General features: G+C 62.4%; 59 protein-coding genes, 3 tRNA genes and 1 pseudogene (2 of these 63 cut by a window edge). 35 read left to right on the top strand and 28 right to left on the bottom strand.

Translation table 11 applies throughout. The features are described from left to right. Together ACYG9Z_RS22800 and ACYG9Z_RS22805 are read left to right on the top strand one after the other, a co-directional pair. A protein-coding gene (locus tag ACYG9Z_RS22800) for a hypothetical protein (RefSeq protein ID WP_023742331.1) crosses the window boundary here: on the top strand, positions 1-88 show its 3' portion. 302 nt of this gene lie to the left of the window's left edge; only the last 88 of its 390 coding nucleotides appear in the window; its start codon lies off the left edge, out of view; the stop codon is at positions 86-88. Positions 89-429: 341 nt separating this feature from the next. After that, positions 430-1,026 (top strand): glutathione S-transferase family protein, encoded by a 597-nt coding sequence (locus ACYG9Z_RS22805; RefSeq protein WP_023689091.1) that lies wholly within the window; start codon positions 430-432, stop codon positions 1,024-1,026. Positions 1,027-1,089: 63 nt separating this feature from the next. On the opposite strand, the gene ACYG9Z_RS22810 is transcribed toward ACYG9Z_RS22805, so the two are convergent. After that, positions 1,090-1,740 carry an outer membrane protein gene (locus tag ACYG9Z_RS22810; protein ID WP_023673452.1) on the bottom strand — a complete coding sequence of 217 codons (651 nt, stop codon included), beginning with the start codon at positions 1,738-1,740 and terminating at the stop codon, positions 1,090-1,092. Between the two features lie 411 nt (positions 1,741-2,151). Here ACYG9Z_RS22810 and ACYG9Z_RS22815 point away from each other — a divergent pair, with 411 nt between their 5' ends. The 6 genes from ACYG9Z_RS22815 to ACYG9Z_RS22840 all read left to right on the top strand — a co-directional run bounded on the left by ACYG9Z_RS22815 (position 2,152) and on the right by ACYG9Z_RS22840 (position 7,329). Further along, a complete protein-coding gene (locus ACYG9Z_RS22815; protein WP_023738625.1) occupies positions 2,152-2,916 on the top strand; it encodes an SDR family oxidoreductase in 765 nt (254 codons plus the stop codon). After that, on the top strand, positions 2,913-4,988 hold the full coding sequence (uvrC, locus tag ACYG9Z_RS22820) for an excinuclease ABC subunit UvrC (protein WP_023752534.1): 2,076 nt from the start codon (positions 2,913-2,915) through the stop codon (positions 4,986-4,988). Before ACYG9Z_RS22815 ends, uvrC begins: the two co-directional genes overlap by 4 nt. A gap of 170 nt (positions 4,989-5,158) precedes the next feature. Then, positions 5,159-5,755 (top strand): CDP-diacylglycerol--glycerol-3-phosphate 3-phosphatidyltransferase, encoded by a 597-nt coding sequence (gene pgsA, locus ACYG9Z_RS22825; RefSeq protein WP_023673449.1) that lies wholly within the window; start codon positions 5,159-5,161, stop codon positions 5,753-5,755. Position 5,756: 1 nt separating this feature from the next. Further along, positions 5,757-6,014 carry a molybdopterin converting factor subunit 1 gene (gene moaD, locus ACYG9Z_RS22830; RefSeq protein ID WP_023673448.1) on the top strand — a complete coding sequence of 86 codons (258 nt, stop codon included), beginning with the start codon at positions 5,757-5,759 and terminating at the stop codon, positions 6,012-6,014. Positions 6,015-6,018: 4 nt separating this feature from the next. Continuing rightward, positions 6,019-6,492 (top strand): molybdenum cofactor biosynthesis protein MoaE, encoded by a 474-nt coding sequence (locus tag ACYG9Z_RS22835; protein ID WP_023742333.1) that lies wholly within the window; start codon positions 6,019-6,021, stop codon positions 6,490-6,492. A gap of 69 nt (positions 6,493-6,561) precedes the next feature. Continuing rightward, positions 6,562-7,329, top strand: coding sequence for a YbaY family lipoprotein (locus ACYG9Z_RS22840; protein WP_023742334.1), 768 nt, complete (start codon positions 6,562-6,564; stop codon positions 7,327-7,329). 65 nt (positions 7,330-7,394) lie between these two features. Here ACYG9Z_RS22840 and ndk read toward each other — a convergent pair whose 3' ends face one another. Further along, a complete protein-coding gene (gene ndk, locus ACYG9Z_RS22845) occupies positions 7,395-7,817 on the bottom strand; it encodes a nucleoside-diphosphate kinase (protein ID WP_023701900.1) in 423 nt (140 codons plus the stop codon). A 238-nt stretch (positions 7,818-8,055) separates the two neighbouring features. Between ndk and ACYG9Z_RS22850 the strand changes: the two genes are divergently transcribed. Beyond that, positions 8,056-8,280 (top strand): hypothetical protein, encoded by a 225-nt coding sequence (locus ACYG9Z_RS22850; protein WP_156931585.1) that lies wholly within the window; start codon positions 8,056-8,058, stop codon positions 8,278-8,280. An 11-nt stretch (positions 8,281-8,291) separates the two neighbouring features. Here ACYG9Z_RS22850 and bluB read toward each other — a convergent pair whose 3' ends face one another. Further along, positions 8,292-8,927, bottom strand: coding sequence for a 5,6-dimethylbenzimidazole synthase (gene bluB, locus ACYG9Z_RS22855; protein WP_023752536.1), 636 nt, complete (start codon positions 8,925-8,927; stop codon positions 8,292-8,294). 263 nt (positions 8,928-9,190) lie between these two features. Between bluB and ACYG9Z_RS22860 the strand changes: the two genes are divergently transcribed. The 3 genes from ACYG9Z_RS22860 to ACYG9Z_RS22870 all read left to right on the top strand — a co-directional run bounded on the left by ACYG9Z_RS22860 (position 9,191) and on the right by ACYG9Z_RS22870 (position 12,012). Beyond that, a complete protein-coding gene (locus tag ACYG9Z_RS22860) occupies positions 9,191-9,703 on the top strand; it encodes a DinB family protein (RefSeq protein WP_023752537.1) in 513 nt (170 codons plus the stop codon). A 480-nt stretch (positions 9,704-10,183) separates the two neighbouring features. Next, on the top strand, positions 10,184-10,834 hold the full coding sequence (locus ACYG9Z_RS22865; RefSeq protein ID WP_023752538.1) for a hypothetical protein: 651 nt from the start codon (positions 10,184-10,186) through the stop codon (positions 10,832-10,834). Positions 10,835-11,226: 392 nt separating this feature from the next. Further along, complete coding sequence (locus ACYG9Z_RS22870) at positions 11,227-12,012, top strand: GGDEF domain-containing protein (protein WP_023711912.1); 786 nt, start codon at positions 11,227-11,229, stop codon at positions 12,010-12,012. A 27-nt stretch (positions 12,013-12,039) separates the two neighbouring features. Here the strand turns inward: ACYG9Z_RS22870 and ACYG9Z_RS22875 are convergent, their stop codons facing one another. From ACYG9Z_RS22875 to ACYG9Z_RS22910, 8 genes are all read right to left on the bottom strand, one after another. Then, positions 12,040-13,053 (bottom strand): class I SAM-dependent methyltransferase, encoded by a 1,014-nt coding sequence (locus ACYG9Z_RS22875; protein ID WP_023752539.1) that lies wholly within the window; start codon positions 13,051-13,053, stop codon positions 12,040-12,042. A gap of 21 nt (positions 13,054-13,074) precedes the next feature. Beyond that, positions 13,075-14,010 (bottom strand): class I SAM-dependent methyltransferase, encoded by a 936-nt coding sequence (locus tag ACYG9Z_RS22880; protein ID WP_050586865.1) that lies wholly within the window; start codon positions 14,008-14,010, stop codon positions 13,075-13,077. A 7-nt stretch (positions 14,011-14,017) separates the two neighbouring features. Further along, complete coding sequence (locus tag ACYG9Z_RS22885) at positions 14,018-15,070, bottom strand: acyltransferase family protein (RefSeq protein ID WP_023715088.1); 1,053 nt, start codon at positions 15,068-15,070, stop codon at positions 14,018-14,020. Between the two features lie 97 nt (positions 15,071-15,167). Then, the gene (locus tag ACYG9Z_RS22890) at positions 15,168-16,238 is read right to left on the bottom strand and encodes a glycosyltransferase family 2 protein (protein WP_023684740.1); all 1,071 of its coding nucleotides are present in this window, start codon (positions 16,236-16,238) and stop codon (positions 15,168-15,170) included. Beyond that, the gene (locus ACYG9Z_RS22895; RefSeq protein WP_156931586.1) at positions 16,235-18,484 is read right to left on the bottom strand and encodes a class I SAM-dependent methyltransferase; all 2,250 of its coding nucleotides are present in this window, start codon (positions 18,482-18,484) and stop codon (positions 16,235-16,237) included. The genes ACYG9Z_RS22890 and ACYG9Z_RS22895 overlap by 4 nt, the downstream gene beginning before the upstream one ends. Before the next feature lie 962 nt (positions 18,485-19,446). Then, positions 19,447-19,749: a DUF982 domain-containing protein gene (locus tag ACYG9Z_RS22900; RefSeq protein WP_023684743.1), complete on the bottom strand. Its 303-nt coding sequence runs from the start codon at positions 19,747-19,749 to the stop codon at positions 19,447-19,449. Between the two features lie 165 nt (positions 19,750-19,914). Next, entirely contained in the window at positions 19,915-21,996 is a 2,082-nt protein-coding gene (locus ACYG9Z_RS22905) for an ATP-dependent helicase (RefSeq protein ID WP_023752540.1), read from the bottom strand. Positions 21,997-22,046: 50 nt separating this feature from the next. Further along, entirely contained in the window at positions 22,047-22,214 is a 168-nt protein-coding gene (locus ACYG9Z_RS22910) for a hypothetical protein (protein ID WP_023684745.1), read from the bottom strand. 136 nt (positions 22,215-22,350) lie between these two features. Here ACYG9Z_RS22910 and ACYG9Z_RS22915 point away from each other — a divergent pair, with 136 nt between their 5' ends. Next, positions 22,351-22,503 carry a hypothetical protein gene (locus tag ACYG9Z_RS22915; RefSeq protein WP_023693936.1) on the top strand — a complete coding sequence of 51 codons (153 nt, stop codon included), beginning with the start codon at positions 22,351-22,353 and terminating at the stop codon, positions 22,501-22,503. Between the two features lie 237 nt (positions 22,504-22,740). On the opposite strand, the gene ACYG9Z_RS22920 is transcribed toward ACYG9Z_RS22915, so the two are convergent. Then, positions 22,741-23,709, bottom strand: a complete 969-nt coding sequence (locus tag ACYG9Z_RS22920) for a LysR substrate-binding domain-containing protein (RefSeq protein WP_023733891.1) — start codon at positions 23,707-23,709, stop codon at positions 22,741-22,743. A gap of 111 nt (positions 23,710-23,820) precedes the next feature. Between ACYG9Z_RS22920 and ACYG9Z_RS22925 the strand changes: the two genes are divergently transcribed. The 5 genes from ACYG9Z_RS22925 to ACYG9Z_RS22945 all read left to right on the top strand — a co-directional run bounded on the left by ACYG9Z_RS22925 (position 23,821) and on the right by ACYG9Z_RS22945 (position 28,488). After that, a complete protein-coding gene (locus ACYG9Z_RS22925; protein WP_023684748.1) occupies positions 23,821-24,654 on the top strand; it encodes a hypothetical protein in 834 nt (277 codons plus the stop codon). A 43-nt stretch (positions 24,655-24,697) separates the two neighbouring features. After that, entirely contained in the window at positions 24,698-25,636 is a 939-nt protein-coding gene (locus ACYG9Z_RS22930; protein ID WP_023733892.1) for a DMT family transporter, read from the top strand. Next, positions 25,629-25,862 (top strand): hypothetical protein, encoded by a 234-nt coding sequence (locus ACYG9Z_RS22935; protein WP_023733893.1) that lies wholly within the window; start codon positions 25,629-25,631, stop codon positions 25,860-25,862. Before ACYG9Z_RS22930 ends, ACYG9Z_RS22935 begins: the two co-directional genes overlap by 8 nt. 166 nt (positions 25,863-26,028) lie before the next feature. Then, positions 26,029-26,475, top strand: a complete 447-nt coding sequence (locus ACYG9Z_RS22940) for a Ros/MucR family transcriptional regulator (protein ID WP_023670270.1) — start codon at positions 26,029-26,031, stop codon at positions 26,473-26,475. Between the two features lie 135 nt (positions 26,476-26,610). After that, entirely contained in the window at positions 26,611-28,488 is a 1,878-nt protein-coding gene (locus ACYG9Z_RS22945) for an ABC-F family ATP-binding cassette domain-containing protein (protein WP_023705325.1), read from the top strand. Between the two features lie 18 nt (positions 28,489-28,506). Here ACYG9Z_RS22945 and ACYG9Z_RS22950 read toward each other — a convergent pair whose 3' ends face one another. Further along, a complete protein-coding gene (locus ACYG9Z_RS22950; RefSeq protein WP_023733894.1) occupies positions 28,507-29,208 on the bottom strand; it encodes a hypothetical protein in 702 nt (233 codons plus the stop codon). Between the two features lie 402 nt (positions 29,209-29,610). Between ACYG9Z_RS22950 and ACYG9Z_RS22955 the strand changes: the two genes are divergently transcribed. After that, on the top strand, positions 29,611-31,719 hold the full coding sequence (locus ACYG9Z_RS22955; protein ID WP_023752541.1) for a molybdopterin-containing oxidoreductase family protein: 2,109 nt from the start codon (positions 29,611-29,613) through the stop codon (positions 31,717-31,719). A gap of 57 nt (positions 31,720-31,776) precedes the next feature. On the opposite strand, the gene ACYG9Z_RS22960 is transcribed toward ACYG9Z_RS22955, so the two are convergent. Beyond that, entirely contained in the window at positions 31,777-32,253 is a 477-nt protein-coding gene (locus ACYG9Z_RS22960) for an Lrp/AsnC family transcriptional regulator (protein ID WP_023689068.1), read from the bottom strand. 103 nt (positions 32,254-32,356) lie between these two features. Between ACYG9Z_RS22960 and ACYG9Z_RS22965 the strand changes: the two genes are divergently transcribed. From ACYG9Z_RS22965 to ACYG9Z_RS22995, 7 genes are all read left to right on the top strand, one after another. After that, complete coding sequence (locus ACYG9Z_RS22965) at positions 32,357-33,559, top strand: diaminopropionate ammonia-lyase (protein ID WP_023752542.1); 1,203 nt, start codon at positions 32,357-32,359, stop codon at positions 33,557-33,559. Between the two features lie 2 nt (positions 33,560-33,561). After that, complete coding sequence (locus ACYG9Z_RS22970; protein ID WP_031196559.1) at positions 33,562-34,809, top strand: Zn-dependent hydrolase; 1,248 nt, start codon at positions 33,562-33,564, stop codon at positions 34,807-34,809. Further along, on the top strand, positions 34,802-35,974 hold the full coding sequence (locus ACYG9Z_RS22975) for an amidohydrolase (protein WP_023752543.1): 1,173 nt from the start codon (positions 34,802-34,804) through the stop codon (positions 35,972-35,974). Before ACYG9Z_RS22970 ends, ACYG9Z_RS22975 begins: the two co-directional genes overlap by 8 nt. A gap of 96 nt (positions 35,975-36,070) precedes the next feature. Continuing rightward, a complete protein-coding gene (locus ACYG9Z_RS22980; protein ID WP_280938671.1) occupies positions 36,071-36,727 on the top strand; it encodes an arginase family protein in 657 nt (218 codons plus the stop codon). Then, complete coding sequence (locus ACYG9Z_RS22985) at positions 36,664-36,873, top strand: arginase family protein (RefSeq protein ID WP_280938672.1); 210 nt, start codon at positions 36,664-36,666, stop codon at positions 36,871-36,873. Before ACYG9Z_RS22980 ends, ACYG9Z_RS22985 begins: the two co-directional genes overlap by 64 nt. Positions 36,874-36,935: 62 nt before the next feature. Then, on the top strand, positions 36,936-37,709 hold the full coding sequence (dapB, locus tag ACYG9Z_RS22990) for a 4-hydroxy-tetrahydrodipicolinate reductase (RefSeq protein WP_023684757.1): 774 nt from the start codon (positions 36,936-36,938) through the stop codon (positions 37,707-37,709). A 236-nt stretch (positions 37,710-37,945) separates the two neighbouring features. After that, positions 37,946-38,179, top strand: a complete 234-nt coding sequence (locus tag ACYG9Z_RS22995) for a DUF680 domain-containing protein (RefSeq protein WP_023684758.1) — start codon at positions 37,946-37,948, stop codon at positions 38,177-38,179. Between the two features lie 189 nt (positions 38,180-38,368). Here the strand turns inward: ACYG9Z_RS22995 and ACYG9Z_RS23000 are convergent, their stop codons facing one another. The 3 genes from ACYG9Z_RS23000 to purM are packed head-to-tail and all read right to left on the bottom strand — an operon-like array spanning position 38,369 to position 40,683. Continuing rightward, complete coding sequence (locus ACYG9Z_RS23000; protein WP_023715099.1) at positions 38,369-38,893, bottom strand: SixA phosphatase family protein; 525 nt, start codon at positions 38,891-38,893, stop codon at positions 38,369-38,371. A 6-nt stretch (positions 38,894-38,899) separates the two neighbouring features. Continuing rightward, entirely contained in the window at positions 38,900-39,607 is a 708-nt protein-coding gene (gene purN / locus ACYG9Z_RS23005) for a phosphoribosylglycinamide formyltransferase (RefSeq protein WP_023752544.1), read from the bottom strand. Then, entirely contained in the window at positions 39,604-40,683 is a 1,080-nt protein-coding gene (gene purM, locus ACYG9Z_RS23010; protein WP_023684760.1) for a phosphoribosylformylglycinamidine cyclo-ligase, read from the bottom strand. Before purM ends, purN begins: the two co-directional genes overlap by 4 nt. Positions 40,684-40,870: 187 nt before the next feature. On the opposite strand from purM, the pseudogene ACYG9Z_RS23015 reads away from it, so the two are divergent. From ACYG9Z_RS23015 to ACYG9Z_RS23035, 5 genes and pseudogenes are all read left to right on the top strand, one after another. Beyond that, positions 40,871-41,426, top strand: a pseudogene (locus tag ACYG9Z_RS23015) (CDP-alcohol phosphatidyltransferase family protein). Further along, positions 41,398-42,591 (top strand): AI-2E family transporter, encoded by a 1,194-nt coding sequence (locus ACYG9Z_RS23020; protein WP_023684761.1) that lies wholly within the window; start codon positions 41,398-41,400, stop codon positions 42,589-42,591. The pseudogene ACYG9Z_RS23015 and the gene ACYG9Z_RS23020 overlap by 29 nt, the downstream one beginning before the upstream one ends. 2 nt (positions 42,592-42,593) lie before the next feature. After that, a complete protein-coding gene (hdaA, locus tag ACYG9Z_RS23025; RefSeq protein WP_023684762.1) occupies positions 42,594-43,298 on the top strand; it encodes a DnaA regulatory inactivator HdaA in 705 nt (234 codons plus the stop codon). Positions 43,299-43,421: 123 nt separating this feature from the next. After that, on the top strand, positions 43,422-43,676 hold the full coding sequence (locus ACYG9Z_RS23030; RefSeq protein WP_023670289.1) for a FitA-like ribbon-helix-helix domain-containing protein: 255 nt from the start codon (positions 43,422-43,424) through the stop codon (positions 43,674-43,676). Next, the gene (locus ACYG9Z_RS23035) at positions 43,673-44,089 is read left to right on the top strand and encodes a type II toxin-antitoxin system VapC family toxin (RefSeq protein ID WP_023684763.1); all 417 of its coding nucleotides are present in this window, start codon (positions 43,673-43,675) and stop codon (positions 44,087-44,089) included. Before ACYG9Z_RS23030 ends, ACYG9Z_RS23035 begins: the two co-directional genes overlap by 4 nt. Before the next feature lie 306 nt (positions 44,090-44,395). Here ACYG9Z_RS23035 and ACYG9Z_RS23040 read toward each other — a convergent pair whose 3' ends face one another. The 4 genes from ACYG9Z_RS23040 to ACYG9Z_RS23055 form a co-directional block, all read right to left on the bottom strand. Further along, positions 44,396-44,656 (bottom strand): hypothetical protein, encoded by a 261-nt coding sequence (locus tag ACYG9Z_RS23040; RefSeq protein WP_023752545.1) that lies wholly within the window; start codon positions 44,654-44,656, stop codon positions 44,396-44,398. Positions 44,657-45,047: 391 nt separating this feature from the next. Continuing rightward, positions 45,048-45,359, bottom strand: coding sequence for a hypothetical protein (locus ACYG9Z_RS23045; RefSeq protein ID WP_023689055.1), 312 nt, complete (start codon positions 45,357-45,359; stop codon positions 45,048-45,050). Positions 45,360-45,538: 179 nt separating this feature from the next. Further along, positions 45,539-45,615 (bottom strand) — tRNA-Pro (locus ACYG9Z_RS23050). 51 nt (positions 45,616-45,666) lie between these two features. Continuing rightward, positions 45,667-46,851, bottom strand: a complete 1,185-nt coding sequence (locus ACYG9Z_RS23055) for a flavin-containing monooxygenase (RefSeq protein ID WP_023695547.1) — start codon at positions 46,849-46,851, stop codon at positions 45,667-45,669. A 173-nt stretch (positions 46,852-47,024) separates the two neighbouring features. Here ACYG9Z_RS23055 and ACYG9Z_RS23060 point away from each other — a divergent pair, with 173 nt between their 5' ends. Both ACYG9Z_RS23060 and ACYG9Z_RS23065 read left to right on the top strand, forming a co-directional pair. Next, entirely contained in the window at positions 47,025-47,330 is a 306-nt protein-coding gene (locus ACYG9Z_RS23060) for an ETC complex I subunit (protein WP_023670294.1), read from the top strand. Positions 47,331-47,390: 60 nt separating this feature from the next. After that, positions 47,391-47,467 (top strand) — tRNA-Arg (locus tag ACYG9Z_RS23065). Between the two features lie 37 nt (positions 47,468-47,504). Here ACYG9Z_RS23065 and ACYG9Z_RS23070 read toward each other — a convergent pair. Both ACYG9Z_RS23070 and ACYG9Z_RS23075 read right to left on the bottom strand, forming a co-directional pair. Beyond that, a complete protein-coding gene (locus tag ACYG9Z_RS23070; RefSeq protein WP_023727784.1) occupies positions 47,505-48,692 on the bottom strand; it encodes a helix-turn-helix domain-containing protein in 1,188 nt (395 codons plus the stop codon). Between the two features lie 91 nt (positions 48,693-48,783). Further along, a tRNA-Cys gene (locus tag ACYG9Z_RS23075) sits at positions 48,784-48,857 on the bottom strand. A gap of 130 nt (positions 48,858-48,987) precedes the next feature. On the opposite strand from ACYG9Z_RS23075, the gene ACYG9Z_RS23080 reads away from it, so the two are divergent. Both ACYG9Z_RS23080 and ACYG9Z_RS23085 read left to right on the top strand, forming a co-directional pair. Next, entirely contained in the window at positions 48,988-49,323 is a 336-nt protein-coding gene (locus ACYG9Z_RS23080; RefSeq protein ID WP_031198108.1) for an antibiotic biosynthesis monooxygenase family protein, read from the top strand. Continuing rightward, the gene (locus ACYG9Z_RS23085) at positions 49,323-50,213 is read left to right on the top strand and encodes an alpha/beta fold hydrolase (RefSeq protein WP_023752546.1); all 891 of its coding nucleotides are present in this window, start codon (positions 49,323-49,325) and stop codon (positions 50,211-50,213) included. The genes ACYG9Z_RS23080 and ACYG9Z_RS23085 overlap by 1 nt, the downstream gene beginning before the upstream one ends. 46 nt (positions 50,214-50,259) lie before the next feature. Here ACYG9Z_RS23085 and ACYG9Z_RS23090 read toward each other — a convergent pair whose 3' ends face one another. From ACYG9Z_RS23090 to ACYG9Z_RS23110, 5 genes are all read right to left on the bottom strand, one after another. After that, positions 50,260-50,874, bottom strand: coding sequence for a LysE family translocator (locus ACYG9Z_RS23090; RefSeq protein WP_245259945.1), 615 nt, complete (start codon positions 50,872-50,874; stop codon positions 50,260-50,262). Positions 50,875-50,981: 107 nt separating this feature from the next. Further along, entirely contained in the window at positions 50,982-51,788 is an 807-nt protein-coding gene (locus tag ACYG9Z_RS23095) for an ABC transporter permease (protein ID WP_023695543.1), read from the bottom strand. Then, the gene (locus ACYG9Z_RS23100) at positions 51,788-52,621 is read right to left on the bottom strand and encodes an ABC transporter permease (RefSeq protein WP_023670301.1); all 834 of its coding nucleotides are present in this window, start codon (positions 52,619-52,621) and stop codon (positions 51,788-51,790) included. Before ACYG9Z_RS23100 ends, ACYG9Z_RS23095 begins: the two co-directional genes overlap by 1 nt. A gap of 21 nt (positions 52,622-52,642) precedes the next feature. Further along, positions 52,643-53,758 (bottom strand): ABC transporter substrate-binding protein, encoded by a 1,116-nt coding sequence (locus ACYG9Z_RS23105; RefSeq protein WP_023727815.1) that lies wholly within the window; start codon positions 53,756-53,758, stop codon positions 52,643-52,645. 83 nt (positions 53,759-53,841) lie between these two features. Beyond that, positions 53,842-53,992, bottom strand: partial view of an ABC transporter ATP-binding protein gene (locus ACYG9Z_RS23110; RefSeq protein WP_023727814.1) — the final stretch only. Its footprint extends 941 nt past the window's final position; the window shows 151 of its 1,092 coding nt (coding positions 942-1,092); its start codon lies beyond the right edge, outside the window; its stop codon occupies positions 53,842-53,844.

The following is a 53,992-nucleotide window of genomic DNA, read 5'->3' on the forward strand; positions in this document are numbered from 1 at the left end:
GGCTCCGATGAAGGCCGCCGCCGCCAAGTCGACGGCAGCTGTGAAGAAGGCTGCACCGGCCAAAAAGCCAGCCGCCAAGAAGAAGTAACAGCGGACCATCTCAAAGCTCCCGGGAACTTTGCCGACTGGCAGATTCCCGGGAGCTTTTTTGTTGTGATTTAGGTCTTGTTTTGATGCATGTCGTTCTCTCGAAATTGACGCCACTTCTGTGAGACATGCATTGGCGATTTCATTGTCGGCGGATTGGCCGCCTGGTTTTGCCCTTCTGGCAGTTGCTCCCTCAGGGAAGATCGGCCAACACTAAGGCGGTCGCATCCGATGGGGTTCAGGCGACGCGCTCTAGACCTTTGTTTTACGCGCGTCGTTCTCAAGACCGGAGCCGCATTGTTGAGCGACATGCACTGGCCGTCCGAAAACAGGGAACCGATCATGCCGAAGCTGCTCTACGCGTCCTCATCCCCCTACAGTTCCAAGGTGCGCATGGCAGCACTCCATGCCGGCATTGCCGTCGAACTGGTGCCGGTCAAGACCGAGGACAAGCCTGCTGAACTGATGTCAGCCAATCCTCTCGGCAAGATTCCGGTGCTGGTGCTCGACGACGGCCGCTCGATCCACGACAGCCGCGCCATCACCCAGCATCTCAACCGCGCTTCGAAGAGCCTGTTGTTGCCGCGCAATGCCGACAAGCGCCTCGAGGCCGAAGTGCTGGAGGCGCTGGCCGACGGCATATGCGACTGCGCGCTGTCGATGGTCTATGAGCGGCGCACGCGTCCGGAGGAGATGGTCTATCAACCCTGGCTCGATCGCCAGTGGACCAAGATCACCGCCGCACTCGATTTCCTCAACGCCAATCCGCCGAAGCTGCCGAAGAAGATCACGCTTGGCCAGCTGGCGTTGCGTGCCTGCCTCGGCTACCTCTCTCTGCGCTTCGCCGGCAAATGGGAAAAGGGCCGCGGCCGCCTGACCCGCTGGGCAGCGCGTTTCGATGAGAAGTTTCCGGGGCTGAAGGTGGCTGTGCCGGCCTGACGGGCGAAACAAAAAAAGCCGGGCGCGAGGCCCGGCTTTCTTGTGTCGTGGCTTGAACGACAGTTAGAACTTCATACCGACGCCGAAGGTGACGCGGTTGTCGCTCTCTTTGACCTTGGTGCCGACACTGTCGAAGCTCTTGGAACCGAAGTCGGTGTAGCGGTACTCGACACGGCCGAACACATTGTCGGTGATCTTGATGTCGGTGCCGACGCCGGCCGTCCAACCGAGCATGGTGTTGCTGTCGCTGTCGCCGGGGACCGAGACCTTCTGGTTCTTCAGGGCGCCGCCGCCGGTGCCGTAGAGCAGGATTTCCGGGGTCACGGCGTAACCCAGACGGGCGCGCAGCGAGCCTTCGAAGCCGCCCTTGGAATTGACGCCGCCGCTGTCACCCTTGACGCCGTTGTAGCCGAGATCGGCTTCAGCACCGTACACGAAGTTTTCCTGCTGCCACTGGTAGCCGCCGAAAACGCCGCCGACAAAGCCCTTGGTCTTGATGTCGGGGCCGCCGTCCTGGACTTTGGCATGACCGCTGAAGCCGTAGCCGGCGCTGAGACCGGCATACGGGCCGGCCCAGGAAGCGACGGGGAGCTCGGCGATCGGGGCTGGCGCCGGGGGCTCTTCCGAGACGACATCGGCAGCAAAAGCGGTACCGCTGAGGGCGAAGAGCCCGAGCGCAACCGCGAGCGGCGCGAATTTGAGATTGGTTTGCATTGTTGTTTACTCCTTAAGCCACAAGACACGTAGGCTTGTTTGTCCTGAGCGCCATCAACCCGTCCGGGGGGTGAAACGGATCTGGCACTCAACGGTTCCGAATGTCGTGTCAAAATGCGGCGGCAGCGAACCTGAAAATGGGTCATTCCCCGGCACGAATGAGGCCGAAGCTTGACGTTGCATCTTCGCAACAGCGAAATGTCAGTACGCAGGCGATGCTGCACTGCACTCGGCTTGGTGCAACGGGTTCAGCGTCCTATATTGCGGTCCTGCCGACCCGAATCCGGGGCGGTGCCGGCGGCGAAAAAGCCGTTTCGCCACATTCCTGCCCCAGGTGGAAACGGCATTTAACCCCTGGACGCGTCACAATGTGCCGCTAGCCGAATTGAGGCGCAGATTGAGGATTGACAGATGATCGAAGCCGCCGGAACGGCGCTGGTGACGGGCGGGGGGAAGCGGATCGGCAAGGCGATCGTCGAGGATCTGGCCGCGCACGGTTTTGCCGTCGCCATCCACGCCAACCGCTCGACCGCCGAGGCCGACGCGCTGGCTGCGAGCATCAGGGACGGAGGCGCCCGCGCCGGCGTGGTAGCCGCCGATCTGACCGACATGGATGCGGTTGGCGATCTCGTCGGCCGCGCCGCGGCAGCGCTCGGCCCGGTCACGCTACTTGTCAACAATGCGTCGCTGTTCGTCGACGATAGCGTCGAGGACTTCGACTGGGCGGCATGGGACCTTCACTTCGCCATCCATGTGAAGACGCCGGCGCTGTTGGCGCAAAACTTCGCCCGCGCCTTGCCGCCAGGGCAGGAGGGGCTGATCGTCAACATCATCGACCAGCGCGTCTGGCGGCCGACGCCGCGCTATTTCTCTTATGCGCTGTCGAAGTCGGCCTTGTGGACGCAGACCGAAATGCTGGCACAGGCGCTCGGTCCGCGCATCCGCGTCAACGCCATCGGTCCCGGTCCAACGCTGAAGAATGCGCGCCAGGAAGATGATGATTTCCAGAAGCAGGTCGATGGCCTGATTCTGAAGCGCGGCCCGCAATTGGCCGAATTCGGCGCCACCATTCGCTATCTCTGGGATGCGCGCTCGGTGACCGGCCAGATGATCGCGCTTGACGGCGGCCAGCATCTTGCATGGCAGACGCCGGATGTGACAGGCATGGTGGAATGAGTCCCGCAGACCAGAAACACAAGACGCGCGCCGGCGCCGCCGACGATATGCCGCCCGACATCGACCTTGAGGATGAAGCGGTCGAGGAGATCGTCGAGCCCGAGGCCACCGGGCCCGATGTCGCCTTCACAGCGATAGACTGGGCGCCGCATGCCGGCGACGCCGACGGCATGGTCGGCGCCGAGGTCATCCAGACATTGGTCAAGCGGCTGCCCAATGCGCCCGGCGTCTACCGCATGATGAACGCTGCCGGCGACGTGCTTTATGTCGGCAAGGCGCGCAGCCTGAAGAAGCGGGTGACCAACTACGCGCAAGGCCGGTTCCACACCGCCCGCATCGGCCGCATGGTGCGCGAGACATCGACGATGGAGTTCGTCGTCACCCGCACCGAAATCGAAGCGCTGCTGCTCGAGGCCAATCTCATCAAGCGCTTGCGGCCGCGTTTCAATGTGCTGATGCGGGACGACAAGTCGTTCCCTTACATCCTGTTGACCGGCGATCACGTCTCGCCCGGCATCTACAAGCATCGCGGTGCGCGCTCGCGCAAGGGGGACTATTTCGGACCTTTTGCGTCGGCCGGCGCGGTCGGGCGCACCATCAATTCGCTGCAGCGCGCCTTCCTGCTCAGGAGCTGCACCAACTCCTTCTACGAAAACCGCACCCGGCCGTGCCTGCTCTACCAGATCAAGCGCTGTGCCGGTCCCTGCACCGGCGAAATCTCGCATGGCGACTATGCCGAGCTGGTCAGCGAGGCGAAGGATTTTCTGTCCGGCCGCAGCCAGAAGGTGAAGACCGAAATCTCTGCCGCCATGCAGCAGGCCTCGCAGGAGCTCGATTTCGAGCGCGCCGCCATTTATCGCGACCGGTTGGCTGCACTGTCCCATGTGCAGAGCCATCAGGGCATCAACCCGGCCACGGTCGACGAGGCCGATGTCTTTGCCATCCATCAGGAGGGCGGCCAGGTCTGTATCCAGGTGTTTTTCTTCCGCACCGGCCAGAACTGGGGCAACCGCGCCTATTTCCCCAAGGCCGATCCGGCACTGGAGGGGGCGGAAGTGCTGGGCTCGTTCCTGGCGCAGTTCTATGACGACAAGCCGACGCCACGGAACATTCTGCTGTCGCGAGGCGTCCAGGATCAGGAACTGCTGGCCGAAGCGCTGTCCACCCGGGCCGGCCGTAAAGTGTCGATCTCGGTGCCGCAGCGCGGCGAGAAGAAGGATTTGACGGACAACGCGCTGCAGAATGCGCGCGAGGCGCTCGGCCGCCGGCTGGCCGAAACCTCCACGCAAGGCCGGCTGCTCGCCGGCTTTGCCGAGACCTTCGGCCTGCCGAAGCCACCGGTGCGCATCGAGGTCTACGACAATTCGCACATTATGGGCACCAACGCCGTTGGCGCCATGGTCGTCGCCGGGCCGGAAGGGTTTGTGAAGAACCAGTACCGCAAATTCAACATCCGCTCGACCGAGATCACGCCCGGTGACGATTTCGGCATGATGCGCGAGGTGATGGAACGGCGCTTTTCGCGGCTGCTGAAGGAACATGGCGATGTCGTTCCCGACGACGCGGCAGCCGGTGGAGCAGGCGACGACATCGAGGAAGACATCTCCGGCAGCTTCCCGGCCTGGCCGGACGTCATCCTGATCGATGGCGGCCAGGGCCAGATGAGCGCGGTGCGCAAGATCCTCGCCGACCTCGGCATCGAGGATCGCGTGGCGGCCATCGGCATCGCCAAGGGCCAAGACCGCGATGCCGGCCGCGAGCGTTTTTTCGTCAGAGGCAGGGACTCGTTTTCACTCCCCGTGCGGGATCCCGTGCTCTATTTCGTCCAGCGGCTGCGCGACGAGGTCCATCGCTTCGCCATCGGTTCGCACCGCGCGCGGCGCAAGAAGGAATTGGTCAAGAGCCCGCTCGACGAGATCGCCGGCATCGGTCCCGGTCGCAAGCGCGCGCTGCTGCTGGCCTTCGGCACTGCCAAGGCGGTCAGCCGCGCGGCAGTCGAGGATCTGGTCAAGGTCGACGGTATTTCAGAGCAGGTCGCCAAGCTCGTCTACAATCATTTCCATGAGAGCTGAGCGCCGGTGACGCCGCTGTCCCGATCAAATGGCAGCAGCCGTTCTTTTCTCGCAGGCCACGCGAATCCCGGCAATCGCGCGCTATTTTCGTCTGGCCAATCGAATCTCGCCTGTTGACCCCCTACATCCGGTTCTGATTTGAGTACGCAGGCAGAAAGAGTCCCTGAGATATGGCCAAGCGCGCGTTCAACCTTCCCAACATGCTTACCTACGCCCGCATCGTCGCGGTGCCGCTGGTGGTGCTGTGCTTTTTTCTCGAGGGGCATCTGAAATCGAGCGACTTCGCCCGCTGGTCGGCGTTGATCATCTTCCTGCTGGCTTCGATCACCGACTATCTCGACGGCTATCTGGCGCGCGCCTGGCAGCAGACGTCCAACATCGGCAAGATGCTGGACCCGATCGCCGACAAACTGCTGGTCGCCACCTGCCTGCTGCTGCTCGCCGCCGACACCGACCGCCATGCCGGCATCGCAGGCTGGTCGCTGTGGGCGGCAATCATCATCCTGTGCCGCGAAATCCTGGTTTCGGGGCTGCGCGAATATTTGGCGGCATTGAAAGTCTCGGTGCCGGTGACGCAGCTGGCCAAATGGAAGACCGCCATCCAGATGGTCGCCATCGCCTTCCTGCTGGCTGGGCCTGCCGGCGACAAGATCTTCCCGCTGACCACGCAGACCGGACTGGTGCTGCTGTGGATCGCAGCCCTCGTCACGCTCTACACCGGCTACGACTATTTCCGCGCCGGCCTCAAGCACATCATGGACGAGTGAGATGATCACCCGGCTCATTTATTTCGCCTGGGTGCGCGAACGGATCGGCAAGCCGGAAGAGGATGTCGAACTGCCCGCCGGTATCGAGACGGTGGCCGACCTCCTGCGCTGGCTGAAATCGCGTGGCGAGGAATATGAGCACGCGCTGCAATATCCTGATGTGATCCGCGTCGCCATCAACCAGGAACATGTCGAGCATCGCGAGAAGATAGCCGGCGCGCGCGAGATCGCGCTGTTTCCGCCGATGACCGGGGGCTGACACCATGTCCGGCGCGCCGACGGTGCGCATCCAGCGCGACGATTTCGACGTTGCCGCCGAGATCGCGAAACTGACCGGGGGTCGCGCCGACATCGGCGCCGTAGTGTCCTTCTCAGGACTTTGCCGCGACGAGCAGGGCCAGCTGTCGGCGCTGGAACTCGAGCACTATCCAGGCATGGCCGAGGCCGAAATCAGCCGGATCGCCGGCGAGGCGCTTCAGCGCTGGCCGTTGCAAGGCCTGACCGTCATCCACCGCCACGGCAAGATCGCACCGGGCGAAAACATCGTGCTGGTGGTGGCGGCGTCGTCACACCGGCAGGCGGCGTTCGAGGCGGCGAATTTCCTGATGGATTTCCTGAAATCGCGTGCGCCTTTCTGGAAGAAGGAGCACCGCGTGGACGGCAGCGATGGCGGCTGGGTCGAGGCCAAGGACGCCGACGACCAGGCTGCGGCGCGCTGGAAGGCGCGGCCCGAATAAATCTCGGCGCAGCCATGTATTGACCGCATTCCCTTGGCCAAATCGCATCGGCAAAAAGGGAGCAAGGGCATGCTGGACAGGATCGCCGAATTCTTCGTCTTCGGTTTTGTGCCGCTGGTTATCGGCGTTCTGGCCGTTCCCGAGCCTTCCGTCGCCGCCGAGAAAACCCTGAAGGGCGAGGTGATGTATCGCGAGCGCATCGCGCTGCCGCCCAACGCCGTGCTGTCGATTCAACTTGCCGATGTATCGCTGGCCGATGCGCCGGCCGCCATTGTCGGCGAGCGCAAGGTAGCGCCGGCCGGCCAGGTGCCGATCAAGTTCGAAATCAGCTTCGATCCAACGGTGATCCGGCCCAACATGACCTATGCGCTGCAGGCGCGCATCACCGCCGACGACAAGCTGCTGTTCGTTACGGACTCGCGCTATCAGGTCGATCCGCTCAGCGACGCGCCGCAGCCCATTGTGCTGAAAATGGTGGCGCCGAGCGACAAGCCGACCTCGGCCTCGCTGTTCGGCCAGAGCTGGCTGGTCGAGTATATCGACGGTATCGGCGTGATTTCGGAGCCGCAGGCGACGTTCCGGGTCAGCGAAGCCGGCAAGGCCGGCGGCAGCGGCCCGTGCAACGCCTATTTCGCCACCGCCAAGGTCGATGGCGAGACCATCGTCATCAGCGACATCGGCTCGACCTACAAGGCCTGCGCGCCGGAGATCATGGCCGAGGAAAAGGCGCTGTTCGAGGCGCTCGCCAAGGCGGCGTCATACCGTGTCGATGGCGGCAAGCTGATCATCGCCGACAAGGACGGCCGTGACATTTTGCGATTTAACGCAGCGAGTTGATCACGGGCAGCAACGAAAAAGGCCGGCAATGAGCCGGCCTTGCCGATTCAAAGCTGATGGTCGGCTCAGCCGACGATCTCGGTGTCGGAGAACCAGTACTTGATCTCCTGCGCGGCGGTTTCCGGCGCGTCGGAGCCGTGCACGGAATTCTCGCCGATTGACAGCGCGTGCACCTTGCGGATGGTGCCTTCGGCGGCGTTGGCGGGGTTGGTCGCGCCCATCACTTCGCGGTTGCGGGCAATGGCGTTTTCGCCTTCCAGCACCTGCACGATGGTCGGCGCCGACGACATGAATTCCACCAGTTCGCCGAAGAACGGACGATCCTTGTGGACGGCGTAAAAGCCTTCGGCCTCGCGGCGGCTCATCCACACGCGACGCGAGGCAATGACGCGCAGGCCGGCCTCTTCCAGCATCCTGGTGATGGCGCCGGTAAGATTGCGCCGGGTCGCGTCCGGCTTGATCATGGAAAAGGTGCGTTCGAGCGCCATGGGGTCGTCCTTGTCTTGAGATGGAAAGTCTTGAGATCGGAATGTGGAGTGGCGGGCTCTATACAAGCCGCCCGGCCCATTGCCAAGGGGAGGCGCCCCGGCAGCGTTATTCGACCGCGACCGCCCGCATGGCTGTTCGCAACGCTCTGGTCAAAGGCAAGGCTTTGCGGGAAAATGGCGATTGCGCAGGCACGCACGGTTTCGAAGGGAAATCAGCGGAACGGAAAGACATCGGACCATGTTTGACGGGACGCGCTGGCCCTACCACCACCTCAGGCCGGGCGACATAAAAGGGAGCCTATTGACTATCGGCATTTTTGCTGCCGTGGGCCTTGTTCTGCTGCTCTTTTTGGGTCGCCGCACAAATACGAACTTCGGCTTCGGCCCCGAATGGCAATGCACCCCGATGCCGAAGGGCGACCCGATCTGCGTCAAGCTGGTCGGCAAAGACGGCGCGAAGTGACGTCAGTCTCACTACCGCCTGATAACAACGGGCGGCCGCCGGCGCTCCCAGCCCTCGCGCTCCAGCGTCGGCATCTCATGCTCCTCGCTGGGATAGCCGAGGCAAAAATAGCCGATCAGCGTCCATTCGGGCGGCGTGTCGAGAATCTCGGCCATCTCGGCCGCATCGAGGATCGACACCCAACCCATGCCGATGCCTTCCGCCCGCGCCGCCAACCACAGCGTGTGCACCGCCATGACGGCCGAATAGTCGATGGTTGCCGGCATCGTCATGCGGCCGAGCCCATGGCCTTGTTGCGTTGTCCTATCGGCGAAAACCGCGAACTGGCAGGGCGCTTCATTGAGACCGGCGAGCTTCAGCCGGGCATAGAGCGCGGCGCGCTCGCCTGAAAAGCATTCAAGGGCTTCGGCATTGCAGCGCTCGAAAGAGCCTCTCACGGCAGTGCGCCGCTCGGCGCTGTCGACCACCACGAAGCGCCACGGCTGGCTGAGACCGACGGAGGGCGCGATGCAGGCAAGCTCCAGCAGCCGCTCCAGCGTACCCTCTGGCAAAGCAGTCCGCTCGAAGCGCCGCACATCCCGGCGCCAGCGCAGCAGCGCGACCAGCCCGGAGCGAAAATCGTCGGTGAAATGGGGGGGTGGTGGCATGGCGATCAGGAGACTTGTGTGGGGAATAGGCAGTCGGCAGTAGGCAGTAGGCAGTAGGCAGTAGGCAGTACAGCGCTCAGACCCTAATGCCTACTGCCTATTCCCTAAGCTGCTGCCGCCGCCTCCTTCCAGCAATGCCGGTTGAACGGACGGGTCGCGTCGTGTCCGACGAGTTCATAGAACAGAATGGTCATTGGCGGCTGCGTCCTCGCGGTCTAATTAGGCGTCTGCGGCTGAAGCGGAACTCGTCGGCGGGAAAAAAGATGAAACAGCATTTCATGATGTTCGCGGCCTACAATCAATGGGCCAATGGCCGCATCTACGATGCCGTGACCGAGCTCGACGAGGAAGAGTTCAACCGCAATGTCGGTGCCTTCTTCGGCTCCATGATGGGCACGCTCAATCATCTGCTCGCCACCGACCGCATCTGGATGAAACGCTTCACCGGCGAGGGTGACGCGCCGACGAAGCTCGACGCCATCCTGCACCGCGCGTTGCCTGGCTTGAAGCTGGCGCGTGAGGCCGAGGACAGGCGGATCGTCGACTGGGTCGGCGGTTTGACCGAAAAGGCTTTGTCCGGCCGCTTCTCCTACATGACCGTTTCCGACATGCGCACCGTCTCGCAGCGGCTGGCGCCGGCGCTGGGCCACGTCTTCAATCACCAGACCCATCACCGCGGCCAGGCGCACGCCATCCTGACCATTCTCGGCCGGCCTTCGGTGCAGCTCGACCTGGCGTTTTTCCAACGCACCGACGAAGGCCGCGCCTACGCCTGATTTCTTGACCGCGGTTTGCGTTTGAAGACGCCGGAGGCGACATCCCTCGGTGCTTTGTGCCATCTGCGACCTGGCCGCCGATACCAGTGAACCGCCTCTGGACGCGACGGACAGCGCCAAAGCCTCAACCTCCAGCCTGAATCCCAAGCCGGGTTTTTGAAGCCCGTGGTTTGCACGACGCTGCCCGGTGGCTTGTGCCGCCCTTTGGCGCCGCCCCTTGCTCGGCGGGCCGCTACAACTGCTCCATTTTTCAGTAGCGTTTCTATTTAATAAATTCAACAAAGTTTAAATATTGAAGCAAAAACATATTTTTTTTTAGAAACCGAGTACACTGATTGAGAACTACAACGGCCTATGTCGAAAAAAATAAAGAAACTATAAGGAAGACTCGTGCGTAGCTGTGAGTGCATAAGCATATGTCTGCTTTGGTTTGCTGGCATGTTGCAATGCACAAAGCAGAACGGCAACAAGGAGAGTGTCATGGTTAATATCACTCGGAAAATCGCTAGAACACTGGCGGCGGGTGCAATTATCGTTATTTTTGCCGCTCCCGCGAATGCAGGCGGCGGAATTGGCGTCGGTGTCGGCGCATCTATCGGTGGTTCTGGCGGTATCAATGCTGGTGTTGGCGCTTCGATCGGCGGCAGCGGCGGGGTCAAGGCCGGTGCCGGCGCCTCGGTTGGCGGCAGCGGCGGTATCAAGGCGGGTGCTGGCGCAACGGTCGGCGGCAATAGCGGCGTTACTGCGGGCCTCGGCGCCTCAGTCGGCGGTAGCAGCGGCATCAAGGCCGGCGCTGGCGCGACGGTCGGCGGAGCCGGTGGCATCAAGGCCGGTGTTGGGGCCACGGTCGGCGGCAGCGGAGGTATCAATGCCGGTGTCGGCGTCAACGTCGGCAGCGGCATCAACGTCGGTGTCGGCGTCGGCATTGGCGGAACGCCGGGCACGCCCGGTACCCCCGGCACTCCAGGAACTCCTGGAACACCAGGCACCCCTGGGACACCCGGTGTCGTCGCCAGCATGTCGAACAGCCAGCTGACACGTATGAAGAAGCGCTGCGTCGATGTGCTCGCCAGCGAGGGCACCTACGACAGCGATCTGCGGCAGCTATGCCTTATGATCTCGCGTCGCTGAGACAGGTTTCGCCGGGAGTGTCGAGCCAGCCGTGAGGCTTTACGGCACTCTCCTACCGCATGGCCCAGACTTCCCGAGGGACATGCGCTGACGAGAAGCCTCCGGCAGTCGGAAAGCCCGCCGCGCAAGTGGCGGGCTTTTTGTCGCCACTCACAAGGCAACCGATCGCGCCTTTCGATTGCCGGAGCGTTTTATCGTTTAACGGAAACGGTGAAACGCGCTATCCCTTTGTCTTGGTAATTCTCAGGGAAAGCGCCCACGCGCTTCTCCCGGGAAAGCTGCTCACACTTTCCTGGAATTGTTCTGGTTAACCACATTCGAATTGCAGGTAAGATTTTAGGGTTTCATTTGTGTTCCCGCTGCAAAATGGCGAACACAGTGGGAGAAATGGCATGCGGGTCGATCTTTCGCCCACGAGCTTGGGCAGGGTCATAGCAGTCACGGTTGTCGGCACGGCGATCTGTATCGCGGCGGCCTTCCTTGTCGATTCCTACAATTTTCCGTCGCTGTCGCCCGAAGCGTTGCGCTGGGCGCAGCTCACCGACCTGTTGCTGCCGCTCGTGCTGGGTGGATCGTTCTTCTCTTTCCTGATGTACAAGATGCGCCAGCTGGCGATCGCCCAGAAGAATCTGAGCATCGTCGCGGCGACCGACAGCCTGACCGCGGTGTTCAACCGCGGCGCGTTTTCAATGCTGGTCGAGGCCTATCTCGAACAGGCGCGCAGCCAGGCCGTCGTCGATGCCGGCGCCCTGCTGATCGTCGACGCCGATCATTTCAAGACCATCAACGATCGATTGGGCCACGATTGCGGCGATCAGGCGCTCAAGCTGATCGCGCAGACGATCAAGGCCCAGCTGCGCGGCGCCGACATCGTCGGACGCATCGGCGGCGAGGAGTTCGCCATCTTCCTGCCCGGCGCCGACCCGTCGCAGTCTTGGCTGGTTGCCGAGGGGATCCGGCGGCGCATCCGCGAGGTCGAGTTTGCCCCGGATGGGCGGCCCTGTCCGCTCTCGGTAAGCATAGGCGGCGTCGCCTTCAGCGGACCCACCACCTATGCCGACATGTTCCTGACGGCCGACCGGCACCTCTACAAGGCCAAGTCCAACGGCCGCGACCAGGTCAGTTTCGAAACGACCGGGCCGCGCGGCCTGCTCGCCGGTGATCCGACGTTGCATTGAGGGTGAGCCTGCATGGCGTGCGTGGTGTTACAGGAACACCGATCTGACATAGCGTAGCGGTGCCGTCAGCTTCCACGATGTTGAGTGCAGCAACGCTTCGTTCCTCGCCGCAAGTAGCTGGATCTGCCAGTTTGCCGCTTCGATCTGTTGGTTCACGGCGTCGATTTGATGCCTCAGCGCAGCGGCCTTACTGTTCAAATGCAACCCGCCCCGGTCCACAGCAATTTCGCGCAGTTCCGCTTCCGCCTGCTTGAACAGATCGACATCGGAGACTTCCAGAACCGGAGCGGTCTTCGTCAGGCTGATATAGAACTCGTGCAGGTGCAACTGGCTCGGCTCGTTTTTGTGGAACGCAATCTCGCCAGATTTGATGTATCCGAGGGAGCGAAGTTTCTTGACCAGAAATCGGAACGACGCCGGCGTGAACTGCCACGCGTGAGCATCATAATAGGCCCTGTCGACCTGCACGGCTTCGGCCATGTTTTTTGCCTCTTCGCCGCTTTGCAGCAAGGCGACGTCATCAAAGGTCGGCTCGAGCCAGACGACCTGTTGGGCCTTGGTGCAGAAATACGAAACCTGGTCGAACAGGATTCCCGGCGTGTGGCGCTTGCGCTGTTCGGCATAGGCCTGCAACGCCTGCCCCACAGTGGACAGCGGCCGCAACGCGTCAAAGCAAAAGCGCTTGTCGGGCACGGCCAGCACCAGCCGGCCCGCTGGCTTCAGAAGGACCTCGCAGTCCTGGATGAAACGAACAATATCGGTGACATGTTCGATCACATGTGAAGCAAAGATGAAGTCGTAGCGTTGCTCCTGGCCGATGGTCTCGAGCAGGCTGCGACCGTCCGAAACGTAGTCGACCTCTTCGATCTGTGATGCGTTGTCGCGATATTTCTCGCGCAAAGCCGTGGCATTGGCATGATCGACGATCTCGACGTTGAAACCACGGCATTTCGGCAACAGCGGATTGTAGCTCGGTCCGACTTCCAGGCCGAAGCCTTTGGGATCAAACATTGAAAACAAAAGTTCAGTCCTGTTCAGCATGACCCACTCCGACCGCCGGCTTCAATGTGAGTAGTTGAGATTGTAGATCGTGGCCGGGTCGGCGGCCCAGTCGGCGGTTGGAGGTCCGACCTTCCTGGCAAGGCAAGCCGACAAAAGGAATGTGGGGTGTTCGTCAAAGGTCTGTAGCGGCCCGCTCTCCATGTTTGCCGGCACGATCGCCGCCTCCAGGGCATAGCCGGCGTCGAGCACTTCGAAGCCTGTAAATTTGTTGAAGATCGACGACCATGATTCCTTGGAGAACCGGAAGAAATCCCAGGGCACCTCATGCAGGGGCCAGGCTGGATGCGACTGGATGAAGGCCAGGCCGCCGACGTTCAGCACCCGGTTGAGCGCGTGCGCTGCGACCCATGGCATCATCAGATGCTCGAAGACCGATATGGAAAAGGCAAAGTCGAACGTCTCGGTCACGCCTTCCATGGTGTGGGCGTCGGTGACGAAATCGACATTCGGCCCGGCCGAGACGTCGATGCCGAAATATCTGCAGTCGGGAAAGAAGTGCCGGTAGGTGTTGCCGGAACGGGCCCGTGAGCCGATCTCTATCAGCGGCGCGCCTGGCCTGTCGGCCACCGCCTTGCAGAATCTGGCGTGAATTGACGTCGACGTCTCCGCGTGTTTGGGCGAGCGCCTCAGCCGGTTGCCATTGTCGAACCCAACGGAGACATTCTGGTTGGCAATGTTTCTGTCGACCAGGGGAGCGGCGACCCGAAAGCCATCATGGGCCGTTGTTGCCAGGCCTGGGCGGGCAAAGCGCACGCAGACCTGGTTGGGAACCGGCTTGCCATCGTAGAGGATTACCGGGTCGGCGCCCGTGGTCCATCCGGTGGCAATCAGTATACCGTCGAGGAGGGAAAGCCGGTCGACGCAGTCTTCGGTGACTGGCCTCAGGGGTGTCGCCGGGCTGTGGACTGTAGGACGCGGTTTCAGGAACTGGAACATTCGTATCTCACTGCGCGGGGACGGAACTGGCGGCGATTTCAGCAGGTTCGCGATCTGCAGACTGGAAGAAGCGATGAAGCCTGGTCCGGGTCCACAAGGAAAGGTCTGTTTCCAGCAGCCGGTATGTTACGGCTGATATGGCGGCGATCGTCAGAAGGAACGCGCACGCCAACATGAGTATCTGCAGAGTACCCTCTACCGGTGGCGCGTAAACGGCGAAGGGGACAACAACCAGCCATTGCGAGATATACAGCGAGAAAGATGCGTTCCCAACGCTAACCAATGAGTTGGGGACCCATACCGGAGCGCGCTTCTCCATCAGCGCAACGGACATGACGATGCCGCCAAACGCTGCTGCCCAGACGAGACCATGATTGAATTCGCGGATGCTGAAAAATAGTAAATACCCAGTCAGCACGGCAAACGCCGCCAGAAGGCATGCCGCCAGCGGACGTGGCGGGCCGCGCCACTTGGAGCGATAGACAAGACCGGCGAGAACTCCGGCGATGAAGCAACCGCACACCGGGTTCGTCGCCAGCGCGACATAACCCCATAGACCGTCCGTTCGGGCCGATTGGCCGCCAAGCAGCAGAAAGGTCCCCATCGTCCCGAGTAGCAGCGGATAACGCCAGCGACCGAACAGCAGGCTGAAGGCGAAAAGCGCGTAGAAGAAGACCTCGAAAGTAAGCGACCAACCCGGGGCATTGATAGGCGGATTGTTCCATGCCGGCTGAAATGTCAGATCGTTCATCAGCCGTGCTGCCACATCTTGAGGTGCAACTGTCCCTATTATGCAGAAAGCAATCGCCATAGCGACGCTGGTGGCTGCATAGACCGGCCATATCCGCGCGAAGCGGTTGATCAAAAACAGCTTGAAAGCCCGTGGGCCGGTATGATTGCCGGTGCTGACCACCATGATGAAACCGCTTACGACGAAAAATAAATCCACTCCCGAATAGCCGAGCCTGAAGAACCACAGGTTGTGCGGCGCGTGGCAGAACAATACCAGCATTGCCGCCAAGGCCCGAAGACCCTGAATAGACCTTACCCGCTCCCGCATTCCCCACGCCCCCGTGCGTGCTCTATGTTGCTGTTTGAATGACTGCCATGTTGGTGATGATGGTGCCGCGCTGAAACAGGTGAATCGGGATCATCGGCTAGCGCAGCGACCGGGTGAAGAACACGCGCAAGCCGTGGCCGGCCTGGGCCAGCCTGATCGCCGTAAGGATGACGATTTTGGAATTGGTGTTCACAACCAGACGCTCGAGCCAGACCTTTGCTTTGAAACGCCAAGGTATCGATTTGTTGCTGAACACCGCTCGCCCATAGCCGTTGAAGATGGAGACCAACTCTTTCCTGTGTTCGGGAAGATGGTTGTCCTCCTGGACAGCCCACCGGATCGCGTCCTGGACGAATTGCGAATGGAAGCGGGGGATAAGCAAATCTCGAAAATAATAACGTACCATTTTTCGGTCGTCGGGAAACATTTCCTGGAGTTTCTTGAAGTAACGAAACCGGCTGCGCGACATCATCACGGTGTAGGACGTGCTGTTGGGGCGAATGCACCAGACGGTCACTGGCTCATCGACGAAGTAATTGCTGTATCCGCTGCGGAAAATGCGCAGGAAAAGATCGTCGTCCTCATAGCCTATGAACTGAGGGTCGAAACCGCCGACGGCTTCATAGGCGGTTCGCGAGATCAGCGACGCGGAGGGCAGGACGTGCATGTCGAAGCCCACCATCTGCTCAATGTCGCGCTTCGGGTGAGCGCTGTGGCGCTTGACGGTTGCCGTGCGCAGGACATTGCCGGCTCCGTCCGCCTCCATGAGGTCGCCATAGACCCAGCCCAGATGCGGATCGTCAGACGGAATGGCGCGCACCAGCGCCTCGACGTGGGTGTCGCGATAGAAATCATCCTGATCGAGAAAACTGATGTAGTTCGACGTCGACGCGCGAACGCCGGTGTTTCTGGCCGATCCCTGCCCGCCATTGGGCTGGTCGATCACTTTGAAATGCAGCCGTCTGGCAAGCTTGTGCAGAAATGCCGCTTCGGTGGCCGTCGAACCGTCATTGACGACGATGAATTCATCAGGCCGAAGCGTCTGGTTGAGGACGCTTCTGACGGACCTCTCGATGAACGCCGACCCGTTGTAATAGGGGATGACGACCACCACCGTGGGGGCTTTTTTCGAGGCGAGCTTCGAAAATTTGGGGGATACGTGCATCATAGGAACACCGACCTAATATAGCGTAGCGGGGCTGTTACCTTCCACGATGTCGAATGCAGCAAGGCATCGTTCCTGACCGTCAGCAGCTGGATCTGCCGGTTCGCATTTTCGATCTGCTGGCGCGCTGCCTGGGCGTCGCGCTCGAGCGCCTCGACCTGGCTTCTCGTCACCATCTCTTGAGGGCTTACGAAGAGACCGCGAAGTTCCTGCTCCGCCTGCTTGATGAGGTCAACGTCTGAGGTCGTCAGGACAGGCGCACTCTTGGAAAGGGTGATGTAAAACTCGTGCAGGTTCGGTTTCCCTGCAGGGTTGGTGTGAAATTCCATCTCGCCCGACTTAATGTAGCCGAGAGAGCGAAGTTTCTTGACCAGATAGCGAAACGAAGTCGGCGTGAACTGCCAGCCGTGAGCGTCCTGGTAGTTCGGATTTTTCTGTGACTTGTCGAAGTGGTCCTTTGCTGTCTCTTCACTCAGCATCAGGGCGACATCGTCGAGAGTCGGTTCGATCCAGACAGTCTGCTGCGCCTTACAGCAGGCATAGAAGGCTTGGTCGAAGAGAACCGCCGGTGAGTGGCGCTTGCGCTCCTCGAAATAGGACTGCAGCGCCTGCCCGACCGTAGACAACGGCCGCAAGGCGTCGAAGCAGAACCGCTTGTCGGGGACGGCCAGCACCAGCCGTCCATCCGGCTTCAGCAAGGTTTCACAATCCTGGATGAAGCGGACAATATCGGTCACATGTTCGATGACGTGCGAAGCATAGATGAAGTCGTAGCGCTTCTTCTTGCCAATGGTCTCGAGGATGCTGCGTCCGTCCGAAACGTAGTCAACCTCTTCTATCTGCGATGCGTTATCTTTGTACTTCTCGCGCAAGGTGGCGGCGTCGGCATGGTCGATCGTTTCGACGTTGAAGCCACGAGACTTCGGCAACAGCGGATTGTAGCTCGGGCCGACTTCGAGGCCGAAGCCGCTGGCATCGAACATCGACAACAGCAGCTTGGTCCTTTCCGGCATAACCCATTCCGGTCGGGGCGCGGGCTTGGATGGTTCCGACACCACGCCATTCGAAGCTGCCGCGTCGCTTTTCGGGTTCGCCGCAGCTTCGCTGCCATGCGCGGGGTAGGCTTGGCTGTGTTTGATGGACTGGCTTTTCTGCAGTGGCCAGGCGACGGCGCCTCCCGGAAGATCGAACGTCTTGCGGGCCAGCACGAAGGATGAGGCCATACCGTCGAATAGGGGAAACTGATGCATGGCGCCTTCGCGGAAATCCGGATGCACATACATCCTGAGCGGCGTGCACATGCCGACCTTGAGGATCTCGAAACCCATCTCCGGCGAAAACAGGACCTTCAGCGCTTCATCCGAAGCGCGCCAGAAATCGTTTGGCGTTTCATGTATGGGGAAGGCCTGCGGCAAGGAATGCAGCGTCAGCCCGCCGACCTTGAGGACCTTGTTGATCTCGGCCGCCAGCAGCCACGGGCATGCCAGATGCTCCATGACCGCAAACGACATAATTCCATCGATGGAACCGGGCTCAAAATGGTCGCCGAGGAAATGCGCGTCCGCCACCACGTCGACACCTGGCGCTGCGTGGATGTCCACGCCGATAAACTTGCATTCCGGCTTGAACAGTGGCGCCTGCAGCGACGATGCGGGTCCGACGACGCGGGCGCCGATTTCCACGACGGTTCCATTGACCCTCTTCATCTCGTTGATGAAGTCGGCCATGCCGTTGTCGACGGTGGGCAGCGGCGCGTTAAGGGGGTGTTCTGCGGGCAGCGCCGTGATGTCGACCTCGGTCCAGCCCGCAGGCGTCTCGGCTACCAGCCTGACCGGACGAAACGGACTGCACGCCAGATAGACGGCAAACCCGCATTTGGTGGAAGGAAGATGCGGATAGAAGTTCAGCACGTCCGGCCGGTCCTCAAACTCCGTGACCTGCGCCTGAAAATCGCCGCTGCAAAGCGACATCGCCGTGATCGGCTGCTCATGTGCATGCGCCCAACCCTTCAGGAACACGCCATGCCTGTCGCACCACATGTAGTCGATCAGGTGGACGAATTTTCCTCGGGCGAGCGTGCCGCGATGCGGTGCTTCGGCAAACAAAGCACTGGCGTTGGTTGCCGAGGAATCACCTCTAGGCGGAAAAAGCCGACCCAGTCGTTCGGCCGTTGTGAACAGAGAGCCAAAATTGGCCTTATTCCAAAGCTGACCTGACCTAAACGTCAATACACCTCGTGTATTCTGCAAGATTCCACCATTCCCTGCGAGGATATACTTGGGATTTCCGTTATTAGTGTTTTCAGCGCACAGATCGCTTGATCGTCCTCCCGATCCCAAGGCACGTTAGCCCTCAAAGCTTGACCGCACAATATGCTCCATGGAGTTATGTACATCATGGATTGACCTACGTGGGGGGAGAGTTTCGTAAAGCAAAAATTGGAAATTGTGCCCAGTTTTTGGTGCAGCGGCGGCCAACATATTTGTTTCCATGTTGCCGGTAAAAACTATCGCTTCTGAGATCGACTTCTCGATAACCGCGATAATGTACAAAAACTTTGGAAAACATCGTTATACAGATGAAATATCGATTTTCGGGGCATCAGCCGCCGTCAGCAATCCGTTCATCTCTTAGCATTAATCTCTGGCGAGCTGATCTTCGGCCCCAACGAGGGCAGGGTGCCTCAAGGCGGTGCCGGTCATAGGAGATGGATTGGCTGGCAGCGCACCGCGTCCATCCTGTCGACCAGATCCTGACCAAATCGGCGTCGTTCCTGCGGTCTTCGCGCTAGATTTTCGAGCCCCGCCATACTGGTCTTCACAGTGATCTATCAATGGCAGGCGCTGTTCATCCATTCGACACGCGTATCAGGGTCGGACCGTTGAAATGGCTGCTGGCGTCACCGCAATTTCATCACTGGCATCATGCCAATGAGCGCGAAGCCTGGGACAAGAATTTCGCCGGGCAGCTGCCTTTGCTCGACATGCTGGGAGGCACATTGTTCATGCCCGGCAGGATGCCGAGAATACGACACCGATGACCCGGTTCCCTCGCTCTATCATCAGCAGCTTGCCTATCCCTTTGTCGGCGATCAACTCTTTGTCGGCAACACCGAACAGACCGCCCCGCCGGCAAGGCTGCCAGAGGCTCGCCGACGTCTGCCGGCAAGTCCGAGTGATCTTTTTGCTGGGCAGGCCCGGTCCCGGCCGTCTCAGACGGCGTAGCCGCCATAACCGTGTGCGACCGGCTTGACCGAGACGGCCGGCTGGACCGCGGGCCAGAGGATGCCTGCCGTGACCGCAAAGGTGATCAGGGCATCGCGTGCGGCCTCGGTCGAGATTTCGCCGGCGCGTGCCGCCTCGCAGGCCCTGACCGCCGCGCCATAGCTCAGGCGCCGGCGTGACGGCGGAAATTCGGTCAGGAAATCATGCATGTCGAACAGCGAGGCGAGCATGCGTTTGTGGCCGGCGCCAACGCTAACGGCAACCGGGGTGAAGAACATCGCGTCGTGCATTCTGGCCTCTCTGGATGGGCGGAAGGCGGCGGTCGCCGCTCTCCGATCGCGGGGTGGACGCCAGAAAACGCGGCCGGCGGCCCGAGGTTCCCTGAGAGATGCCATGACAGGACGATTTGCTTCTTGAGGTCGCTCCCCGGCCGGCATCCGCGGTTGCGGCGGCTTCTATTTCCACATGCCGCGCATGCGGGCGCCGAGGTCGACGCGGACTTCAGGTCTGTGGCGCGGATCGTCCTTTGCGTGGACGCTCGCCCACGACGTCTGCTCGAAGGCGCCGAGGATCGAGGCCGGGATGAAACGGGTTCGCGAGGCATAGACGTGGCGGTCGCCGCGCGCTGCCTGGCCGTGAGTGAAGAAGCGCTGCGGCGTCACCAGATGCAGGCCGTCCTTGGCCCGCGTCATCGCGACGTAAAGCAGCCGGCGCTCCTCCTCGATGTCTTCCTTGGTGCCGACGCCGAGATCGGCCGGGATGCAGCCATCGACGGTGTTGAGCACGAAGACGTTCTTCCATTCCTGGCCCTTGGCCGAATGAATGGTCGACAGGATCAGATAGTCCTCGTCGCGGTGCGGCGGCCCGGCCTGGTCGCTGGTCGCATCCGGTGGATCCAGCGTCAGCTCGGTCAGGAAGCGCTCGCGCGAAGCATAGCCGGAACCGATCTGCTCGAGCTGCATGAGGTCGGCCCGCCGCGTCGTCGCATCCTCGTGGATGCGCTCAAGATGCGGCTCGTACCACAGCCTGACCTGTTCGAGATCGGCCGGCCATTTCCCCGACCGGGCGCGCAGGCCGGAATAAAGCGCAACGAAGGCCGGCCAGTCCTCAGCCGCGCGTTGCGGCGGCCGGTAGCGGGCCAGCCCCATTTCCTCGTCGAGCGATGTCGCCATGGTCTCGACGATGGTGCTCGCCGCCGAAGGGCCGATGCCGGGCAGGAGCTGCAGCACGCGGAAGCCGGCGACGCGGTCGCGCGGGTTCTCGGCAAAACGCAGCACCGAAAGCACATCCTTGACATGGGCGGCGTCGAGGAATTTCAGCCCGCCGAACTTGACGAAGGGGATGTTGCGGCGCGTCAATTCGATCTCCAGCGGGCCGCTGTGGTGCGAGGCGCGAAACAGCACCGCCTGCGATTTCAGCACCGTGCCGGCCTCGCGCTCGGCAAGGATGGCCTGGCAGACATAGTTCGCCTGCTCCGCCTCGTCGCGCACGCTGACCAGTTTCGGCCTTTGCGAGGATTTGCGCTCCGACCAGAGCTTCTTGGTGAAGCGCTCCGATGCCTCCGAGATGACCGCATTGGCTGCCGCCAAAATGGTCTCGGTCGAGCGGTAGTTGCGCTCCAGCATGATGACATCGGCGGCTCGCGCGAATTGTTGCGGGAAATCGAGGATGTTGCGCACGTCCGCGGCGCGAAACGAATAGATCGACTGCGCGTCGTCGCCCACCACCGTCAGTCCGGCGCCGTCCGGCTTCAGCGCCGAAAGGATCGAGGCCTGCAGCCGGTTGGTGTCCTGGTATTCGTCGACCAGCAGATAGTCGAAACGCGAGCCGAGATGCGCCGCGATCTCCGGCTCGGCGGCCATCTGCGCCCAGTAGAGCAGGAGGTCGTCGTAATCGAGCACGTTCTGCGCCTGCTTGGCTTCGACATATCGGGCGAACAGCGCCTTCAGTTGTTCGGTCCAGCCGGCACACCAGGGAAAGGCCGAACCCAGCACCTCGCCGAGCGGCGCTTGCGCGTTTACTGCGCGCGAATAAATCGCCAGGCAGGTGCCCTTGGTCGGAAACCGGCTTTCGGTCTTCGAGAATCCAAGCTCATGCCGGGCAAGATTCATCAGGTCGGCGGAATCCTCGCGGTCATGGATGGTAAAGGCGGGGTCGAGGCCGATCGTCAGCGCATAGTCACGCAGCAGCCTGGCGCCGATGCCGTGAAACGTGCCGGCCCAGGCCAGCGCATCGGCGATGACGGACGCGTCTCGGCCCAGCACCTCGCCGGCGATGCGTTCGACCCGCCTAGCCATTTCGGTGGCGGCGCGGCGCGAGAATGTCATAAGCAGAATGCGTCTGGGATCAGCCCCCTTGACGATCAGATGCGCAACCCTGTGGGCGAGCGTGTTGGTCTTGCCGGAGCCGGCGCCGGCGATCACCAGCAGCGGCCCGGCGATCTGGCCGTCGCCATGTTCGACGGCGAGCCGCTGCTCGGCGTTGAGCTTCGCCAGATAGGCGGGCTGCAAGGACGAATCATTGATGGCGATGGTCATCGCCTATCAAGCATCGTTTCCGCTTTGTTCGCAACGGGCGGAAGTCGCCCTTACCGCCGTGGCGCGACACCCGTTGCCGCCGACTGGCGCCGCAAGGCGGCGCGTTCGTCGCCAGGCACCGGCAACGGATCGAAATTGTCGGGCACGTCCTTGATGATCTCCTTGGCGATGCGATAGGTCGCGTAAGCGAAAAGGCCGGTAATGAGCAGACGGATCATGGCGCGATCTCCTTTGGGCAACCAACCTCAGAGCCGCCGTTTGGTTCCAGCCGACGCGGCGTCGTTTGCGAGCGTGCAACCAAAGCCGAACCACCTCGTTGCCTTACGAAGGAGAGGGCAGACCTAGGAGGTCGCCATGAAGAGGCTTCTGATTCTGCTAGCCGCCAGCTTGGCGCTCGCCGCCTGCGACGGCGACATCCAGCCAACCAAAGCCCCGGTGCTCGATCAAACTCCGCAGACGGATTCGGCGCCAAAGCCGGCGGCCAGCGGCGATCAGCCGGCGCAATGATCGTTTTCCGGCGGGAGACGAGAAATGGCTTTCAGGAGAAGAAGGCCGGCGCCGCTTGGGAGGTGAGCTGATAGCGCCGGCCAGGCGGATATCAGGTCCGCCGCAACAACCGAAGATAGCTGAGTCTCTCGCCTGCGTCATGAGGTGGCAGTTTTCGTGCCGGTTCTGCTCGTGCCGTCTGCGCAAAACCAGCTGAAACGGCCGCAAATCCCGCAAGGCCGCGGAAAGAATCCGACCTCAGGCCATCGCCTGCCGCAGCACCGGGCCGCCGGCAATCCCGGCGTCCAACTGGCACTGCGTCAGCGCCGCCTCGGCCATTATCCACTGCTTGAACAGTTCCACCTTGCGCGTGTAGGGCGCGGTGACCGGGCAGACGAAATACCAGCCGGCGGTGTTGGGGTGATGCACGGCAAACGGCGCCACCAGCCTATCTGCGCGGATCTCGCTCGCCATATAGGCGCGGTTGGCGACTGCAAAGCCCATGCCGGCATTGGCCGCCTCATAGGACATCATGCAGGAATCGAAATAGATGCTCTTGGTCTCGCCGAGCACGGAACTCGCGCCGGCAAAACCCAGCCACGACTGCCAGTTCTGCGTGCAGGTGTCGGAATGCAGCAGCGTGAAATGCCTGAGGTCGTCGGGCGTCACCTTTGACGGCGGCCTGTCGCCGAGAACCTCGTGGAACAGCTTCCTGCTGCACACCGGCGTCAAATCCTCCTTGAACAGCAGGTCTGCCTTGAGGTCGGGAAAGCTGCCGTCGCCATAGCGGATCTCGAGGTCGAACTCGGAGGTGGCGAACTCATTGGTGGCGTAGGAGGTCGAGACCCGCATTTCGATTTCGGGATATTGCCGCTGGAACAGCGGCAGGCGGGCAAACAGCCAGCGCGCCGCGAACGTCGGCAGCACCGAAATCTTCAGCACATGTGCCTGCGACTGTCCGGTCGCCTCCATGCTGGCCGCCACGATGCGCTCCAGCGCCTCGCGAACGCGCGACACATAGGTCTCGCCCTCGGGCGTCAGCGACACCGCATTGCCGCCGCGCTGGAAGATCTTGAAGCGCAGCTGTTCCTCGAGGCTTTTGACGCGCTGGCTGACGGCGGAAGCAGTAATAAACTGCTCTTCGCCGGCGCGCGTGAAGTTACGGTGCCGGGCGGCACTTTCGACAATCTTCAGCGAATTGAGGTTGACCTGACTGAGCAGACGCACGCGTTTCGACCTTAAGCTGGGCTTACACTAGCACCAGCATTCCTAATTTTACAGGGGTGGGGAAATTAATTGACAGTTTACCAAGTGATGCCCCCATCCTGGAGAAGTAGAATGAACGCCCATACCATACCTGAACTGCGCTACGCGATGAGCCGAGAAGCCATTATCGGTCATGAGACGGCCTGGAAAGTGTCGGGTTTCGGCGTTGCGCAGTATCTGCATGGCTACGACCCGGCGCTGCTGGCGGCGATCGAAGAGGCGGCGTTGAAGCTCAAGGCCAGCCACGCCGTGCACAAGCACCTCGATCTGACCTTCATCACCGGCGCCGACCGTTTCATCCCGGAGATCAAGGAACTGCTGCATGACAAGCTGCGCCTGGAACGTCTGTCCGACATGATGGGCACCAAGCTCGAGCCCTATCCGCTGTCGATCGTCGGCTCGACCGTCACTTTCATGAATCCCAAGGACGGCGCCGTCGATTGGCATTGCGACGGTGTCCCGGTCACCGAACTCATTCCGCTGTCGATCAGCAATCCGCTGGTCGGCGGCCATCTCGAAATCTACTGCGACGATTCCGAGACCGGCCGCGCCATCCTTGAATCCGGCCGCGAGATTCCGCGCAACCAGGTCATGCGCATCGACCACAAGATGAACTACGCCACACTCGGTCAGTTTCTCGGTGTGCTGCACCGCACCGCGCCGATCCAGCTCGGCTCACGCGTCACGCTGGTCCTCAACCAGCGCTCTGTGGCCAAGCCCTACGTCGACGACAATCGCATGTTCTATCTCGCAGCCGACAATGATCACGATCGCGAATGGGTCAACGAACTGGCCGAAGACGTCTGGACGAACCAGCTGCCGGCCTATCGCCGCTTCGAGGAAGAGCGTCCGGTTGCGGCGGCGACCGATGCGCCGGTCCCGGGCGGATCAAGGGAATCATGGTAGCCAGAGCATAGAAGTGGACGCCTGTTTGGCCGTCGGTAACATCATGGTCGGCGATAAGGACAAGGCACCGTCTCGGCGATTCCGGGGTGGATCGGGCTCGCCGTCGGCCCTGGTCTTCGCCGCCGGCGCGGTCGCCCTGTGGTCGACCAACGCGCTGGTCGGCAAATCCCTGCTGGCCAGCCATCCGGTGTCGCTCGTGCAGTTGCTGCAGTTTTGTGGAGCGGCTCTGGTGTTCGCCGTCATCCATCTGGCGAGCCGGAAGGGGGACACGCAAGACGCAGCCTTTGCCAAGGGTGCTGACGGCACCCTGGCGCCGGTCGCGGTCGGCTTTATTGGCCTGGTCGGCACCATGGTGCTGCAATACATCGCCTTTGCCTCCATGCCGGTGATCGAGGCCAATCTCGTCGCCTACACCTGGCCGCTGATGGTCGCGGCGGCGGTCATCGTGCTGGGCAAGCGGCAACGCCCCGTGCTGCTGGGTTTGACTGCCGTGTTCGGCTTTGTCGGCGTGGCGCTGGTGATCTCGGGTGGTCGCGGCCAGCCTTTTCTCCAGGGCAGCATCGTCGGCTATCTCGCTGCCTTCGGCTCGGCGCTGTGCATGGCCTTCTATTCGATTGCGGTCGCCCGCCTGGCCACACCGTCGGAGCGTTTGCTTTTGCCTTCGGCATTGGTCGGCGTCGGCCTGACCTTGCTATGGTGTATTCACGACGGCGCAGCCTGGCCATCCAGCGAGCACCTCCTGCTTGGCCTCTATCTCGGCGCCGGCCCGATGGGGCTGGGATATTATTTCTGGTCGCGCGCCTTGAAGCTTGAAGGCGGCGGCAAGGTTGCGGTCATCGCCTATCTGACGCCGATCGCATCGACGCTGCTGCTGACGCTGTCGGGCGAAAGGCTGACGCTGACCGCGATAGCCGGTGCGGTCCTCGTCATCGGCAGCTGTATTGCGGTGGGCATAGAACGCTCGGAGGCTGAACATGCTTGACGACGATGAACGCCTCGCCAGACAGGAAGCATTCTGGCTGCTCAAGGAGTTCGGCGCCGAGGCGCCGCTCTACGCCGCCATGAAGGCCGAAAAGGCGATAGAGCAAAAAGATTTCGGCCGGTGCGCCCGCTGGAAGCGCATTCTGGAGATACTGGCCGACTCCAAACCTGCCGGGTCCGTGCAGTTGAAATCTGCTGGCGCGAAGTCGGCCGTTTCCAAGTATTAGATTTTCTAATTTGCAACGTTGCAACCTGTTGTGGAAACATCCTCCTGTTCCGATTCTTGATCGTTTATTGAGACTTAGCGACCCGTTGGGGGGTGCAGCTAGGTCGATACATCAAGAGAAGTCTTAAAAAAAGCCGGCAACTTCATGACCGGCGGGAGAAACAGAATTGCACACCATCGACAGCAAGACCGCTATTGAACTGACTGCTGACATCGTCTCGGCCTATGTCGGCAACAATCCTCTCCCTGCGTCCGGCCTGCCGGATCTGATCGCCAGCGTCAGCGCATCGGTGCGCAAGCTGGGCAGCATTGCCGCCGTGGAAAGCCCCGCGCTGAACCCCGCTGTCAATCCGAAGCGGTCGGTGTTTCCCGACCACATCGTCTGTCTGGAAGATGGCAAGAAATTCAAGTCGCTGAAACGCCACCTGATGACCGACCATGGTCTCAGCCCGGAGGAATATCGTGGCAAATGGGGCTTGCCGTCGGACTATCCGATGGTGGCGCCGAACTACTCCGCGACCCGTTCGGCACTGGCCAAGTCCTCGGGCCTCGGCCGCAAGCCGGCCGTTCCGGCCGCCGCGGCCAAGGTGACGAAGCGCAAACCCAAAGCCTGAACCAGGCAGCCTCTGAAAAGTCAGTCTGCTGTTTGCAATGGACGGCGCGCTTAAGGCGCGCCGTCTTCATGCCTTATGCCCCCGCCAGCGCCCAGGCCCTTGCGAAGCGCCGCCCTCCCGTGCAAAAGCCCCGGCATGCTTATCATCAACGATCTTTCGCTCCGCATGGCCGGACGCTTGCTTCTCGATCATGCCTCGCTGACCTTGCCGGCCGGCACCAAGGCCGGCCTCGTCGGCCGCAACGGCACCGGCAAGACGACGCTGTTCAAGGCCATCACCGGCGACTTTCCCTCCGAGACCGGCTCGATAAGCCTGCCCAAGAACACCCGCATCGGCCAGGTGGCGCAGGAAGCGCCCGGCACCGAGGAGCCGCTGATCGAAATCGTGCTCAAGGCCGACCTCGAGCGCACCGCATTGCTCGAGGAGGAAAAGACCGCCACCGACGCGCACCGCATTGCCGACATCCATATGCGGCTGGCGGATATCGATGCGCATTCGGCGGAATCCCGCGCGGCCACCATCCTCGCCGGCCTTGGCTTCGACGACGCCGCGCAGCGCCGCCCGGCCTCGTCCTTCTCCGGCGGCTGGCGCATGCGCGTCGCGCTTGCCGCCGTGCTGTTTGCCGAGCCCGACCTTCTGCTGCTTGACGAGCCGACCAACTATCTCGATCTCGAAGGCACGCTGTGGCTGGAAAACTATGTTTCGAAATACCCGCACACGGTGCTTCTGATTTCGCACGATCGCGACCTGCTCAACCGCGCCGTCAATTCCATCGTTCATCTCGACCAGAAGAAGCTGACCTTCTGGCGCGGCGGCTACGACCAGTTCGAGCGCCAGTACACCGAGCAGAAGGAGTTGCAGGAGAAGGGCCGTGTCAAGCAGGAAGCCGCGCGCAAACACATGGAGTCCTTCGTCGAACGCTTCCGCGCCAAGGCTTCGAAGGCGAGACAGGCGCAGTCGCGCATCAAGGCGCTGGAGAAGATGAAGCCGATCGCGGCGATCGTGAACGACACGGTGAGGCCGTTCTCTTTCCCGGAGCCGGTGAAAACGGTGGCGTCGCCGATCATTGCCTTGAACAACGTCAATGTCGGCTACACCGAGGGCCAGCCGATCCTGAAGAAGATGACGCTGCGCATCGATGCCGACGACCGCATCGCGCTGCTCGGCGCCAACGGCAACGGCAAGTCGACCTTCGCCAAGCTTCTGTCGGGCCGGTTGAAGCAGGAGAGCGGCACCATGACGGTGGCGCCGGGCCTGAAAGTGGCTATCTTCGCGCAGCATCAGCTCGACGATCTCAGGCCTGATGAAAACGCCTATGAGCATGTCCGCCGGCTGATGCCGGAGGCGCCGGAATCCAAGGTACGTGGCCGCGTCGCCCAGTTCGGTCTCACCACCGAGAAGATGAACACCGCCGCCAAGGACCTGTCCGGCGGCGAGAAGGCGCGCCTGCTGATGGGCCTGTCGGCCTTCGAAGGCCCGAACCTGTTCATCCTCGACGAGCCGACCAACCATCTCGACATCGACAGTCGCGAATCGCTGATCCATGCATTGAACGAGTTTCCCGGCGCCGTCATCCTGATCTCGCATGACCGCCATCTGCTGGAAGCGACCGCCGACCGGCTGTGGCTGGTCAAGGACGGGGCGGTCAACCCGTATGACGGCGACCTTGAGGACTACAAGACGCTGGTCACCGGCGTGTCCGGCGACCGACGCGGCAAGCGCGAGGCCGAGAAGGCATCAAAGGCCGATCGCCGCCGCGATGCAGCCGCGCGCCGCGCCGCCTTTGAGCCGCTGGCCAAGGAAATACGCGCCACCGAAGCGCTGATGGACCGCATCCGCAAGCGCATCGACCTGATCGAGGACGAACTCGCCAACCCGGCGGTGTATGAAAAGGATCCGTCGACGGCCACACGGCTCGCCAAGGAGCGCTCGCAGCTGGCGCAGCAGCTGGCCGGCCACGAGGAAAAGTGGCTGACCATGTCGGCCGAGTATGAGGAAGGCACGGCAGAGTAAAGCGGCGCCGTCTCCGCGCTAGCGGATGCTGTCACGTTTGATTGTGTGTTCTGAAAGAAAGCGCCGAGCAGCGGCACACATTTTTTGGGGCTGGTTATAGATCGCCCGCGAGACGATGAGTCGGACGTCCCAGCCGTCAACGATCGTGTTTATGCCGCACCTTGGCGTCGAGGAGCATGGATGCACCTGATCGGCAATTCCGTCTTCCACGATACTGCTGTCGTAATCATCATCGCGGATACAGTATTCATCGGATTTAACTCTGGGATAGAGGCTACTGTTGCTTAAAGTGATATTCAAGAAATTGTCCTTAAGCCGTGCGGGATCGGACAACACAGCCGGCGTCAATTGATCCGTCTTGAGGTCGATAACTGTCTCAAAATCTATGAAAAAGGTTCTTCGCGCGGGCCATTCATACCAGCGGCTTTCTCTGCGTCCTCCCGGGGCGATCGCACCGTTGGTGCCTATCTCTATGGTCACGAACGCTCGTGGCAAGACGACGCGCCACTCAAGGGGCTTTGCCTCAGGCGGAAGACGTTTGCCCCCTTTGAACGGGGTTCGTAGTACGACCCCATAAGGCTCCATGCTTTTGGAAATCATACGAGATGCGCCGAACATTGAAGTGGTGAGGCTTGCGAGAGCCCCGCCCAACAGGAGCAAGGCGCCTGACAATACGACAACCGCAAGAACCAGCCCGACCGCGAGCTTTCGATATTTCATGGATACGGTCCTTCAAAGCCATCTCCATGAATACCCTAGGAAACCAATATCCGCAGTTGAATTTGAGATATGAGCCTAACAGCATGCTAAGCGAGGTGCAGCCCAGCGCCGCGCCGCCTTCGAGCCGCTGGCCGGCCATGAGGAAAGTGGCTAACCATGTCGGTCGAGGATGAGGAAGGCACGGCGCAGTAGGGAGCGGTCCTCCCTTCTCCCCTTGTGGGAGAAGGTGTCGCCGAAGGCGACGGATGAGGGGTGTTCCAGGGAACGCCAACGTCTCACTCCGCTGGAACACCCCTCAACCGTCTCGGCGCTGTGCGCCGATCCACCTTCTCCCACAAGGGGAGAAGGAAGAGATGCCATCTGGCACTACACGTCGCCGTCATAAACGGTTAGTTTGACCCCATGAACCAGCACGCCAAGCTCAGAATCGGCCACTCCACCTGTCCGCATGATTGCCCTTCGACCTGCGCGCTCGAGGTCGAACTGCTCGATGGCAACCGCATCGGCCGTGTCCATGGCGCCAAGTCCAATACGTATACGGCTGGTGTGGTCTGCGCCAAGGTCGCGCGCTATGCCGACCGTGTCCACCATCCCGACCGGCTGCTGAAGCCGCTTGTTCGCGCCGGGGCCAAGGGCGCCGGCGTCTGGAAGGAATCCAGCTGGGAAGCGGCACTCGACCTCGTCGCCGAGAAATTCATCGCGGCCGAGAAAAAATACGGCTCCGAGACCGTCTGGCCTTATTTCTATGCCGGCACGATGGGGCTAGTGCAGCGCGACGGCATCGACCGGCTGCGCCATGCGAAAAAATACTCCGGCTTCTTCGGCTCGATCTGCACCAATCTGGCCTGGACCGGCTGGATGATGGGAGCGGGCGCCTTGCGCGGTCCCGATCCGCGCGAGATGGCGAAGTCCGACTGCGTGGTGATCTGGGGCACCAATGCCGTGGTCACGCAGGTCAATGTCATGACCCACGCCATCAAGGCGCGGAAGGAGCGTGGCGCCAGGGTCGTCGTTATCGACGTCTACGAGAACGCGACGATGAAGCAGGCCGATATGGGCCTTGTGCTGAAGCCCGGCACCGATGGCGCGCTGGCTTGCGCGGTCATGCATGTGCTGTTCAGGGAAGGCATGGCCGACCGCGCCTATCTCGAAAGATACACCGACGATCCGAAGGGGCTGGAAGCGCATCTGGAGACGCGCACGCCGGAATGGGCGTCCGCCATCACCGGTCTTGCCGTCACCGAGATCGAGGCTTTCGCACGCCTCGTCGGCACGACGAGGAAAACCTATTTCCGCCTCGGCTATGGCTTTGCCCGCCAGCGCAACGGCGCGGTCAACATGCACGCGGCATCCTGCATCGCCGCCGTCACCGGCGCCTGGCAATATGAGGGTGGCGGCGCCTTCCATTCCAATTCCGGCATCTTCAAGCTCAACCAGGATGTGCTGGAAGGCACCGCGATGCGCGATCCCAATATTCGCCATCTCGACCAGTCGCGCATCGGTCCGGTGCTGACCGGCGCAGCGGACGCGCTTTACGGTGGCCCGCCGGTGACGGCGATGCTGATCCAGAACACCAACCCGGTGAATGTCGCACCCGAGCAGCGGCTGGTGAAACATGGTTTTCTCCGTGATGACCTGTTCACCTGCGTGCACGAACAGTTCATGACCGACACGGCAAAGCTTGCCGATGTCGTGCTACCGGCAACGATGTTCCTCGAGCATGATGACGTCTACAAGGGCGGCGGCAACCAGCACATCACGCTCGGTCCCAAGCTGATCGAACCGCCGGAAGGGCCGCGCACCAACCACTTCGTCATCGAGCAATTGGCGCAGCGTCTCGGCGTCTCCGACCGGCCGGGCTTTGGCCTGACCGAGCAGCAGCATATCGACATCATCCTCGGCAAGCGCGGGCTGGGCTCCTTCGCCAGCCTCAAGGAAGACAAATGGGTCGACCTGCAGCCGGATTTCGAGGCGGCGCATTTCATCGATGGTTTCGGCCATGCCGACAAGAAATTTCACTTCCGCGCCAACTGGAGCGGGCAGGCGGCGCCCAACCGGCCGCCGAAAAGCATGGGCCTGTTCGGGCCGGTGGCGGAACTCCCCGAATTCCCCGACCATGTCGACCTGATCGAGGTCGCGAATGCCGAGCATCCGTTCCGGCTGACGACATCACCGGCGCGCAATTTTCTCAATTCGACATTCGCCGAGACACCGGTGTCGAGAGCCAAGGAAGGCCGGCCGGAACTCCTGTTGCATCCGGACGACGCTGCCGCGCTTGGCTTGGACGACGGCGACCGTATCGAGGTCGGCAACCGGCGCGGCGAGGTGGTGCTGCACGCAAAGCTGTTCGATGGCATCAAGCGCGGCGTGGTGATCGCCGAGGGCATCTGGCCAAACAGCGCCCATGAGCGTGGCGAAGGCATCAATGTGCTCACCGGCGCCGACGCACCAGCGCCCTATGGCGGTGCGGCCTTCCACGACAACAAGGTCTGGCTGCGGCCGGCGGGCTGAAGCAATTCCAGGAAAAGTGTGAGCGGTTTCCGTCCGGAATTGCATAGAAGTGACTGGCTATCCCGGCAGAGGCACCGTCAGCCCCACCTTGACACGGTCCATGGCAACGAAGGTGCGGAATTTTCGGACATTCTTGCTGTCGAAGAACAGTCTGCGCGTCAGCGCTTCATAGGCGCCCATGTCGGCCGCGGTGATGACTAGGATGAAGTCGGCCTCGCCGGTGACGTAGTAGCATTGCTGCACTTCGGGCTCTGCCGAGAATTGCCGCTTGGCCGCGTCGATCAGGTCCGAGCGTTCGCTCTCCAGTTCCACTTCGACGAAGATGGTGATGGGATGGCCGACCGCCGCCGGGTCGACCACGGCGACATTGCCCGCAATGACGCCGGACTGTTCCATGCGCTTGATGCGCCGCTGCACCGCCGGCGCCGACAGGTTGACGGCTTCGCCGATCAGCCGCTGCGGCGTCGTGTTGTCCCGCTGCAGGATGGCAAGGATGGCGAGGTCGAAACTGTCGAGCGAAGGCGATCGAGGCAAAGCGCTATCCTGGCGAAACAAACTTGCATTTCGAAGCGCCAATAACAGCGCTATTTGCGCCTCGGCTGCAATATGATTTCGTCACACCCAAAGGAGGCCACCCGTGTTCCTGCTCAACAGCAATGCCTTGCACCGCCGGCCGCTCGATCCGGTCGATGCCGAAACGCTGGGGAATGCCGGTGCCGATACGGTCGAGCGCTTTCTTGCCCATCGCGACAATCACCTCGCAACTCCGTTGCATGCATTGCCGACGCTGGCCGGCGAACTCGGCCTCGGCGCCGTCCACATCAAGGATGAAGGCTTTCGCCTCGGTCTCGGCAGTTTCAAGGCGCTCGGCGGCGCCTATGCCGTTTTTCGACTGGTGCTGGAGGAGGCGAGCCGATCGCTTCATCGGCCCGTTGACGTGGCCGATCTCAACCGGTTCGACGTCCGGGCGGTCGCTGCCGGCATGACGGTTGCCTGCGCCACCGACGGCAATCATGGCCGCTCGGTCGCGCAAGGTGCACAGTTGGTTGGCGCGAAAGCGGCAATCTTCGTTCACGCCGGCGTCAGCGAGGCGCGCATTGCAGCAATAGCCCGCTATGGCGCCGAGATGATCCGCGTCGACGGCAATTATGACGACTCGGTCAGGCAGGCCGCCGAGGTTTCAGCGGAGCAAGGCTGGACCGTGGTGTCCGACACCTCCTGGCCGGGCTACGAGCGCATCCCCGGTCTGGTCATGCAGGGCTATACGGCGATCGTGCGCGAAGCGTTGGGCCAGTTGCCGCAGCCGCCGACCCATGTCTTCGTGCAGGCCGGTGTCGGCGGTATTGCCGCCGCCCTGGCCGGCCATCTCGCCATCGTGCTCGGTGACGCCAGGCCGACCTTCATCGTCGTCGAGCCGGCCCGCGCCGCCTGCGTTGTCGCAGCCGCCCGGGCGGGCCACGTGGTCAAGGTCGCACACGATCAGCCGACGGTGATGGCGATGCTCGAATGCTACGAGGCCTCGCAAGTTGCCTGGCGCGTTCTGGCGCGGGTTGCCGATGCCTTCATGACAGTGGATGAGGAGGAGGCGGTCGCGGTGATGCGGCGGCTGGCACGGCCGGCTGGCAATGATCCAGTGATCGTCGCCGGCGAAAGCGGCGGCGTCGGTCTGGCCGGGCTGATCCGGGCGGTGGCCGACCACAAGGCCGCGCTCGGGCTCGACGACAAATCCCGCGTGCTGCTGATCAACACCGAAGGCGCCACAGACCCGCATCGCTATACCGAGCTGGTCGGGCAGAGCCCCGCCGATGTGCTGGCCGGCAAGCTGAAGGCCGAGGCATAGCCATGATCGGGATCGATGCACAGCGTCTGCTTGGCCGCATCCGGGAACTCGGCGCCGTTGGCCGCGACAGTGAGGATAGGCTGATCCGGCTCGCCGCCTCCGACACAGACAGACAGGGCCGTGACCTCTTTGTCGGCTGGCTCAGGCAGGCCGGGCTGGAAGTCGCCATCGACCGGGTCGGTAATATCTTCGGCATCTGGCAAAGCCCCGACAATGCCGGGCAGGCGCCGCTGCTCATCGGTTCGCATATCGACACCGTTATCGATGCCGGCATCTATGATGGCTGCTACGGCGTGCTGGCCGGGCTGGAGGTGATCGAGACGCTGCAGGCTTCGGGCTTTTCGCCGTCGCGCCCGGTCGCGGTCGCCGCTTTCACCAATGAGGAAGGCGTGCGCTACACGCCTGACATGATGGGCTCGCTATGCCATGCCGGTGGCGTCAGCGCCGAGGCCGTGCTGGCCGCCATCGGCACGGATGGCAGCGTGCTCGGCCAGGAGCTCGCCCGCATCGGCTATGCCGGCGACCGCGAACCCGGCTTCCTCAAGCCGCATGCCTATCTCGAACTTCATATCGAGCAAGGGCCGGTGCTGGAGCGTGAAGGCGTGCCGATCGGCGCGGTCGAGAATTTGCAAGGCATTTCCTGGCAGCGCATCACCATCGACGGCGCCGCCAACCATGCCGGCACCACGCCGATGTCGATGCGCAGCGACGCCGGCCACGCCGCCGCCCGCATCATCACCTTCCTGCACGATCGGGCCAGGGCTTCAAATGGGCCAACCGTGGCCACGGTCGGCACGATGCGCTTCGAACCCAACGCCATCAACGTCATTCCCGCGCGCGCCGTCTTCACCATCGACCTGCGCGATCCCGACGAACAGCGCCTGCAGGCGCATGAGGCGGCCCTTGCTGCCTATCTCGAGGAGCTTGAGGTTTCGGAGAACGTATCGATCTCGGTCGAGCGGCTCGCCCGCTTCGAACCGGTGCTGTTCGACATCGGCATCGTCGAACTGATCGAGGCGGCCGCGAAGAACCGCGGTCTCGGCGTCAGGCGCATGACATCGGGCGCCGGCCATGACGCGCAGATGATGGCCCGCCTCGCGCCGGCGGCAATGATCTTCGTGCCGAGCGCCGGTGGCATCAGCCACAATTCGCGCGAACACACTGAAGATGCCGAGCTTGTCGCCGGCGCCAACATCCTGCTTGATGTCGCCAGTGAGCTTGCAAAAGAGGTCGGGGAGAAAAATGGCTGAACTCGATCGTGATGCGCTGAAGCGGGAGATGACGGGCTGGCGGCGCGATTTGCACGCGCACCCCGAGTTCGGTTTCGAGGAAAAGCGCACCGCTGGCTTTGTCGCCGCGAAGCTGCGCGAATTCGGGCTGGACGACGTTGCAGAGGGGGTCGGCGGCACCGGCATCGTCGGCACGTTGAAGCGCGGCAGCGGCAACCGGGCGATTGCGCTCAGGGCCGACATGGATGCGCTGCGGATCACCGAGCAGTCCGCGACAGCCTATGGCTCGCAGAACCCCGGCATCATGCATGCCTGCGGCCATGACGGCCACACCACCATGCTGCTCGGCGCGGCAAAGCTGCTCGCCGCCGAGGGCGGTTTCGACGGCACCGTGCGTTTCGTTTTCCAGCCGGCCGAGGAGTGGGGCAAGGGCGCGCTGGCAATGCTCGATGACGGGCTGCTGCAGCGCTTCCCCTTCGACGAGATCTTTGGCCTGCACAACATGCCGGGCCTGCCCATTGGACATTTCGAGACCCGTGCCGGCCCGTTCATGTCGGCGGAGGACAATTTCGAGATCGTGCTCAAGGGGATCGGCGGCCATGCGGCGCGGCCACATTCCGGGAACGAGACGCTGGTCGCCGCCTGCGCGCTGGTAACCAATCTGCAAACCATCGTCTCGCGAAGGCTGAGCCCGGCCGACATTTCGGTGGTTTCGGTGACCGAACTGATCACCGACGGCACCCGCAACGCATTGCCCGGCCTCGCCCGCATCCTTGGTGACGCCCGCAGTTTTCGTCCCGAGGTCAGCGCCGAGATCGAGCGCCAGATGCGGGTCATCGCGGCGGGCACCGCCGCCGCCTACAATGTCACCGCCGACGTGACCTACAGCAGGGAATTCGTGCCGCTGCAGAACGATGCCGACCTGGTGGACGCGGCCTTTGTCGCCGCAAGGCGCGTGCTGGCCGATGGCGCCGCCGGCATCGCGGCGGAGCCGATGACCGCCTCGGAGGATTTCGCCCGCTTTCTCGACCACGTACCGGGCTGTTTCGTCTTCCTCGGCAATGGCGAGGCCTCGGCCCCGCTGCACAATTCCAGCTACGACTTCAACGATGACGGGCTGTTGCACGGCACGAATTTCCACGCCGCGATCGTCAGGCAAAGGCTGGGCGGCGCGATCGGGAAGTGACGCCTGATCGCCTTCGCAGCTGGCCCAAGCGGCACTGCTATCGCCAGCCAGCTCCCAGGTTTAGGGAGATTGCCTGTTCCCGGAGATCGCACGCCGATGACCAGGGTTTCGCTTCTGGGAATACCGCATGACGAGAACTCGTCCTATCTCAAGGGCGCGGCTGCAGCGCCGGCCCTGATCCGGCGCGAACTCAAAAGCGACGCGCACAGCTCGTGGAGCGAAACCGGCTTCGATGTGGCGGACAGTTTCGTCGACCACGGCGACATCGACTTTTCAGGCGCCGGCGATCCGTGGGAGCGAATCGAGGCCGAGGTCGGCCGCGCGCTGGATGCCGGCCACCCGTTGATCAGCCTCGGCGGCGATCATGCCATCGCCTGGCCGGTGCTGCGTGCCGTGCGCCGCCGCCATGCCAGGCTAACGATCGTCCAGATCGACGCCCATCCCGACATCTACGATGCCTATCAGGGCAACAGGCGGTCCCACACCTCGTCCTTCGCGCGCATCCTGGAGGAGGGGCTGGCTGACCGGCTGATCCAGATCGGCCTGCGCACCCTCAATGATGAGCTTCGTGACCAGCTCAAGCGCTTCGGCGTCGAAATGATCGAGGCGCGGCATTTCAGCGAGGATCTGCAGCTCGATCTCAAGACGCCGGTCTATCTCTCGGTCGATCTCGACGGCCTCGACCCGGCTTGTGCGCCCGGCGTGTCGCACCGCGAACCCGGTGGTCTTACAACCCGGCAAGTGCCAACCTGATCCAGCGGATCGACCAGCCCATCGTCGGCGCCGATGTCGTCGAATACAATGCAAGCCAGGATGTCTCCAATCTCACTGCGCTGGTTGCCGCCAAGCTGGTCAAGGAGATCGCCGGCATGATGCTCAAGACCCATGGCGCCGGCTGAACCAATCTGGCAGGGCGGCATGGTAGATCATTGTTGTGACTCGCATTTCCAGTGAAAGCCGCATGCCGCATCCTTTGAAAATAGCCATAGCCGGCGCGAACGGGCGCATGGGCAGCCAGATGGCGCTGGCCGTCGAGGCCGATCCCAGGCTGACGCTCGTCGCCCGCTTTCACAGGCCGGGCAGCATCGGTGAGGGGCTGGTCGAGCGCGACGAAGCACTGGCGCTTGCGGATGTCGTCATCGATTTCACCACGCCTTCGGCCTCCGTCGATCTTGCACAAGCTTGCGCGGCCTGCGGCGGCCCGGCGCTGGTCATCGGCTCGACCGGCTTCGAGCCGGCCGATCTCGCCGCCATCGCTACTGCTTCGAAGTCCGTCGCCATCGTTCGCTCCGGCAGCTACTCGCTCGGGCTCAGCATGCTGACCGGGCTGGTCGAGCAGGCGGCGCGAGCACTTGGTCCCGCCGCCGACATCGAAATCCTGGAAGCGCATCACCGCATGAAGGTCGACGCACCGTCGGGCACGGCGCTGATGCTGGGCGAGGCGGCCGCTCGCGGACATGGCGTCAGGCTGGACGATGTGGCGAAACGCATCCGCGACGGCCTTACAGGTCCACGCCCTGCCGGCGAGATCGGCTTTGCCGTGCTGCGCGGCGGCAGCATCGTCGGCGAGCACAGCGTGAGCTTGCTGGCCGAGGGCGAGACGCTCACGCTTTCCCATTCGGCGGGCCACCGCTCGATGTTCGCGCGCGGCGCCATTGCGGCAGCACGCTGGGTCGCCGTCCGGCCGCCCCGCGAATACGACATGCGCGACGTACTGGGCTTCACGACCTTTTGAGATGCAAGGGTAACGCAACGAGGGGCGTTGGAGGTCGGAGCCGCCTAGAGAATAGAATATAGCAACAACTACGCCATTTCGCGCCTTCCAACACCGAACCGAACGGTTCGGTTCGCACATTTTTGTGATTGGCAATGGCAGCAACGCACACCCATTTCGGGGTGGTCCGAGCGACGCGAATTCCTCCCAAGGCACGCCACTTGACGGACAGAACTGAAAAATCTGGATTACCTGAAATGACCAAGATCGCACTTACCGCTGCTGCCATCCTCCTTGCCACCGGCACCGCTTTCGCAGGCAGCGACCACTACGGCTCCGACGGCGTCAACCAGCCTGCTGTGACAGCGCCCGCCGGCAACATCGATCACAGCTATACCGCCTCGATCCGCAAGCCGGCCAGCCTCGGCGATTTCACGATCAAGGGCGACTCGAACCAGCCGGAATCCGGCCAGGGCATCTGGGGTCGTTGATTTTCTGAGAAATCGACGACCACAAAGAGCGGTGGGCCTGGCCCACCGCTCTTGTTTTTGTGCAATCGACTCGGGCCGCAAAGATCTTGAATCAATCCGCCAGCAGCTGGTCCTACCTCCTTTGGCCGTGATCTTTTCAAAACACGGTTTGCGGCTGTCACCTGCGGCTAGCCCGTTAGGCAGCTTGGTCTAGCTTAGATCCTTCGGCTTGATACAATGCGTCAACCGGGCCGCGCCGAAGCCGAGATCCGCCCAGTCGCCGTCGATGACAAAGCGGGCAAGGGCGCCGGTCGGGAATTTCTCTTCAAGTTTCCTGAGAGCAGCCACACCCGATCGCGGACCGGCGAACCGGCGGGCAAAATCCTCCAGGCCGGGATTGTGGCCAAGCACCAGGAGACAGCCAGCTGATGCGACTGCCTGCTGCACCTCGGCCAGAATGTCGCCAGCCGTGGCTTCGAAAAGCGCCTCGGCGAACTCCACCGTTACGCTCGCCGACAGTTCCGCCGAGACCAGCCGCCATGTCTCGCGCGTGCGCAGCGCCGGCGACACCAGCGCCAGGTCGGGCAGCCAACTGCGCCGGGCCAGTTCGCGCCCCATCAGCGGCGCCGTCTTCAGCCCGCGCGGCCCGAGCGGCCGGTCGAAATCAGCGAGCGCCGGGTCGTCCCAGCTCGACTTGGCGTGGCGCAGCAGGAGCAATTGTCTCGATGTCGCCATGCCGGCCTACGGCGTGATCCGCGCCAGATGTTCGAGATCGCGCTCTTCGCGCAGCGGGTCGGGGGCAATCACCACCGAAGTTCCGTTTTCGGCATCGTCAGCGAAATGCGCCAGCACAGTGCGGCCGCCTTCCATGCGCGCCTTGCCGTCGGCGACGAGGCCGAGCGCCAGCGCGTAGAGCCGGTGCTCGGCTTTCAGAACGCGGGCGGCCAGTGTGTCCTCATTGTCGCCGACCATCACCGGCACCGCGGCTTGCGCGATGATCGGGCCGTCATCCATCTCAGGCGTAACGAAATGCACCGTGCAGCCATGGATACGCATGCCGGCGCGCAATGCGCGTGCATGGGTATCCAGGCCCTTGAAGGCCGGCAGCAGGGCAGGGTGGATGTTGATCATGCGCCCCTGCCACTTCTCGACCAGGCCGCGGGACAGGATGCGCAGATAGCCGGCCAGCGCCACGATCTCGGCGTTGAATGCAATCAGCGCGGCGTCGATCGCCGCATCATGGGCTTCCTTGCTGGCATGGTCGGCGCGCACGATGACCTTGGTCGGGATACCGCGCGCGGCCGCGATGCCGAGGCCGGCGGCGTTGGCCCGGTCGGAAATGACGCCAACGATCTCGGCCGGATAGGCCGGGTCGCTGGCCGCCGCGATCAGCGCCGTCATGTTCGAGCCGCGTCCCGAGATCAGAACAACCGTGCGTTTCCTGCTCATAGGCCGATCGAGCCCCGATAGATGACGCCGGCGTCGCGGCGCGGAACGATGCGGCCGATCGGCGTCACAGTCTCGCCGGCCTCCTGCAGCACGGCTGCGACCTGTGCCGCCTGGCCGGAGGCGACGACGAGGATCATGCCGATGCCGCAGTTGAAGGTGCGCATCATCTCCTCCGGCGCCACGCCGCCAGTCTTCGCCAGCCAGGAAAACACCGGCGGCACATCGATGGCATTGAGATCGAGTTCTGCGGAAAAGTCCTTCGGCAGGACGCGCGGAATGTTTTCGGGAAAGCCGCCGCCGGTGATATGGGCCAGCGCCTTGATGCCATGCGTGTTGCGGATCGCCTTCAAGATCGACTTCACATAGATGCGGGTCGGCTCGAGCAGCGCTTCGGCCAGCGTCGCTTCGTCGTTGAACGGCGCCGGATCGCTCCAGGCAAGCCCGCTGACGCCAACGATGCGGCGCACCAGCGAAAAGCCATTGGAATGCAGGCCCGAGGAAGCCAGGCCAAGCAGCACGTCGCCTTCGACAATATCGTCGGTCGGCAGCAACTGGCCGCGTTCGGCCGCACCGACGGCGAAGCCGGCAAGGTCGTAATCCTTGTCGTTATACATGCCGGGCATTTCAGCGGTCTCGCCGCCGATCAGCGCGCAGCCGGCCTGTCGGCAGCCGATTGCTATGCCGCCGACGATTGCCGCCCCCTGGTCGGGGTCGAGCTTGCCGGTGGCGAAATAGTCGAGGAAGAACAGTGGCTCGGCGCCCTGCACGACGATGTCGTTGACGCACATGGCGACGAGGTCGATGCCGATCGTGTCGTGCTTGCCGGCATCGATGGCGATCTTCAGCTTGGTGCCGACGCCGTCATTGGCGGCAACCAGCACCGGATCGGTGAAACCCGCCGCCTTGAGGTCGAACAGGCCGCCAAAACCGCCGATCTCGCCATCGGCGCCCGGCCGGCGCGTCGCGCGCACCAGCGGCTTGATCTTCTCGACCATGAGGTTGCCGGCATCGATGTCGACGCCCGCCTCGGCATAGGTGAGCCCGTTCTTGCGCTTGGCCCGGTCGCCCTTGCTCATCGTCGGCGCATCCCTGTTTCCCTCGGCGGCTCTTCGCATGAATGGTTTCGGGGGGCAAGGATGACGACAGGATACCGGGCTTTTGCCCAAGATAAATACGTGGACAGTCGTCCCTTCACCGCTGGTCCTTGCACCCACAATCCATCTCCATCATCTATCTGCAGAACAAGCATGGCGGGACATGCCTTTGACCATTCCCAACCTCATCACCATCCTGCGCTTCGTGCTGGTGCCGGCGGTGGTGCTGGCGATGCTGAACATGCGCTGGGACTGGGCCTTTGCCGGATTTCTCGTTGCCGGAATTTCCGATGGCGTCGACGGCTTCATCGCCCGCCGCTTCAACCAGCATTCGAGACTCGGCGCCTATCTAGATCCGATGGCCGATAAGGTGCTTCTGGTCTCGGTGTTCGTGGTCATGGGCTTCATCGGGCAATTGCCGCTGTGGCTGGTGGTGACCATGGTGTCACGCGATGCGCTGATCATCTGCGCCGTGCTTTTGTCCACGATCATGGCGCATCCGGTCGAGATGAAGCCGCTCTATGTGTCGAAGGCCAACACCGCCGCCCAGATCGTGCTGGCGCCGTGTGCTGGGCGAACTTGCCCTTGGCCTCCGCCTCGACCCGCTCAGGCCTGCGCTCATATTGCTGTCCGGGGTCTTGACCGTGGCTTCGGCCGCGGCCTATCTCGTGGCTTGGCTGAGGCATATGAGCGGCTATGGCGAAGGCTCCACCCCGGGTAGTTGACAAGAATGCCGCGACTGCCGCGCTGGCAGAGGCGGCTGCGTCCCTGGCGTTTCGCCGCCAGATTTTCTTCTGGCTGGGCACGGCAATCTTCCTGGCGCTGTTCCTCTACATTTTTTCCAGCATCCTGTTGCCGTTCGTTGCCGGCATGGTGCTGGCCTATTTTCTCGACCCGGTCGCCGACCGGCTGCAACGCCTCGGCCTCTCCCGGCTGATGGCGACGGTGGTCATCCTGATTGCCTTCATCGTCCTTTTGGTGCTGGCCTTCGTCATCCTGGTTCCGGTACTGGCCACGCAGATGGCCGATTTCGCCAGCAAGCTGCCGGAATATCTGACCCGGCTGCAGTCGCTGATCACCAGCTTCGATCCGAAATGGCTGGAGCAGAAATTCGGCGTCAATGCCAATGGCCTGCGCGACGGGCTGAATTCGCTGCTCACTTCCGGTTTCGGCCTGCTGAGCACCGTCTTCACCTCGATCTGGAGTTCCGGCGTTGCTCTGGTGTCGGTGGTCAGCCTGTTCGTGGTCACTCCGGTTGTCGCTTTCTACATGCTGCTCGACTGGGATCGCATGGTGGCGGTCGTCGACAGCTGGGTGCCGCGTGATTATGTCGGGACGGTCAGGGCGATCTCCAGGGACATCAACACCGCGACCGCCGGCTTCGTGCGCGGCCAGGGCACGCTGTGCCTGGTGCTCGGCGGCATGTATGCCACCGGCCTGACGCTGACCGGGCTGAATTTCGCCATCCTCATCGGCCTCTTCGCCGGGCTGATCTCGTTCATCCCTTATGTCGGCTCGCTGACCGGACTGGTCCTGGCCGTCGGCGTCGCCTTCGTCCAGTTCTGGCCGGACTGGACCATGATCGTTGCTGTCGCCGTGGTGTTCTTCATCGGCCAGTTCATCGAAGGCAACATCCTGCAGCCCAGATTGGTCGGAAAAAGCGTCGGCCTGCACCCGGTCTGGCTGATGTTTGCGCTGTTCGCTTTCGGCGCCCTGTTCGGCTTCGTCGGCCTTTTGATCGCCGTTCCTGCTTCGGCGGCGGTTGCCGTGCTGGTGCGCTTTGCCATTGCCCGCTATCTCGAATCGCCGCTCTACAAGGGACACTCCACCGAGCCAGTCCCGCCGCTGCCTGCCGATCGCGGCGGCGGCCACCGCTCGCCGCGCGGCTGAACGTGGCGGATCAAAAGACCGAACCGCCGCGCCAGCTGCCGCTAGACCTTGGGCATGGCACCGGCTATTCGCGCGACGAGTTGGTGGTGTCGGCCACCAACCGCGAGGCGGCAGCCCTTGTCGACCGCTGGCCGGACTGGCCGTCGCCGGTGATCGTGCTCGCCGGCCCGGCCGGTTCCGGGAAGACACATCTGGGCTCGATCTGGCAGGCGCGGGCCAACGCTGTGGCGGTCGATGCCCAGCGCATCGGCAATGCCATCACCGGGCTTGGCGGCAGGCCCGCGCTGATCGACGATGTCGACAAGACAGCCATCGACGAGACGGGCCTGTTCCATCTCATCAATGAAGTGCGCGGCGCCGGGGCCACCTTGCTGTTGACGGCGCGGCGCTTCCCCGCCGCCTGGAGGGTGACGTTGCCCGATCTTGCCTCGCGGCTGAAGGCGGCGGCAACCGTCGAGATCCATGAGCCGGACGATTTGCTTCTGGCCGGTGTCATCACCAAACTCTTCGCCGACCGCCAGGTCGAGGTCGAGCCGCATGTCGTGCAATATCTGGTGCGCCGCATCGAGCGCTCGCTGGCCACCGCCATGCGCGTGGTCGAGCGCCTCGACCGCACCGCGCTCGAGCGCAAGACGCCGATCACCAGGGCGCTCGCCGCCGAAACCGTCAGCGCAATGGACGAAGGGCAGGGCGAGTTCGAGGTATAGATCCTGCTGCAATTCCCTGGACGGCGATTGTCGATCCCGCCCGTGCGACGTTTTCAAAACACGCATGGTGACATCACCTGAAACAATATGATACTTTCAATCAATGACATCGGAGCGATATCAATGCCTGCAGTGACCGTCCGAAATCTTCCGGAAGCGACCCACCGAGCTCTGCGTGTACGGGCGGCCTTGCACGGTCGCAGCACCGAGGCCGAGATACGCGACATTCTGGAAAACGCGGTGCGGCCGGACGGCCGTGTGAAACTCGGCTCCGTTCTGGCAGACATTGCCCGACGCGCCGGGCTGACCAATGAAGACGTGGAGGTCCTGGAGCAGGCTCGCGACAAGGCGCCGGCCGAACCGCTGGGGTTCGAATGATCCTCCTCGATACCAATGTCGTTTCGGAGGCCATGAAGCCCGAACCGCATCAAGCTGTGTTGGCCTGGCTTGATGACCAGGCCGAGGAAACGCTTTACCTCTCCAGTGTGACGCTCGCCGAAGTGCTGTTCGGCATCGAGGCCATGCCGGCGGGTCGTCGCAAGGCTGCGCTCGCTGAAACCTTCGCCGGTGTGTGCGCCGTGTTTGAGCGCCGCATCCTGCCTTTCGATACCGAGGCGGCCCGGCACTATGCCCGACTTGCAGTGAAGGCGAGGGCAGCCGGCAAGGGGTTTCCTGTGCCCGACGGCTACATCGCGGCAATCGCCTCCGCAAACGGCTTTCATGTCGCCTCGCGTGACACGGCGCCATTCCATGCGGCCGGCGTGCCTGTCATCGATCCTTGGCAGCCGTAACCAGGTACGGCAGCCCGACCAGAGCGCGAGCTGCGAACATGCGTTTCGGCAGGATTTCCTCTTCAGCGACGACAGCGTGTTCGAATGAATACACTCGATCTCTCCGTGCCCACCGCCGCATGAGGGCCGCTGTCCCATTTCGGGAACATTATTTGGCATCCGTCTTGCACCTGGGAACTTGCCGGCTGACCCCGGTCCTGGTCGCGTTCCTGATCGGGTTGTAGGCTCGCCGGGAGTGATGATTGGGGTTCTCGCCCGGCGAGCTTACCTTCGTGGAGCAGTCACCGGAGTGTCCGGGAGGGTGCCCTATAGCCACAACGCCGCCAGATACCGGACCAGCAGATAGACCACCGTATGCGCTGCCACGTAGCACGCGGCGACGACGACAAAGAACAGCACGCTGGCGGGCCACGACCGGGGACGGCCTTGCCTCTTGCTCGGCCGGTTGTTCCAGATCCACAGGGCTGCACAGATAATGGCCCAGACGACGACGAACGGAACCGTGATGCGGATGTAAGCGAAGTAGGCAGGGCCAATCAGCGAAAGCCATGCCTCGAGACCAAGCATCCAGAATCTCCCCTTGCCCGGAGTCTAATGCATGTCGCTCAAAAGTGGTCCCGGTTTTGAGAGAACGACATGCATCAAAACAAAAATCAAAGCGCGTCGCCTGGATACGTTTCAGCGCGACGCGCTTTTAGACCGGCGATAGAGGTGGAAGCGAGGGGATTATCCCTGCGTCGATTTTCAGCCAAACCCGCCGAAGGGATGCTGTTCGATGACACGGGCGCCTGATGCATGTCGCTCAAGTGGCCCCGGTTTTGAGAGAACCGCATGCATCAAACATGCATCAAACAAGACCTCAAGCGCGTCGCGTGAGTCCGTTCAAATGAGACGCGCTTTAGGTCAGATTGGTGCTCCGGTCGCCAAACTCGGCCGTAGCAGGTCTAAAGCGATCGGATCAGCCGCAGACCCTGACCTCTTCGACGACCCTGTGGTGATGGCGCCAGTGCCTGACCAGTTCGATATGGCAGCGGTGATGGCGATGGTGGCGCCGCCATTGGCCATCCTGGTTGTCGCTGTAGTCGTCGCCATAGTCGTCGCTATAGTCTTTGTGGCGCTGGTGATGGCGAAGAATCTGTATATCGCCATCGTCGGACGAATATTGATCGTCGTCATCGGACTGGATAGTCAGACTGGCGGCTTGCGCCGGTGCGATCAAAGCCGCCGTTCCGGCGAACGCGATCATCGAGGCGATGAGAAGGGTTTTCATTGTTTGCTCCTTGGGTTGAACATACACAACTCTCGGAGCGAACTGGTGTTCCAATGTAGGGTCCGATCGGCGAGCGGCTGCTGCTTGGGCAATGCGTGCCGCCATGCGCTACCGGCGAGGCAGCCATTGGCGACCTTGGGAGTGATACCTTGGGCAAGGACTGGCTTTGTGGGAAAAAATGGTCGGAGTGGAGAGATTCGAACTCCCGACCCTCTGGTCCCAAACCAGATGCGCTACCAGGCTGCGCTACACTCCGAGGCCCTGCGGCGTATACGGTTCCGGACCCTGTCGCGCAACCCCTAAAACATCAAACGGGGCTTGGCGGTATGCGCTCCCGCGCAATCCTGGCTGCGATCGCCTTGGCCTGGATGCGAGCATTGGCGAAGCAGCCACGGATGCTTGGCCGCATGCCGGTGAACCACAGGCCCGGCAGTTTCGGGTCGCTGTCGGCGCCGTTGAACAGCGGCACGCCCTTTTGGTCGAGCACGCCGAGCTTGCCCAGCATGGCCTCGAGCCCGGTGCGGTAGCCGGTCGCGGCGATGACGATATCGGGCTGGATCGTCGCGCCATCGTCGAAAACGACCGTGTCGCCGGTAAATTCCCGCACGGTTGGCAGCACGATGATCCTGCGGTCCTTGATGGCATCGACGGCGCCGTCATCGGTGGCGATGGCGGTATAATCCGACGCCAGCCGGCTTGCGCCGCCCGAAGGCGTCGGCGGCAGGCCGTAGGCCGTGAGGTCGCCGAAGGCCCATCGCTGCGTCGCCGCCATCACCGCATCGGCGAGCTTGAACGGCAGCCGCGCCAGGATCGGCGAAAATCGGTGGACGGCGATCTGGCCGAGGCGCTTGGGCAGCAGTGCCGGACCGTTGCGCGCCGACAGCCAGATCTGTCCCGCGTCGGCTGCCACCAGGTGATTGAGCACGTCGAAGCCGGAATTGCCGGCGCCGACGACCAGCACTTTCTTGCCCGCATAGGCCTTGGCGTTACCGAATGCGGCCGAATGGATGATGCGTCCGGCAAAGGCCTTCATGCCTTTCCAGGCCGGGATGAAGGGCTGCCGGTCGCGCCCGGTGGCGATGACGACATGGCGCGCCAGCCGCGGCCCGGCACTGGTCCGCACAAGCCAGTGGTCGCCCTCGAAGCCAATCTCCTCGACCGCGATGCCGAACTCGACCGGCAGCCGGTGCATGGCGTGGAATTCGTTCAAATGGCCGATGATGGTGTTTCGGTGCGGAAAGGCAGGGGTGCCGGCAGGAAAGGAAACGCCCGGCAGCGCCGAAAGGTCGCGATGCGTGTTGAGATGCAGTCGCTCGTGCCGCCCGTGCCATGGCTCGGCCAGCCGGGCTTCCTTTTCCAACACCATCACAGGCACGCCGGTCTTGAGCAGCGCATGGGCTGCGGTCAAGCCGGCTGCCCCGGCGCCGATCACGATCGCGCCGTCGAAAATCGCTTGGCTGTCGGCCTCGGCGTGCAAAATCCCTGCGTCCATGCCTCTTTGTGTCGCCATCATGACCATGACTTTTGATGCTACGCCAGTGTATCGGGCCGATGCCGCTGCCGAAGCGGCCTGGTTGCAGGCCGCTTCGGCCTTGCCGTCGGCAGTGTTGCACAGTATTGACTGAAATAAGGCGGCGCTACCGCCAACGCAGCTACGAGGTGCCCATGTCCGCGCGAATTTTCAGCCCAGCCAAAACCGCGATGCAGTCCGGCAAGGCCAAGACCGGCCATTGGGTGCTGGAATTCGATCCCGCCCAACGCAAGAAGATCGACCCGCTGATGGGCTACACCACATCGGGCGACATGCTGAGCCAGATCAGGCTGACCTTCGACACCAGGGAAGAAGCGGTGGCCTATGCCGAAAAGCAGGGGCTGGCCTTCCGTGTCGAGGAGCCGAAAGAGACCAAGCGCCGGCAGATTTCCTATGCGGAAAATTTCCGCTATGACCGCAGGATACCCTGGACGCATTGACCGGCGGTCAGCGCCTGGCACATAGACACCAGCCGGCCAAGATATCAAATGCCGGCCAGCGGTCCCGTAGCTCAGCTGGATAGAGCACCGGCCTTCTAAGCCGATGGTCACAGGTTCGAATCCTGTCGGGATCGCCAACAACTTCAGGTCCATTCCGGACACATAGGTTACGGTTTATATCGGAGACATGGGTAACACTTTTGGCCCGAAGGGGTTTTGGAGTGGTTCGAGCCTGCATGTCTCATCATCGAAGTAGCCCAAATCATAATCCATGAAGGAAGCCAGCCAGATATGGTCCTCGACCTGTTTGATGCCGACGGTCTGGCCGGCAAAGACGAGGCTGAGGTTGATCTTCTTGCGATTGTAGCAGATGCGGCCGCAGGTGGTGACGGTGACGGCCTTGTCGTGAAACGGATAATCGAGATCCGGCAGGCCGGCATAGATGCGCGGTGACGGCGTGTAGCGCTCGGCTGGACAGGCCATGTCGAGCGCCTGATGTGGGCGTTCTGAGTTGAACTCATTGATGAAGTCATCGAACCTGGCCTGCTGCTGCAGGAAATTGGCGCCAGCCGGTTTGGTGGTTTCCTTCTTGAGAGTCAGGTGCATGCGCTCATGGCGCCCGTTCTGCTGCGGACAGCCCGGCTGGATGCGCTCGATGTCGATGCCCAGGCGCAGCCACCAGACCGACAGTTTGCTGAGATTGAACAGCGCGTTTGGGCTGGCAAAGGGAACGCCGTTGTCGGTCCTGATGGCGCTGGGCAGGCCGAACTCTTTGAAAACGCTCTCGAACACCGTAAAGGCATAGGCTTCCTTGGTAGTCGACAACGCCTCGCAGGCGATGAGATAGCGGCTGGCGAAGTCGGTGATCGTCAGCGGGTAGCAATAGCGCCGATCGGCGAGCATGAACTCGCCTTTGTAGTCGGCACACCACAGATCGTTGGGCCGATAGCCGTTTGAAAGTGGTGTTCCCATCGCCCTGTTGCGCCTTCGCTTGCGGCGCTCGACCAGGCCATGGCGGTCGAGAACCGCATGCACCGTCGAGATCGCAGGCCGGTGAACGTCAGGATACAGCCGGGCCAACCGTTCGCGTATCTTTGGCGCACCCCAGGTCGGCTTGTCTTGCTTGAGGCGCACAATCAGCTTCTCGATTTGAAACGGAAGCTGATTGGCGTGGCGGTAGGGTCGGCGTGATCGATCCGTCAGCCCCTCAAGGCCACTGTCATTGTAGCGTGTGAGGATCTTGTAGCCGGTCTTGCGCGAGATATCGAACTCACGGCAAAGCACCGCCATCTTCTCGCCGTCCAGCAGCCGGGCAATGAACTTCAGCCGCTCTTCCATGACGTTACACTCCTTCCAAGGCACCTTGCTCTCCTTGCAAAGGGCCGAAAGTGTAACCCATGTCTCCGGAATGAACTGTCACCCATCTCTCGGGAAGGGCATCAAAGAGATAGTGTGGAGGCCTGAGTGGGAATTGAACCCACTACGTCGGTTTTGCAGACCGATGCGTCACCGTCCCGCCCTCAGACCATGGCTCCTTGTGCATTGACCGCGACAGCTAGTCAACTTGGCCGGCCTCTGCTCGCAGGTTCGGACCGCGATCCGGCTGCCACCAGTCGAGATGTTCGGAACGCGGCTCGCGTTCAGGCGTTTGTTGCTGATGGCACCGACAACCCCGACCATTGCGCGCATCTGGCGCGGCAGGACCTTGCCCGACAAGGCCGACGCCTATGAGCGCTACAACTACGAGGTCGGTATCAAGCCGCTGATCGAGAAAGCGCTGGGCGTGCAGACTTTTCGCGAGGACACGCCGACGCATTCGGAATTCATCACCATCTCCTATTGGGAGAGCGTCGAGGCGATGGCCGCCTTTACCGGCGGCGATCCGCAAAGCATCCACCATCTCGACCGCGACAAGGAGTTCCTGATCGAATTGCCGAAGGGTGTCCAGGTGCTGCGAATCCGTTCCAGCCACGGAATGGTTGGCGGCAGCTGATGTTTGCGGGCTTTGACGCCAGGACCGTTCAAATGGAGGAGACATCGATCTTCGTCAGGGCCGGTGGCTCAGGGCCGCCGCTGCTGCTCCTGCATGGCTTTCCCGAAACGCATGTTATGTGGCGGGACATCGCCGTGGCATTGGCGCCGCACTTCAGCGTGGTTGCCGCCGATCTGAGAGGCTACGGACAAAGCGCCTGTCCGGCTTCCGGAGCCAATCATGCCGCCTATTCCAAACGAGCGATGGCGCGCGACATGGTGCAGGTTATGGACGTTCTCGGTTTCGACCGTTTCATGGTTGCCGGCCACGACCGTGGCGGTCGCGTCGCCTACCGGCTGGCGCTCGACCATCCCGAAACCGTGTCGAAAGTCGCCGTTCTCGACATCGTCCCCACGGCCTCCGCCTGGGATCGGGCCGATGCCAGGTTGGCGCTGGCCTCCTGGCCGTGGAGCCTGCTCGCCCAGCCGGAACCGCTGCCTGAGCGCCTGTTGTCCGCAGCACCCGACGCAGTTGTCGACAATGCGATCGCCGGCTGGGGCTCGGCTCCAGATGCTTTTCCCGCTGAGGTCAGGGCCGCCTATATCGAGGCGCTGCGTGATCCCGCCCATGCCCACGCCATCTGCGAGGAATATCGCGCCGCCGCAGGCATCGACCGCGAGCACGACGCGCAGGACCAGGCTAATGGCTGTCGCATCAGATGCCCGCTGCTTGCGCTCTGGAGCGGCGAGGGCGGGTTGGAGAACTGGTATGCGGAGGAGGGCGGCCCGTTGGCGATCTGGCGGCAATGGGCTGATAACGTCGGAGGCGGCTCGGTCAAGGGTGGGCATTTCTTCCCGGAAGAGCACCCCGAAGACACGGCTGCAAGGCTGTCGAGATTCTTCGCAAGCTGACTGCGGGCCGATTGCTAAAATCCGGGCCTGTGTGTTCCTGTGTCGACTATCTCAGATGGCCGAGGGATTGCAGGATCAAAGTGCTCGAAAGACCAAGCAGGGCGATACCGTAAAACCGGTCGATCCACACGGCGTTTGGCCCAGCCAGAAGCCTTGCAGCCCGCGCGCCAAGGGCTGCGTAAAACGTCAGCACAAACACATCGGCAAGCGCGGCGATAATGGCCAGGATGCCATACTGGATCGCGATCGGCTCATCCACGCGGACAAAATGCGGCAGGATCGCGGGGAAAAGCAGCCAGGCCGCCGGATTTGTGACCGCCACCAGGAAGCAGCGCCCAATGAGTGCCTTGGCTGAATGGCGTGTTTCGGGAAGGTTAGGGTTGAACGAAGGTCGGGATGCGGCGCGCAGGGTACCGATGGCGACGAAAAGCAGATAGCCCGCGCCGAACATCCTGAGAGCCGAGAGATAGAATTCCGAAGCCAGCAGAAGAGCGCCGAAGCCCAGCGCGACGATGCTGATAAGAACGAAATCAGACAGTACGACGCCGGCCATGCCGAGAAACGCGCGTCGAAAACCGTAGCGGGAGCCGTTGGTGATGGCGAGCACGACGTCCGGTCCCGGAACCGCCATTCCGAGCACCGACACGAAGGCAAATGTCACCAGCGGCAGGTTTCCCATGACGCCGCGTAATGTACCCGGCGCTCACCGTCCGTAACGCCCTTCACACAGCGGCTTGGCTATCGCCGATTGTTGTTGGCCACCTTGGCTCAGTGCCCGCCGCGCATCTTCACCACCACAGTCCTCACCGCCAGCACCAGCACAGTGATGATGATCAGGATCACCGAGAGCGCGGCGATCGCCGGGTCGATGTTGTCGCGCAGGCCCATCCACATCAGCCGCGGCAGCGTGATGGCGTTGACCGAGGTGATGAACAGGGTGACGCCGATCTCTTCCCAGGACAGCACGAAGGACAGCAGCGCGGCGGTGACGATGCCGAACTTGATGTTGGGCATGATGATGCGCGTGGCGCGTTCCCACACGCCGGCGCCAAGGCCGCGCGCGGCAAGGTCGATGCGGCGGTCGAGCTGGCTGAGCGAGACCAGGATCAGCACCGTGGCGAAAGGCACCGTCATCACCGAATGCGCCATGGCGACGCCGAGCCAGGTGTCGTAGCCGAAGAACGAGCTCATGCCCGAGATCGACGTCAGCAGGAAGTAGAGCGTGATCGCCGAGACCACCGGCGGCACCACCATCGGCAACAGCACGAAGCCGACAAGGGTGGCCGTGAAGCGCGGCTGGAACATCCAGACGCCAAGGCTGAAGCACAGCGCCAGCACGGTCGAGATGACGCTGCTGACGATGCCGATGCGGACCGACAGCAGGATGGCGTCGAGCCAGCGCGGATCCTCGATCAGCGCGCGGTAGTGGCGCAGCGACAGTTCGCCCGTCGGCATAGCCAGCATGCGGCTTGGCGTCAGCGACACCGGGATGACCGCCAGCAGCGGCAGCAGCAGGAACAGCGCCACCAGCACGGCGAGGATCAGCGAGACGGGACCGGGGCGATAGGTCGGCATCAGATCAGCTGCTTCGGTCTGACATAGCGGAACAGCAGCGCCATGAGCGCGCCGACGAACAGCACCAGCACGACGCTGATCGCCGCACCCAGTCCCCAGTCGGGGCTTTGGAATATCCTGAGGTAGATCAGCTCGGCGATCATCACGCTGCGGCCGCCGCCGAGGATCGCCGGCGTGACGAAGAAGCCGAGCGAGAAGACGAACACGATCATCGCCGAACCGATGATGCCGGAGCGCGTCATCGGCACGAACACGGTCCAGAAGGTGCGCATGCGGCTGGAGCCGAGCCCGCGCGCCGCGAGCAGCACGCGCTCGTCGAGGCTGCGCATGGCGGAGGCCAGCGGGAACACCGCGAATGGGATCAAAAAATGCGTCATACCGACGATGACGCCGAACTCGTTGCGCACCAGCGCCAGCGGCTCGGAGATGAAGCCGATCGATTGCAGCCAGGTGTTGATCAGGCCGCGGTTGGACAAAAGCGCCACCCAGCCGAAGGCGCGGGTCAGCACCGAGATCCAGAAGGGGACGAGAATGCAGAATTCAGCGATTATGCGCTGTGCCGGGCTGCCGCGCACCCACACCATGGTGATGGCGTATGCCGCCGCCACGGAAACCACGGTGACGATCAGCGCGATGCGCAGCGTGCGGATGAACACAGACTGCACCAGGGCATCGGTGGCGAGCGCGCCATACTGGCCGAGCCCCGGTGTCGGCAAGGTGACGCTCCACTTGACGACGCCGAGGAACGGCCAGGCGTAGGCCAGCACAAGGAACAGCAGCAGCGGCGCCATCAGCACCGCCGCGCCCATCCTGTCGGAGAGGGTGCCTCTCATCGAAGCTCGTGCCCGGCCTGGTCAGGCCGAGATGATCTTGGTGTATTCGTCGAGTGCTGCCCCGTAATTCTTGGCGTACCAGTCCATGTCGAGCGCGATCTGCTTCTTCATGTTTTCGGGATCGACCGGGTTGATGCGCTTCTTGTCGGCGGGGATCAGCGCATCGGCGGCCGGATTGGCCGGACCCTGTCCGAGCTTGTCGAACATCACCAGTTGCTTCTCCGGATCCTGGGCGCTGGCGATGAACTTCATCGCTGCGTCCTTGCCGCCGGGGTTGCCCTTGAGCACGGCCAGCGCGCCGGGCGAAATCAGGCCCTGATCCCAGATGAACTTGATCTTGCCGCCCGAGTCCTGCTCGATCAGCGAGGCGCGGGTCGACCACACGATCGCCATCGAGGCTTCGCCGTTGAGCAGCACGCTCTGGCTCTCGGCGCCGCCGCCCCAGTAAGCCACGACGTTTTCCTTGAAGGCGGCGATCTTGTCATGCGCGCGCTTCAGGTCGAGCGGGTAGAGCGAGGTCGGCGCGATGCCGTCTGCGAGAAGTGCGGCTTCCCAACTCGACACGCCCCATTTGTAGAGCGAGCGCTTGCCCGGAAACTTCTTCACGTCGAAGAAGTCGGCCATGCCGGTCGGCGCGTCCTTGCCGTATTTCTCGGAATCATAGGCGATGACATAGGAGAAGAAATAGGTCGACGCCGCGTATTCCCAGCCGAACCCCTCGCGCATCTTCTTCTTGTCGACGACGGCGTAGTCGATCGGCTCGAGCGCACCCTGCGCGCCGAGCGTGATGGCCGAGAACGGGTCGACGTCGACAAGGTCCCAGGTCGGCGCGCCGCTCTTGAACTGTGCGGCAATCGCGCCTTCGGTCGGGCCCGAACCGTCCATCTTGACGGCGATGCCGGTCTCCTTGGTGAAGGCCTGGCCATAGGCGGCGTCATAAGCGGTGAGGGCATCGCCACCCCAGTTGACCAGCACCAGTTCCTTGGCCTGCGCAAACGCGCCGGTCGAGCGCAGCAGCATCGGCGTGCCGGCCAGCACGAAGGCTGCAAGCTGGGTGAATTGCCGGCGCGAAATCTCGCCGCGCACAGCCCGGGCGGATAGCGCGTCCATGGCTTGTTTTTTGCTTTGGTCTGTCATTTTAGTTCCCCTTTTTCGTTGTTGGTTCCGGTGGTTATGGCGCGCTCCAGATTCTTTGCTGGAAGACTTCGCCGTTCTCGTCGTCATCCTCCGTCCGGAAGGAGGAAACCCTTTTCCGCCGGCCAGGTCAGCCAGACGGAATTGCCTTTGCTGAGTGCAGCCGCGGCGACCTCGTTCGGCACCGAGACGGTCACCTTGGCGCCCTGGCGCGTCGTCAGATCGAGTTTGGTCGCC

Source organism: Mesorhizobium sp. RSR380A, from assembly GCF_054719385.1.

Excerpts from the sequence above, each read along its gene's own strand:
- ACYG9Z_RS22910 (WP_023684745.1), bottom strand. The coding sequence starts at position 22,214 with ATGATCCGTCTGCTCATTACCGGCCTTTTCGCTTACGCGACCTATCGC.
- purM (WP_023684760.1), bottom strand. The coding sequence starts at position 40,683 with ATGAGCAAGGGCGACCGGGCCAAGCGCAAGAACGGGCTCACCTATGCC.
- ACYG9Z_RS22810 (WP_023673452.1), bottom strand. The coding sequence starts at position 1,740 with ATGCAAACCAATCTCAAATTCGCGCCGCTCGCGGTTGCGCTCGGGCTC.
- ACYG9Z_RS23035 (WP_023684763.1), top strand. The coding sequence starts at position 43,673 with ATGATCCTCCTCGATACCAATGTCGTTTCGGAGGCCATGAAGCCCGAA.
- ACYG9Z_RS23045 (WP_023689055.1), bottom strand. The coding sequence starts at position 45,359 with ATGAAAACCCTTCTCATCGCCTCGATGATCGCGTTCGCCGGAACGGCG.
- ACYG9Z_RS23055 (WP_023695547.1), bottom strand. The coding sequence starts at position 46,851 with ATGGACGCAGGGATTTTGCACGCCGAGGCCGACAGCCAAGCGATTTTC.
- dapB (WP_023684757.1), top strand. The coding sequence starts at position 36,936 with ATGCCGCATCCTTTGAAAATAGCCATAGCCGGCGCGAACGGGCGCATG.
- ACYG9Z_RS22875 (WP_023752539.1), bottom strand. The coding sequence starts at position 13,053 with ATGCTGAACAGGACTGAACTTTTGTTTTCAATGTTTGATCCCAAAGGC.
- ACYG9Z_RS22945 (WP_023705325.1), top strand. The coding sequence starts at position 26,611 with ATGCTTATCATCAACGATCTTTCGCTCCGCATGGCCGGACGCTTGCTT.
- ACYG9Z_RS22835 (WP_023742333.1), top strand. The coding sequence starts at position 6,019 with ATGTCCGGCGCGCCGACGGTGCGCATCCAGCGCGACGATTTCGACGTT.
- ACYG9Z_RS22815 (WP_023738625.1), top strand. The coding sequence starts at position 2,152 with ATGATCGAAGCCGCCGGAACGGCGCTGGTGACGGGCGGGGGGAAGCGG.
- ACYG9Z_RS22870 (WP_023711912.1), top strand. The coding sequence starts at position 11,227 with ATGCGGGTCGATCTTTCGCCCACGAGCTTGGGCAGGGTCATAGCAGTC.
- ACYG9Z_RS22905 (WP_023752540.1), bottom strand. The coding sequence starts at position 21,996 with ATGACCATCGCCATCAATGATTCGTCCTTGCAGCCCGCCTATCTGGCG.
- purN (WP_023752544.1), bottom strand. The coding sequence starts at position 39,607 with ATGAGCAGGAAACGCACGGTTGTTCTGATCTCGGGACGCGGCTCGAAC.
- ACYG9Z_RS23095 (WP_023695543.1), bottom strand. The coding sequence starts at position 51,788 with ATGCCGACCTATCGCCCCGGTCCCGTCTCGCTGATCCTCGCCGTGCTG.
- ACYG9Z_RS22885 (WP_023715088.1), bottom strand. The coding sequence starts at position 15,070 with ATGCGGGAGCGGGTAAGGTCTATTCAGGGTCTTCGGGCCTTGGCGGCA.
- ndk (WP_023701900.1), bottom strand. The coding sequence starts at position 7,817 with ATGGCGCTCGAACGCACCTTTTCCATGATCAAGCCGGACGCGACCCGG.
- ACYG9Z_RS22860 (WP_023752537.1), top strand. The coding sequence starts at position 9,191 with ATGAAACAGCATTTCATGATGTTCGCGGCCTACAATCAATGGGCCAAT.
- ACYG9Z_RS22975 (WP_023752543.1), top strand. The coding sequence starts at position 34,802 with ATGGCTGAACTCGATCGTGATGCGCTGAAGCGGGAGATGACGGGCTGG.
- ACYG9Z_RS23000 (WP_023715099.1), bottom strand. The coding sequence starts at position 38,893 with ATGGCGACATCGAGACAATTGCTCCTGCTGCGCCACGCCAAGTCGAGC.
- ACYG9Z_RS22805 (WP_023689091.1), top strand. The coding sequence starts at position 430 with ATGCCGAAGCTGCTCTACGCGTCCTCATCCCCCTACAGTTCCAAGGTG.
- bluB (WP_023752536.1), bottom strand. The coding sequence starts at position 8,927 with ATGCCACCACCCCCCCATTTCACCGACGATTTTCGCTCCGGGCTGGTC.
- ACYG9Z_RS22935 (WP_023733893.1), top strand. The coding sequence starts at position 25,629 with ATGCTTGACGACGATGAACGCCTCGCCAGACAGGAAGCATTCTGGCTG.
- ACYG9Z_RS22955 (WP_023752541.1), top strand. The coding sequence starts at position 29,611 with ATGAACCAGCACGCCAAGCTCAGAATCGGCCACTCCACCTGTCCGCAT.
- ACYG9Z_RS22925 (WP_023684748.1), top strand. The coding sequence starts at position 23,821 with ATGAACGCCCATACCATACCTGAACTGCGCTACGCGATGAGCCGAGAA.
- ACYG9Z_RS22880 (WP_050586865.1), bottom strand. The coding sequence starts at position 14,010 with ATGTTCCAGTTCCTGAAACCGCGTCCTACAGTCCACAGCCCGGCGACA.
- ACYG9Z_RS22890 (WP_023684740.1), bottom strand. The coding sequence starts at position 16,238 with ATGATGCACGTATCCCCCAAATTTTCGAAGCTCGCCTCGAAAAAAGCC.
- ACYG9Z_RS22900 (WP_023684743.1), bottom strand. The coding sequence starts at position 19,749 with ATGCACGACGCGATGTTCTTCACCCCGGTTGCCGTTAGCGTTGGCGCC.
- ACYG9Z_RS23030 (WP_023670289.1), top strand. The coding sequence starts at position 43,422 with ATGCCTGCAGTGACCGTCCGAAATCTTCCGGAAGCGACCCACCGAGCT.
- ACYG9Z_RS23080 (WP_031198108.1), top strand. The coding sequence starts at position 48,988 with ATGGCACCGACAACCCCGACCATTGCGCGCATCTGGCGCGGCAGGACC.
- ACYG9Z_RS23105 (WP_023727815.1), bottom strand. The coding sequence starts at position 53,758 with ATGACAGACCAAAGCAAAAAACAAGCCATGGACGCGCTATCCGCCCGG.
- ACYG9Z_RS23040 (WP_023752545.1), bottom strand. The coding sequence starts at position 44,656 with ATGCTTGGTCTCGAGGCATGGCTTTCGCTGATTGGCCCTGCCTACTTC.
- pgsA (WP_023673449.1), top strand. The coding sequence starts at position 5,159 with ATGGCCAAGCGCGCGTTCAACCTTCCCAACATGCTTACCTACGCCCGC.
- ACYG9Z_RS23060 (WP_023670294.1), top strand. The coding sequence starts at position 47,025 with ATGTCCGCGCGAATTTTCAGCCCAGCCAAAACCGCGATGCAGTCCGGC.
- ACYG9Z_RS22865 (WP_023752538.1), top strand. The coding sequence starts at position 10,184 with ATGGTTAATATCACTCGGAAAATCGCTAGAACACTGGCGGCGGGTGCA.
- ACYG9Z_RS22915 (WP_023693936.1), top strand. The coding sequence starts at position 22,351 with ATGAAGAGGCTTCTGATTCTGCTAGCCGCCAGCTTGGCGCTCGCCGCC.
- uvrC (WP_023752534.1), top strand. The coding sequence starts at position 2,913 with ATGAGTCCCGCAGACCAGAAACACAAGACGCGCGCCGGCGCCGCCGAC.
- ACYG9Z_RS22840 (WP_023742334.1), top strand. The coding sequence starts at position 6,562 with ATGCTGGACAGGATCGCCGAATTCTTCGTCTTCGGTTTTGTGCCGCTG.
- ACYG9Z_RS23085 (WP_023752546.1), top strand. The coding sequence starts at position 49,323 with ATGTTTGCGGGCTTTGACGCCAGGACCGTTCAAATGGAGGAGACATCG.
- ACYG9Z_RS23100 (WP_023670301.1), bottom strand. The coding sequence starts at position 52,621 with ATGAGAGGCACCCTCTCCGACAGGATGGGCGCGGCGGTGCTGATGGCG.
- moaD (WP_023673448.1), top strand. The coding sequence starts at position 5,757 with ATGATCACCCGGCTCATTTATTTCGCCTGGGTGCGCGAACGGATCGGC.
- ACYG9Z_RS22850 (WP_156931585.1), top strand. The coding sequence starts at position 8,056 with ATGTTTGACGGGACGCGCTGGCCCTACCACCACCTCAGGCCGGGCGAC.
- ACYG9Z_RS22930 (WP_023733892.1), top strand. The coding sequence starts at position 24,698 with ATGGTCGGCGATAAGGACAAGGCACCGTCTCGGCGATTCCGGGGTGGA.
- ACYG9Z_RS22980 (WP_280938671.1), top strand. The coding sequence starts at position 36,071 with ATGACCAGGGTTTCGCTTCTGGGAATACCGCATGACGAGAACTCGTCC.
- ACYG9Z_RS23020 (WP_023684761.1), top strand. The coding sequence starts at position 41,398 with ATGGCGAAGGCTCCACCCCGGGTAGTTGACAAGAATGCCGCGACTGCC.
- ACYG9Z_RS22970 (WP_031196559.1), top strand. The coding sequence starts at position 33,562 with ATGATCGGGATCGATGCACAGCGTCTGCTTGGCCGCATCCGGGAACTC.
- ACYG9Z_RS22950 (WP_023733894.1), bottom strand. The coding sequence starts at position 29,208 with ATGAAATATCGAAAGCTCGCGGTCGGGCTGGTTCTTGCGGTTGTCGTA.
- ACYG9Z_RS22995 (WP_023684758.1), top strand. The coding sequence starts at position 37,946 with ATGACCAAGATCGCACTTACCGCTGCTGCCATCCTCCTTGCCACCGGC.